Origin of the sequence: Thioclava sp. GXIMD4216 (assembly GCF_037949285.1) — a bacterium.
Taxonomy (GTDB): domain Bacteria; phylum Pseudomonadota; class Alphaproteobacteria; order Rhodobacterales; family Rhodobacteraceae; genus Thioclava; species Thioclava litoralis.
Window position 1 is genome coordinate 2,678,430 of sequence record NZ_CP149926.1, and the last position, 56,161, is coordinate 2,734,590.

The 56,161-nt window shown below is 60.6% G+C and carries 59 protein-coding genes (2 of these 59 only partly in view); 19 read left to right on the top strand and 40 right to left on the bottom strand.

Annotated features, from left to right (window positions below; translation table 11 throughout):
• Window positions 1-675: the 5' portion of a DUF6473 family protein gene (locus WDB88_RS13110; protein WP_339108115.1), read on the bottom strand. The gene continues 147 nt to the left of window position 1, outside the view; the window shows 675 of its 822 coding nt (coding positions 1-675); its start codon is at window positions 673-675; the stop codon falls past the left edge of the window.
• Between the two features lie 163 nt (window positions 676-838).
• On the opposite strand from WDB88_RS13110, the gene WDB88_RS13115 reads away from it, so the two are divergent.
• Window positions 839-1,714, top strand: coding sequence for a 3-hydroxybutyryl-CoA dehydrogenase (locus WDB88_RS13115; RefSeq protein WP_339108116.1), 876 nt, complete (start codon window positions 839-841; stop codon window positions 1,712-1,714).
• A gap of 29 nt (window positions 1,715-1,743) precedes the next feature.
• Here the strand turns inward: WDB88_RS13115 and WDB88_RS13120 are convergent, their stop codons facing one another.
• The 7 genes from WDB88_RS13120 to WDB88_RS13150 are packed head-to-tail and all read right to left on the bottom strand — an operon-like array spanning window position 1,744 to window position 7,183.
• A complete protein-coding gene (locus WDB88_RS13120) occupies window positions 1,744-2,682 on the bottom strand; it encodes a lysophospholipid acyltransferase family protein (RefSeq protein ID WP_339108117.1) in 939 nt (312 codons plus the stop codon).
• 36 nt (window positions 2,683-2,718) lie between these two features.
• Window positions 2,719-2,988, bottom strand: coding sequence for an HPr family phosphocarrier protein (locus WDB88_RS13125; protein ID WP_339108118.1), 270 nt, complete (start codon window positions 2,986-2,988; stop codon window positions 2,719-2,721).
• Window positions 2,969-3,391, bottom strand: a complete 423-nt coding sequence (locus WDB88_RS13130) for a PTS fructose transporter subunit IIA (protein ID WP_339108119.1) — start codon at window positions 3,389-3,391, stop codon at window positions 2,969-2,971. Before WDB88_RS13130 ends, WDB88_RS13125 begins: the two co-directional genes overlap by 20 nt.
• Complete coding sequence (gene rapZ, locus WDB88_RS13135) at window positions 3,388-4,311, bottom strand: RNase adapter RapZ (RefSeq protein WP_339108120.1); 924 nt, start codon at window positions 4,309-4,311, stop codon at window positions 3,388-3,390. Before rapZ ends, WDB88_RS13130 begins: the two co-directional genes overlap by 4 nt.
• Window positions 4,308-4,733 carry an HPr kinase/phosphatase C-terminal domain-containing protein gene (locus WDB88_RS13140; RefSeq protein ID WP_339108121.1) on the bottom strand — a complete coding sequence of 142 codons (426 nt, stop codon included), beginning with the start codon at window positions 4,731-4,733 and terminating at the stop codon, window positions 4,308-4,310. The genes rapZ and WDB88_RS13140 overlap by 4 nt, the downstream gene beginning before the upstream one ends.
• A 6-nt stretch (window positions 4,734-4,739) precedes the next feature.
• A complete protein-coding gene (locus WDB88_RS13145) occupies window positions 4,740-6,446 on the bottom strand; it encodes a sensor histidine kinase (protein WP_339108122.1) in 1,707 nt (568 codons plus the stop codon).
• Window positions 6,447-6,478: 32 nt separating this feature from the next.
• Complete coding sequence (locus WDB88_RS13150; protein ID WP_339108123.1) at window positions 6,479-7,183, bottom strand: response regulator transcription factor; 705 nt, start codon at window positions 7,181-7,183, stop codon at window positions 6,479-6,481.
• Between the two features lie 355 nt (window positions 7,184-7,538).
• Here WDB88_RS13150 and WDB88_RS13155 point away from each other — a divergent pair, with 355 nt between their 5' ends.
• Together WDB88_RS13155 and WDB88_RS13160 are read left to right on the top strand one after the other, a co-directional pair.
• On the top strand, window positions 7,539-9,137 hold the full coding sequence (locus WDB88_RS13155) for a phosphoenolpyruvate carboxykinase (RefSeq protein WP_339108124.1): 1,599 nt from the start codon (window positions 7,539-7,541) through the stop codon (window positions 9,135-9,137).
• Between the two features lie 98 nt (window positions 9,138-9,235).
• Window positions 9,236-10,771: a phospholipase D family protein gene (locus WDB88_RS13160; protein ID WP_339108125.1), complete on the top strand. Its 1,536-nt coding sequence runs from the start codon at window positions 9,236-9,238 to the stop codon at window positions 10,769-10,771.
• Here WDB88_RS13160 and rnr read toward each other — a convergent pair.
• From rnr to WDB88_RS13180, 4 genes are read right to left on the bottom strand one after another with little or no spacing between them, the layout of a single operon-like run.
• Entirely contained in the window at window positions 10,763-13,045 is a 2,283-nt protein-coding gene (gene rnr / locus WDB88_RS13165) for a ribonuclease R (RefSeq protein WP_339108126.1), read from the bottom strand. The genes WDB88_RS13160 and rnr overlap by 9 nt on opposite strands.
• A 45-nt stretch (window positions 13,046-13,090) precedes the next feature.
• Window positions 13,091-13,507, bottom strand: a complete 417-nt coding sequence (locus WDB88_RS13170) for a GNAT family N-acetyltransferase (protein WP_339108127.1) — start codon at window positions 13,505-13,507, stop codon at window positions 13,091-13,093.
• Window positions 13,504-14,646, bottom strand: coding sequence for a succinyl-diaminopimelate desuccinylase (gene dapE, locus WDB88_RS13175; RefSeq protein WP_339108128.1), 1,143 nt, complete (start codon window positions 14,644-14,646; stop codon window positions 13,504-13,506). The genes WDB88_RS13170 and dapE overlap by 4 nt, the downstream gene beginning before the upstream one ends.
• Window positions 14,647-14,706: 60 nt before the next feature.
• Complete coding sequence (locus WDB88_RS13180) at window positions 14,707-15,465, bottom strand: sulfite exporter TauE/SafE family protein (protein ID WP_339108129.1); 759 nt, start codon at window positions 15,463-15,465, stop codon at window positions 14,707-14,709.
• Window positions 15,466-15,640: 175 nt separating this feature from the next.
• Here WDB88_RS13180 and WDB88_RS13185 point away from each other — a divergent pair, with 175 nt between their 5' ends.
• Together WDB88_RS13185 and WDB88_RS13190 are read left to right on the top strand one after the other, a co-directional pair.
• Entirely contained in the window at window positions 15,641-17,302 is a 1,662-nt protein-coding gene (locus WDB88_RS13185; protein ID WP_339108130.1) for an acyl-CoA dehydrogenase family protein, read from the top strand.
• A gap of 98 nt (window positions 17,303-17,400) precedes the next feature.
• Window positions 17,401-17,904, top strand: a complete 504-nt coding sequence (locus tag WDB88_RS13190; RefSeq protein WP_339108131.1) for an N-acetyltransferase family protein — start codon at window positions 17,401-17,403, stop codon at window positions 17,902-17,904.
• Here the strand turns inward: WDB88_RS13190 and recO are convergent.
• The 12 genes from recO to folK form a co-directional block, all read right to left on the bottom strand.
• Window positions 17,901-18,623 carry a DNA repair protein RecO gene (gene recO, locus WDB88_RS13195; protein ID WP_339108132.1) on the bottom strand — a complete coding sequence of 241 codons (723 nt, stop codon included), beginning with the start codon at window positions 18,621-18,623 and terminating at the stop codon, window positions 17,901-17,903. The genes WDB88_RS13190 and recO overlap by 4 nt on opposite strands.
• Before the next feature lies 1 nt (window position 18,624).
• Window positions 18,625-18,951, bottom strand: coding sequence for a DUF1491 family protein (locus tag WDB88_RS13200; RefSeq protein ID WP_339108133.1), 327 nt, complete (start codon window positions 18,949-18,951; stop codon window positions 18,625-18,627).
• Window positions 18,951-19,862 carry a GTPase Era gene (gene era / locus WDB88_RS13205; protein ID WP_339108134.1) on the bottom strand — a complete coding sequence of 304 codons (912 nt, stop codon included), beginning with the start codon at window positions 19,860-19,862 and terminating at the stop codon, window positions 18,951-18,953. The genes WDB88_RS13200 and era overlap by 1 nt, the downstream gene beginning before the upstream one ends.
• Window positions 19,859-20,545, bottom strand: a complete 687-nt coding sequence (rnc, locus tag WDB88_RS13210; RefSeq protein ID WP_339108135.1) for a ribonuclease III — start codon at window positions 20,543-20,545, stop codon at window positions 19,859-19,861. The genes era and rnc overlap by 4 nt, the downstream gene beginning before the upstream one ends.
• A complete protein-coding gene (gene lepB / locus WDB88_RS13215) occupies window positions 20,542-21,330 on the bottom strand; it encodes a signal peptidase I (protein ID WP_339108136.1) in 789 nt (262 codons plus the stop codon). Before lepB ends, rnc begins: the two co-directional genes overlap by 4 nt.
• Before the next feature lie 56 nt (window positions 21,331-21,386).
• A complete protein-coding gene (acpS, locus tag WDB88_RS13220) occupies window positions 21,387-21,812 on the bottom strand; it encodes a holo-ACP synthase (protein ID WP_339108137.1) in 426 nt (141 codons plus the stop codon).
• Window positions 21,809-22,264: an ABZJ_00895 family protein gene (locus WDB88_RS13225; protein WP_339108138.1), complete on the bottom strand. Its 456-nt coding sequence runs from the start codon at window positions 22,262-22,264 to the stop codon at window positions 21,809-21,811. Before WDB88_RS13225 ends, acpS begins: the two co-directional genes overlap by 4 nt.
• Window positions 22,265-22,288: 24 nt before the next feature.
• Window positions 22,289-23,032 (bottom strand): pyridoxine 5'-phosphate synthase, encoded by a 744-nt coding sequence (locus WDB88_RS13230; RefSeq protein ID WP_339108139.1) that lies wholly within the window; start codon window positions 23,030-23,032, stop codon window positions 22,289-22,291.
• An 86-nt stretch (window positions 23,033-23,118) separates the two neighbouring features.
• On the bottom strand, window positions 23,119-23,856 hold the full coding sequence (locus tag WDB88_RS13235; RefSeq protein WP_339108140.1) for a DUF2062 domain-containing protein: 738 nt from the start codon (window positions 23,854-23,856) through the stop codon (window positions 23,119-23,121).
• Window positions 23,857-23,953: 97 nt separating this feature from the next.
• A complete protein-coding gene (locus tag WDB88_RS13240; protein WP_339108141.1) occupies window positions 23,954-26,071 on the bottom strand; it encodes a bifunctional (p)ppGpp synthetase/guanosine-3',5'-bis(diphosphate) 3'-pyrophosphohydrolase in 2,118 nt (705 codons plus the stop codon).
• 35 nt (window positions 26,072-26,106) lie between these two features.
• The gene (gene rpoZ / locus WDB88_RS13245) at window positions 26,107-26,469 is read right to left on the bottom strand and encodes a DNA-directed RNA polymerase subunit omega (protein ID WP_339108142.1); all 363 of its coding nucleotides are present in this window, start codon (window positions 26,467-26,469) and stop codon (window positions 26,107-26,109) included.
• Window positions 26,470-26,542: 73 nt separating this feature from the next.
• Window positions 26,543-27,127, bottom strand: a complete 585-nt coding sequence (gene folK / locus WDB88_RS13250) for a 2-amino-4-hydroxy-6-hydroxymethyldihydropteridine diphosphokinase (RefSeq protein ID WP_339108143.1) — start codon at window positions 27,125-27,127, stop codon at window positions 26,543-26,545.
• A gap of 146 nt (window positions 27,128-27,273) precedes the next feature.
• On the opposite strand from folK, the gene WDB88_RS13255 reads away from it, so the two are divergent.
• Together WDB88_RS13255 and WDB88_RS13260 are read left to right on the top strand one after the other, a co-directional pair.
• A complete protein-coding gene (locus WDB88_RS13255; protein WP_339108144.1) occupies window positions 27,274-27,828 on the top strand; it encodes an NYN domain-containing protein in 555 nt (184 codons plus the stop codon).
• Window positions 27,829-27,951: 123 nt separating this feature from the next.
• Window positions 27,952-28,401, top strand: a complete 450-nt coding sequence (locus WDB88_RS13260; RefSeq protein WP_339108145.1) for a YqaA family protein — start codon at window positions 27,952-27,954, stop codon at window positions 28,399-28,401.
• Here the strand turns inward: WDB88_RS13260 and WDB88_RS13265 are convergent.
• Genes WDB88_RS13265 through WDB88_RS13275 form a run of 3 tightly spaced genes read right to left on the bottom strand, consistent with a single transcriptional unit; the run spans window position 28,398 to window position 30,599 of the window.
• Window positions 28,398-29,705, bottom strand: coding sequence for an MATE family efflux transporter (locus WDB88_RS13265; RefSeq protein ID WP_339108146.1), 1,308 nt, complete (start codon window positions 29,703-29,705; stop codon window positions 28,398-28,400). The two genes, WDB88_RS13260 and WDB88_RS13265, sit on opposite strands and share 4 nt — an antisense overlap.
• Window positions 29,706-29,718: 13 nt before the next feature.
• On the bottom strand, window positions 29,719-30,225 hold the full coding sequence (locus WDB88_RS13270) for a PaaI family thioesterase (protein ID WP_339108147.1): 507 nt from the start codon (window positions 30,223-30,225) through the stop codon (window positions 29,719-29,721).
• Window positions 30,222-30,599, bottom strand: a complete 378-nt coding sequence (locus tag WDB88_RS13275) for a PaaI family thioesterase (RefSeq protein ID WP_339108148.1) — start codon at window positions 30,597-30,599, stop codon at window positions 30,222-30,224. The genes WDB88_RS13270 and WDB88_RS13275 overlap by 4 nt, the downstream gene beginning before the upstream one ends.
• A gap of 231 nt (window positions 30,600-30,830) precedes the next feature.
• Between WDB88_RS13275 and WDB88_RS13280 the strand changes: the two genes are divergently transcribed.
• From WDB88_RS13280 to WDB88_RS13295, 4 genes are all read left to right on the top strand, one after another.
• Entirely contained in the window at window positions 30,831-31,199 is a 369-nt protein-coding gene (locus tag WDB88_RS13280) for a MerR family DNA-binding transcriptional regulator (protein ID WP_339109540.1), read from the top strand.
• 213 nt (window positions 31,200-31,412) lie between these two features.
• Window positions 31,413-31,811: a MerR family DNA-binding transcriptional regulator gene (locus WDB88_RS13285; RefSeq protein WP_339108149.1), complete on the top strand. Its 399-nt coding sequence runs from the start codon at window positions 31,413-31,415 to the stop codon at window positions 31,809-31,811.
• Window positions 31,812-31,996: 185 nt separating this feature from the next.
• Window positions 31,997-32,209: a hypothetical protein gene (locus tag WDB88_RS13290; protein ID WP_339108150.1), complete on the top strand. Its 213-nt coding sequence runs from the start codon at window positions 31,997-31,999 to the stop codon at window positions 32,207-32,209.
• Between the two features lie 54 nt (window positions 32,210-32,263).
• A complete protein-coding gene (locus WDB88_RS13295) occupies window positions 32,264-32,890 on the top strand; it encodes a glutathione S-transferase (RefSeq protein ID WP_339108151.1) in 627 nt (208 codons plus the stop codon).
• A gap of 22 nt (window positions 32,891-32,912) precedes the next feature.
• Here WDB88_RS13295 and WDB88_RS13300 read toward each other — a convergent pair whose 3' ends face one another.
• Window positions 32,913-33,545, bottom strand: a complete 633-nt coding sequence (locus tag WDB88_RS13300) for a Hint domain-containing protein (protein ID WP_339108152.1) — start codon at window positions 33,543-33,545, stop codon at window positions 32,913-32,915.
• A gap of 199 nt (window positions 33,546-33,744) precedes the next feature.
• Window positions 33,745-34,398 carry a sulfotransferase family 2 domain-containing protein gene (locus WDB88_RS13305; protein WP_339109541.1) on the bottom strand — a complete coding sequence of 218 codons (654 nt, stop codon included), beginning with the start codon at window positions 34,396-34,398 and terminating at the stop codon, window positions 33,745-33,747.
• Window positions 34,399-34,551: 153 nt separating this feature from the next.
• Here WDB88_RS13305 and WDB88_RS13310 point away from each other — a divergent pair, with 153 nt between their 5' ends.
• Window positions 34,552-35,571, top strand: coding sequence for a hypothetical protein (locus WDB88_RS13310; RefSeq protein WP_339108153.1), 1,020 nt, complete (start codon window positions 34,552-34,554; stop codon window positions 35,569-35,571).
• 110 nt (window positions 35,572-35,681) lie between these two features.
• Here WDB88_RS13310 and WDB88_RS13315 read toward each other — a convergent pair whose 3' ends face one another.
• From WDB88_RS13315 to WDB88_RS13335, 5 genes are all read right to left on the bottom strand, one after another.
• Window positions 35,682-37,196, bottom strand: a complete 1,515-nt coding sequence (locus WDB88_RS13315) for an SPOR domain-containing protein (protein WP_339108154.1) — start codon at window positions 37,194-37,196, stop codon at window positions 35,682-35,684.
• Between the two features lie 70 nt (window positions 37,197-37,266).
• Window positions 37,267-37,899, bottom strand: a complete 633-nt coding sequence (gene upp, locus WDB88_RS13320; protein ID WP_339108155.1) for a uracil phosphoribosyltransferase — start codon at window positions 37,897-37,899, stop codon at window positions 37,267-37,269.
• Window positions 37,900-37,955: 56 nt separating this feature from the next.
• Window positions 37,956-39,194, bottom strand: a complete 1,239-nt coding sequence (locus tag WDB88_RS13325) for a phosphopentomutase (RefSeq protein ID WP_339108156.1) — start codon at window positions 39,192-39,194, stop codon at window positions 37,956-37,958.
• A complete protein-coding gene (locus WDB88_RS13330; RefSeq protein ID WP_339108157.1) occupies window positions 39,194-40,501 on the bottom strand; it encodes a thymidine phosphorylase in 1,308 nt (435 codons plus the stop codon). Before WDB88_RS13330 ends, WDB88_RS13325 begins: the two co-directional genes overlap by 1 nt.
• Window positions 40,501-40,893, bottom strand: coding sequence for a cytidine deaminase (locus WDB88_RS13335; RefSeq protein ID WP_339108158.1), 393 nt, complete (start codon window positions 40,891-40,893; stop codon window positions 40,501-40,503). The genes WDB88_RS13330 and WDB88_RS13335 overlap by 1 nt, the downstream gene beginning before the upstream one ends.
• A 249-nt stretch (window positions 40,894-41,142) precedes the next feature.
• Here WDB88_RS13335 and WDB88_RS13340 point away from each other — a divergent pair, with 249 nt between their 5' ends.
• From WDB88_RS13340 to WDB88_RS13350, 3 genes are all read left to right on the top strand, one after another.
• Entirely contained in the window at window positions 41,143-43,419 is a 2,277-nt protein-coding gene (locus WDB88_RS13340) for an NADP-dependent malic enzyme (RefSeq protein ID WP_339108159.1), read from the top strand.
• Window positions 43,420-43,665: 246 nt separating this feature from the next.
• The gene (locus WDB88_RS13345; protein WP_339108160.1) at window positions 43,666-45,561 is read left to right on the top strand and encodes a propionyl-CoA synthetase; all 1,896 of its coding nucleotides are present in this window, start codon (window positions 43,666-43,668) and stop codon (window positions 45,559-45,561) included.
• 821 nt (window positions 45,562-46,382) lie between these two features.
• Window positions 46,383-47,789 carry a sigma-54 dependent transcriptional regulator gene (locus tag WDB88_RS13350; protein ID WP_339108161.1) on the top strand — a complete coding sequence of 469 codons (1,407 nt, stop codon included), beginning with the start codon at window positions 46,383-46,385 and terminating at the stop codon, window positions 47,787-47,789.
• Here the strand turns inward: WDB88_RS13350 and WDB88_RS13355 are convergent.
• Window positions 47,786-48,547: an NAD kinase gene (locus tag WDB88_RS13355; RefSeq protein ID WP_339108162.1), complete on the bottom strand. Its 762-nt coding sequence runs from the start codon at window positions 48,545-48,547 to the stop codon at window positions 47,786-47,788. The genes WDB88_RS13350 and WDB88_RS13355 overlap by 4 nt on opposite strands.
• Window positions 48,548-48,728: 181 nt before the next feature.
• Between WDB88_RS13355 and glyA the strand changes: the two genes are divergently transcribed.
• On the top strand, window positions 48,729-50,021 hold the full coding sequence (gene glyA / locus WDB88_RS13360; RefSeq protein WP_339108163.1) for a serine hydroxymethyltransferase: 1,293 nt from the start codon (window positions 48,729-48,731) through the stop codon (window positions 50,019-50,021).
• A 78-nt stretch (window positions 50,022-50,099) separates the two neighbouring features.
• Here the strand turns inward: glyA and WDB88_RS13365 are convergent, their stop codons facing one another.
• On the bottom strand, window positions 50,100-50,471 hold the full coding sequence (locus tag WDB88_RS13365; protein WP_339108164.1) for a hypothetical protein: 372 nt from the start codon (window positions 50,469-50,471) through the stop codon (window positions 50,100-50,102).
• Between the two features lie 100 nt (window positions 50,472-50,571).
• On the opposite strand from WDB88_RS13365, the gene WDB88_RS13370 reads away from it, so the two are divergent.
• On the top strand, window positions 50,572-51,333 hold the full coding sequence (locus tag WDB88_RS13370) for an alpha/beta fold hydrolase (RefSeq protein WP_339108165.1): 762 nt from the start codon (window positions 50,572-50,574) through the stop codon (window positions 51,331-51,333).
• 14 nt (window positions 51,334-51,347) lie between these two features.
• On the opposite strand, the gene WDB88_RS13375 is transcribed toward WDB88_RS13370, so the two are convergent.
• The 4 genes from WDB88_RS13375 to WDB88_RS13390 form a co-directional block, all read right to left on the bottom strand.
• The gene (locus WDB88_RS13375; protein WP_339108166.1) at window positions 51,348-51,680 is read right to left on the bottom strand and encodes a hypothetical protein; all 333 of its coding nucleotides are present in this window, start codon (window positions 51,678-51,680) and stop codon (window positions 51,348-51,350) included.
• A gap of 79 nt (window positions 51,681-51,759) precedes the next feature.
• Window positions 51,760-52,614, bottom strand: a complete 855-nt coding sequence (locus tag WDB88_RS13380) for a metallophosphoesterase (RefSeq protein ID WP_339108167.1) — start codon at window positions 52,612-52,614, stop codon at window positions 51,760-51,762.
• Window positions 52,611-53,600 carry a diacylglycerol kinase family protein gene (locus WDB88_RS13385; RefSeq protein WP_339108168.1) on the bottom strand — a complete coding sequence of 330 codons (990 nt, stop codon included), beginning with the start codon at window positions 53,598-53,600 and terminating at the stop codon, window positions 52,611-52,613. Before WDB88_RS13385 ends, WDB88_RS13380 begins: the two co-directional genes overlap by 4 nt.
• Before the next feature lie 94 nt (window positions 53,601-53,694).
• Window positions 53,695-54,006 (bottom strand): antibiotic ABC transporter, encoded by a 312-nt coding sequence (locus WDB88_RS13390; protein ID WP_339108169.1) that lies wholly within the window; start codon window positions 54,004-54,006, stop codon window positions 53,695-53,697.
• Between the two features lie 313 nt (window positions 54,007-54,319).
• On the opposite strand from WDB88_RS13390, the gene WDB88_RS13395 reads away from it, so the two are divergent.
• Complete coding sequence (locus WDB88_RS13395) at window positions 54,320-55,459, top strand: efflux RND transporter periplasmic adaptor subunit (RefSeq protein WP_339108170.1); 1,140 nt, start codon at window positions 54,320-54,322, stop codon at window positions 55,457-55,459.
• 12 nt (window positions 55,460-55,471) lie between these two features.
• Window positions 55,472-56,161 carry the beginning of an efflux RND transporter permease subunit gene (locus WDB88_RS13400; RefSeq protein WP_339108171.1) on the top strand. 2,379 nt of this gene lie beyond the right edge of the window, so the window shows 690 of its 3,069 coding nt (coding positions 1-690); it begins with the start codon at window positions 55,472-55,474; its stop codon lies beyond the right edge, outside the window.

The window sequence follows — 56,161 nt, forward strand, 5'->3', positions numbered from 1 at the left end:
TATCTCGACCACAACATCGGCGCGGGAACGCACCTGATCCAGCATATCTTTCGTCACCATCAACGGCTCTGGCCCCAACGGATCATTCTGTGCCGGATCGCCGTAATCATGCAGCGATAGCAGCACCTTGCGTCCCGGAATGCGGTCCAGCAGCTTGTTCATCCGCGAGACCCACGCCATCTGCAGTTCCTGCGCCAGCGAGTCGAACCGGTCGGGTGCGCGGCGTTGCAGGGCTGTCAGCATATGGCGCGTAAAGTTGAATTCGGTGAAATCCACATCGTTGAAGACCGCGCGCATCAGATTTGAAGCGCGCAAGAAACGGTCATTCCGGCGCGGATGCACGGCGTAGAACCGGTTCGACATATTCTGCGCGCCCATCAGCTGAATCACGCTGACATGCGATTTTTGCAGAATTTCGGTCATCTGCGGCTCGTGTAGAAATACGTCGATACCAGCATTGAGGTAGCCGAAATTCACGACCTGCATACCGATCTTCTGTTCGACCAGTTCCGGCCAAGGCGTCTCTACGAACTTACCATAGGTTTCGGACCCGCCAATCGCGGATACGAACGGAACGTCAAGCCGACGCCGCGGCCCACGAAACAACAACTTGGACTTACCGTATCTGCACGGGAAGTAATCAAGGGCTCCATCGCCCGGATATTCGAAGGCCATCTCCCACCTCAGTCTCTAATCACCCGAGAGCAGTCTGCTACAAACCCCTTACCAAACCACTAAGGTGAAAATTTGGCACACCGGATTGACCATAAGCTTTCCCCTTGCGGCGAAAGCCTTTGGCACCCTACTGTGCAGTTGCAGAAATGAGAGGGGGATCGCCATGACGATTCAGACAGTTGGCATCGTAGGTGCAGGGCAGATGGGCAACGGGATTGCCCATGTCTTCGCGCTTGCCGGGTTTGAGGTTCTGCTGAACGATATTTCACAAGACGGGCTGGATAAGGGCCTTGCGACGATTCGCAAGAATCTGGACCGGCAGGTTTCACGTGAAAAAATCACGGCCGAAGAACGCGACGCGGCTCTGGCCAAGATTTCGACAACGCTCACCCTGACCGATCTGGGGCCGATGGATCTGATCATCGAGGCCGCAACCGAACGCGAATCGGTCAAATCCGCCATTTTCGAAGATCTGCTACCGCATCTCGCGCCGCATACGATTCTGGCCTCGAACACCTCGTCGATCTCGATCACGCGCCTCGCCTCGCGCACCGACCGGCCCGAGAAATTCATGGGCGTCCATTTCATGAACCCTGTGCCGGTGATGCAGCTCGTCGAGCTGATCCGCGGCATCGCCACCGATGATGTCACCTTCAGCGCGCTGAAGGAAGTTGTTGAGAAGCTTGGCAAAACCCATGCAAGCGCCGAAGATTTCCCGGCCTTCATCGTGAACCGCATCCTGATCCCGATGATCAATGAGGCGGTCTATGCGCTTTACGAGGGCGTGGGGAATGTGATCTCGATCGACCAGTCGATGAAACTGGGCGCGGCACATCCGATGGGGCCGCTGGAGCTGGCGGATTTCATCGGTCTCGACACCTGCCTCGCCATCATGAACGTGCTGCATGACGGGCTGGCCGATACCAAATACCGCCCCTGCCCGCTGCTGACGAAATATGTCGAAGCCGGATGGCTGGGCCGCAAATCGGGTCGCGGTTTTTATGATTATCGCGGCGAAACGCCGGTCCCGACACGCTGACACGAAGCCCGGGTCATGCCGGGCTTTTTTTACCCGCGCAGGGACAGCGTTTCCTCGCGCATATCCGCAAGCCATTGACGCGGATTGCCAAGCGCCTCTGCCATCTCGTCGGGCTGTTTGACATGCCCGATAATAGGGCGCTGCGGCTTGTGAAACGCCGCGCGGATCTCGTAAAGCAGCAAAGACTGACGCAACGTCGCGGAAAGCTGATTGGCAATCTGGTAAAGCCGCGAATTATGCGTCGGGAAGCGGACCGGCAGCACCTGCGCTTTCGAACGCGCCACCATTTTCGCGGTAAAGGGGTTCCACTCTTTCTCGACCACCGGGCCGAAGAAACTGTCGGAGGCCGCCACAGACCCTGCCGGAAACAACACGATACAGCCGCCACGTTTGAGATGGAGCATGGCGTCGGCCCGCATCTTCAACCCCTCCTCTCGCGCATTCGGTTCATGGGCGAAGGGCACGGGGATCATGAATTGCGCGATCTCGGGAAGACCGGTCAGCAAATTGCGTGTCAGGATCTTGTAATCCCCGCGCACCCGCCCGATCACCTCGGCCAGCACCATCCCGTCCACCAGACCATGCGGATGATTGGCCACGATCACCAAGGGCCCCTTGGCCGGAATACGCGCGATCTCCTCGGCGGGCGTCGTCACCGTAACCCCCATGATCTCCAACGCCTGCGCCCAGAAGGCCTGCCCCGCAGGGATACCGCGCGCTTCGAACTGCCGTATGACACGCAGGATCTGCACCTTGGCTGTGGCCCACTCGACAAGCCGGATCACCAGACGTTTGAACGGATTGCTGAAGGTGCCCGCATAGGACAGGCGGCGCTTGTCATAGGGCTTCTGAACCGTCTGGAACCCCTCGTCTGTCCGGATGTCTTCGGCAGTCCTGTCGCGCTGCAAGACAGAAGACTGCCCCGTCACCCCGGCCCCTTTCAACTCAGATTGCGGCATCTGGTTCATGACAGACCTCTTGGTTTGCACTGCGCGACGCGCGGGCTAGAACCCCTCGCCGAAATAGTCGCCCACAAGGGCGGAAAGCGCCTGCATCAGCGCGTCGGCTTCCGGTCCGCTTGTCTGAACCTCGATCGACGTTCCACGTGAAGCAGCCAGCATCAACAGCCCCATGATAGAATCCCCCGACACACTCATCCCGTCTTTCGAGACCTCGGCACGGGCGTCGAACCTTTCAACGACCTCAACGAATTTGGCAGAGGCACGCGCATGCAGCCCCTTCTCGTTTATGATCTTAAGCTCCTGATGCGCCATGCATTCCTTCCCTGCTCCCATAGGCAGAGTAACTATTGATATATTTACGCCCTGCATCAAGAGCCGCTTCGACAGCGGCATGCACACCAAGGCTTCTGGACTTCGCAAGCTTGATCAATAGTGGCAAATTGGCACCATAAATGATCTCGCGCTCGCAATTCTCGCAGGCTTTCAGGCTCAGATTGGACGGGGACGCGCCGAACATATCGGTCACCACGACAACTCCGTCGCCGCTATCCACAGAATCCGCCGCAGCCCGAATCTCGATCTGCTTTTCTGCGCGGTCATGGCCATCCTCGATCGTGATGGCGCGGATGCCCATCTGCGGCCCCACGACATGCTCCACCGCCGCGAGATACTCGCGGGCCAATCCACCATGAGCGACAATCACGATCCCGATCAAGCGCCGTTTCCCGTTCCAGATGCGGGCAGCTCTACCCCCCGCCGTTCCAATTCTCTGTGGCGTTTAGACACGTGCCACCCCGCCTCTGCAAGAGCACCAGAGACAGCTTCCGTCAGGGCAACCGAGCGGTGTTTGCCCCCTGTACATCCAAAGCCTACGGCCAAATGTGTTTTCCCTTCCTCAACATGGGCAGGCAAAGTGAAAAGAAGAAGCCCCATCACCTTGTCGAAGAAGTCACGATAGCGTGGATCTGCGGCCACATGTGCGGCCACAGACGGGTCACGCCCGTCCTTGGGCCGCAATTCCGGTTGCCAATGCGGATTGGCCAGAAAGCGGCAATCGAACATCACATCAAGCCCGCGCGGCACCCCACGCTTATAGCTGAAACTATGCACCGAGACCGCCAATCCTGCCGTCTTGCGCTGATCGAACAGGCGATTGATCTCGGCGCGGGCATCATGGACCGTCATCGTGGAACTGTCGATCAGGATATCCGCCCGCACACGGATCGGCACCAACAGATCAATCTCGCGCAGGATGCCTTCTTCGGGCGCATCATCGGGCGACAGCGGATGACGGCGGCGCGTCTCGGAGTAACGGCGCTGCAGAACGGCTGCGTCCGCATCCATGTAAAGCACTTCGAGCTGGATCTCGGGCTCGCGCGTCAGGCGGTCGATCAACTCGATCAAACGGGTTGCACTGAACTCGCGGTTCCGGACATCGATTCCCAACGCAATCGGCTGGAGCACCGGCCCGTCCAGCACACGCGGCACCATCGAAAGCGGAAGATTGTCGATGGTCTCGTAACCAAGATCCTCAAGCGCCGCAATCGCAGTCGATCGCCCCGCTCCCGAAGGGCCGGTGACCAGCACAACGCGCTGGCTTCGCTCGTCTGTTCCACAATGGGCCGCTTCGGTCACGCCACTCTCCCGGCTTTCAGAAATTGCCAGATCGCTGCATCAAGATGACTATGTTGCGCCTGCAGCACAAGAGGCAGAGAGACCCCGTAGAGAGAGATATTGCGCTGCGGCGGAAGCCTTTCTGTCTCGATCCGGTCAAGATCCACAACCAAAGAGAGAATTGCATTACTCAAAGCATCCGCAGATAGAATCCCGACGCCGCGCGCCTCTATGCGCCCGCGGATAGCCAACGGCGCCGATGCCAGTATCTGTCCAGATTCGCATCGGAGGTCGGTTCTGTCATCCGCGACAAGATGTGCCCCGAAGGCCATAAGCCGCAGTGCGAGCGTCGATTTCCCGCTGCCGGACGCGCCCATAATCAGCACAGCGTGCTGCGCATCAAGGGCCACACAGCTTGCATGCAGATTGTGGCGAACACTCATCTGGGCTTAGAACGGCAGGCCGACAACGAAGCGCGCGCCCAGAGGCTCGGAGGTGACATCGGCATCGGTGGGACGGATATTCTCGGCCCAGATCACACCGCCATGCGCCTCCACGATCTGCTTCGAGATCGCCAGCCCAAGACCGGAATGGTCGCCGAATTGCCCCTCGGGCCGCTGCGAATAGAACCGCTTGAACACTTTCGACAGCGCCTCTTCCGGAATGCCCGGCCCCGTATCCTCGACCACCACCAGCACGCGGTTGTCACGCTTGCGCGCCCAGACCCGCACGGCATCCCCCTCTTCGCTGAAGGAAATCGCATTGGTGATCAGGTTGACGAAGACTTGCGCCAGACGCCCTTCGAGACCATTGATAATGATCGGGTCCGACGGCAGGTCGGTGATGAAATCAACCCCTTTTTCCTTCGCCTGAGCCCCGAGATACTGCGCGAGGTTATCGACCGTATGAATCAGGTCGAAGGCTTCTTCTTCCTCTTTCACCAATTCGGAATCAAGGCGCGAGGCATTGGAAATATCGGAAACCAGCCGGTCCAGACGACGCACATCATGGTCGATCACATCCAGAAGCTTCTCGCGATGCTCTTCCTTTTTCACCATGCGCAGCGACGCCACGGCAGAGCGCAGGCTGGCAAGCGGGTTCTTGATCTCGTGGCTGACATCGGCGGCGAATTGTTCATTGGCGTCGATACGGTCGTAAAGTGCCGTGACCATGCCGCGCAACGCACCGGAAAGGCGACCGATCTCATCGGGGCGGGCCGACAGATCGGGGATGCGCACGCGCGACGGGCTCATCTTGCGGGCATGACGCTCGCTGCCGATCTCGGCGGCGGCGGCAAGATCGGAAATCGGGTTGGCAATCGTTGACGCCAGCACCAGAGACAACCCGATCGACACGATGATCGCGATCACGAACATCTGCAGAACCTGCTCGCGCTCGACCCGCACCAGATGGTCGATTTCGCCCGCAGCCGAGGTCAGCGCGATCGACCCCACAATGCGGTTATCCTGATAGATCCCTGTTGCCACAGAGAAAATTGTCGCGCCACTGATATCACGACGGGTATCCATGCGGGTCACACCGGGGCTCAGCTCGGCATTGAGATCCTGCGCGATGACCTGCGTGCTGACCGGCGCGCCACCCTCCCCGCGATGGATCAGCGAGGAGGCCAGCTCCCAGCCGCGCCCGAGAACATCGGTGATCAGCGTCGAGCGAGTATCGTCGCGCCGCCCCGTTACATCCGCCGCAGGCGCAGTGGCCACGTCATCGGAACTGATCAGAAGATTCCCAGCAGCATCAAAGACATACAGCGCAGACCCCGCCGGAAGCTGGACCCCTGAGAGCGTATCGACAACATCGATACCGTCCCCCGCCGCCAGATTGACCGGCGCAGTCTTCGGCAGTCTCGCCTCGAATACATCGGCGATCAGCTCGGCCTCGACAACAATCGCATTTTCGCGCTGCACAACGAGACTATCACGGAACGGGTTCAGATACAGAACCCCCGCCACCAGCACGACCATTGCCAAAAGGTTGAAGGTGATGATCTTGCGCGCCAGAGGCGAGCGGTTCAACGAGATCAGGCTCCGCTTCTCGCGTCGCTTGGCAATGCCATCATCGACAGCGCCACTGCCCGCGACCCAGTCCTCCCCCAGATCGACCGCCGTCGTTTCCGTGTTCCGTTTCTTGGTACTCATCCCAAGGCTCAACCCGATCCGTCCCGCGATGCTCATTCTTCGTTATAACGGTAACCGATGCCATAAAGCGTTTCGATGGCCGAAAAATCCTCGTCAACGCTGCGCATTTTCTTGCGAAGGCGCTTGATATGGCTGTCGATCGTGCGGTCATCGACATAGACCTGATCATCATAGGCCACATCCATCAACTGATCGCGCGATTTCACAAAGCCCGGACGCTGCGCCAGAGCCTGCAACAGCAGGAATTCCGTGACGGTCAGGGTAACGTCCTTCCCCTTCCAGCTGACCGAATGGCGCAGCGGGTCCATCACCAGCGCACCACGCGTAATCACCTTTGTCTCTTCGGTTACAGCCGTTTCCGTCCGCCCCTCAAGCGCGTCCTGACGCCGCAAAAGCGCGCGGATCCGCTCGACCAGAAGGCGCTGGCTGAAGGGTTTTTTGACATAGTCATCCGCGCCCATACGCAGCCCCAGAACCTCGTCGATCTCGTCATCTTTCGAGGTCAGGAAAATTACGGGCATCGTCGTTTTCTGGCGCAGACGCTGCAACAGATCCATCCCGTCCATACGGGGCATCTTGATATCCAGCACGGCCATATCGGGGAGACGTTTGTTGAACGCATCCAGTGCTGCCTGACCGTCATTATAGGTCTCGACATCGAAGCCTTCCGCCTCAAGGGTCATGGCTACCGATGTAAGAATATTGCGATCATCATCGACCAAAGCAATTCGCGACATGAGCCTGCCCCCTCATTCTTCCGGACGGTTATAGTTATTCGGCATCATCGGCATCCATAGGGGAAGAATCAACACGAAGCTGAAACGCGCATCGTTTCCGCCTGCGATTGCATCCCAAAAGCCTCAATTTAGGGTTAACTGACAAGATTGTGTCACTATGTCTCAGGTTTGGTTGCGCTAAAGTGCAAATGATAACGCTAACGGTAGCGCACCCTGTGTTCCCTAAAGATTTTAGCGTGGTATATGGTCGATTATCCGGTGCACTTCTGGCACCGAAGGCGATCCGTCCAAGGCCCGGATGGATCGGGAGGATTCCATTGAACCGCCGCACTACGACGGCATTCGGGAGCTACAGATGATCATCGGACACGTGAACCCGGCACAGCGCCTGGAAGATCAAGGCATTTCTGGACTGGGCAATGTCTATTACAACCTGATCGAGCCGGCGCTGGTCGAAGAGGCGCTCAAACGCAATGAAGGCACCCTTGGTAAGGGCGGCGCATTCTATTGCACGACCGGTGCGCATACCGGCCGCTCGCCCAAAGACAAGTTTGTTGTCCGCACCCCCGAAGTTGAGAACACCATCTGGTGGGAAAACAACAATCCGATGGACGAAGACAAGTTCGATCTGCTGCATGCCGATATGCTCGCGCATATGGCGGGCCGCGACTACTTCGTGCAGGATCTGTTCGGCGGTGCCGATCCGGCGCATCGTCTTGATGTGCGCGTGGTATCCGAACTCGCATGGCACAACCTCTTCATCCGCACCATGCTGCGCCGCCCCGAGCGTTCCGAGCTGGACAGCTTTGTTCCGGAATTCACCATCGTGAACTGCCCGAGCTTCAAAGCCGACCCCGAACGCCACGGCTGCCGCTCGGAAACGGTGATCGCGCTGAACTTCTCGAAGAAGCTCATCCTCATCGGCAACACCGAATATGCGGGCGAAAACAAGAAGGGCGTGTTCTCCCTTCTCAACTACATCCTGCCCGGCAATGGCATCATGCCGATGCACTGCTCGGCCAACCACGCCATCGATAATCCCGATGATGCGGCCATCTTCTTCGGCCTGTCGGGCACCGGCAAGACCACGCTTTCGGCAAGCCCGTCGCGCACGCTGATCGGCGATGACGAGCATGGCTGGTCGGACGAGGGCATCTTCAACTTCGAAGGCGGCTGCTACGCGAAAACGATCAACCTCTCGGCCGAAGCCGAGCCCGAGATCTACGCAACCTGCTCGATGTTCGGCACCGTGGTCGAGAACATGACCTTCGATCCCGAGACGCTGGATCTCAACTTCGAAGACAACTCGATCACCGACAACATGCGCTGTGCCTACCCGCTGCATTACATCTCGAATGCGTCGGAAACCTCGGTCGGTGGCAGCCCCAAACACGTGATCATGCTGACCTGCGATGCCTATGGCGTTCTGCCGCCCATCGCACGTCTGACCCCTGCACAGGCCATGTATCACTTCCTTTCGGGCTTCACCTCGAAAACTCCGGGCACGGAAATCGGTGTGGTCGAGCCCATCCCGACCTTCTCCACCTGCTTCGGTGCGCCCTTCATGCCGCGTCGTCCGGAAGTCTACGGCAAGCTGCTGGCCGAGAAGATCGCAAAGAACGGTGCATCCTGCTGGCTGGTGAACACCGGTTGGACCGGTGGCAAGTTCGGCGAAGGCTCGCGTATGCCCATCAAGGCCACCCGCGCGCTTCTCGATGCCGCACTCGACGGGTCGCTGGATGCGGTCCAGTTCCGCAAAGATCCGAATTTCGGCTTCGAAGTTCCGGTTCTGGTGGCTGGCGTTGACACCAAGCTTCTGAACCCGCGCGACACGTGGGTCGACCCGAACGCCTATGACGCGCAGGCCGCCAAACTGGTGAAAATGTTCTCGGACAATTTCGAGCAATATGTTCCCTATATCGACGACGAAGTGAAAGCCGTCGCGATCGGCTGACCCCCGAGCGAAGACCGTTAAGAAGGGCCGGGATTTCCCGGCCCTTTCCATTTTTGCCCCACGCGCTAGCTTTGCACTGTAACAGACCGTGGTGGCCTATGATTTTCGGTATTCTCGTCCTTGGCCTGATGGCTTTTCTCTGGCTCTGGACACGCACGCGCCTCCCCGAACGCCCCGACCTGCCCCCCGAGGTTCTCGCCTTGCCGGAAAAGACGCGGTTGGCAGGGATCTGGCCCGATCTCTCGATATCCGGTGTGCTTCCGCTTCCGGATGGCATCGAGGCCTTCGCGACCCGCCTCAAGCTGATCGAGATGGCCGAACATAGTATCGAGGTGCAATACTATCTGTGGCGTCCCGATACCTGCGGAAGCCTGATGTTGGAGGCCCTGCACAAAGCGGCGGAGCGCGGTGTGCGGGTGCGCCTTCTGATCGACGATAACGCGACCAAACCGATTGACGCGCGGATCGCGTGGATGAATGCCCATCCTCGGATCGAAGTGCGGCTTTTCAACCCCTTTCCGCTGCGCGGCATGCGGCTTCTGGGCTATGCAATGGATTTCCGGCGCCTGAACCGGCGCATGCATAACAAGGCGCTGGTGGTCGATGGGCGCGCCGCCGTGGTTGGCGGGCGCAATGTGGGGGATGAATATTACAATGATCTCGCCCGCATGGGCACCTTCATGGATTTCGACGCGCTCGTGATGGGCCGCGCCGCATGCGAGGCCCGCGAGGAATTCGAAACCTACTGGAATTCCGAACCGACATGGCCCGCAGACACCATCCTGCCCGACCGGCTGTTAGAGGACACCCGAACAGGCGCGGCGCAGAATGCAGAGCGCGCCAAAAGTGAGGATGCGCAGAACTTTCTGGCGCTTCTGGCCGAAACCCCGACCACGGAGGAACTGGAGGCAGGCCGCCCCAATCTGCGTGAAGCCGAGGTGAAGCTGCTTTATGACGCCCCCGAAAAGGTTCTGGGCCGCGCCCGTCGCCGCAATCTGCTGTTTCCCAATATGCATATGGCGATGGGCACGCCCACCACCCGTTTCGATATAATCTCGCCCTATTTCGTGCCGCGCAATGCGGGCCGCCGCCAGTTGATCAAGCTGGCCAAAGCAGGGGTGAAGGTGCGGGTACTGACCAATTCGCTGGCCTCCTCGGACAAGCCCATCGTCCATACCGGCTATTCGGGCCAGCGCCGCAAACTGCTGTCGGGCGGGGTGGAGATCTATGAATTCGCCCATGACGAACATGTCAAGTTCCGCCGTGGGCTGATCGGGCATCACCGCCGCGGGACCTCGCCCTTTGCGCGTACGAAACTGCATGCCAAAATCCTGTCTGTCGATACCGAGAAGGTCTTTATCGGCACCTTCAACTTCGATCCGCGTTCGCTTCTGCTGAATACCGAAATGGGGATCGTGATCCACGATAAGGACTGGGCGGAGCACTTGCATAAAGGCTTTGAAAGCGTCATTCCCGCCGCGGCATGGAAACTGACGCGCGAACACAAGCGCATCCGCTGGGAACGCACCACCGATCAGGGCACGGAAATCTGGCACCACGAGCCCTATACCTCGTGGTGGCAGCGTTTCCTGATCGTGGCAGGATCGTTCCTGCCGATCGAGTGGTTACTTTGACTTCCGCTCGCGCTTGACCTTACGGGCCTTGGCGCGGGTTTTGGCCTTCAGAGCGCCAATCTTGCGCGGGGCCGATGTGCCGGGCCGCCCCTTGCGCCTTGCCGAGCGGCGCGACGAGGGCAGCTCGGCCCCTTCCAGTTGCAACAGATCCAGCAACAGCCCACCCGTCACCGGCACGGCCTCGACCAGACGCACCAGAACCCGCATGCCTGCGGTGATCTCGATGCCGGTGTCGGCACCGGTCAGCGTCTGGGCCTCGCGGTCGAAATGGAAGAACTCGTTGCCGATGGCACGGATCGGGATCATCCCGTCGGCACCCGTCTCATCCAGCCGGATGAACAGGCCAAAGCCCTGCACGCCCGACACGCGGCCCGTGAACTCGTTGCCCACACGTTCCGACAGATAGGCCGCCAGATAGCGGTCGGTCGTATCGCGTTCCGCCGCCATCGACCGGCGCTCGGTATCGGAAATCTGCTTGGCCGTCTCTTCGAGGTGCTCGATATCCCATTGGCTCAGGCCATCATCGCCCCATCCATGCCCCGAGATCAGCGCCCGATGCACGATCAGGTCCGAATAGCGGCGGATCGGCGAGGTGAAATGCGCATAGGATTTCAGCGCCAGACCGAAATGCCCGAAATTCTGCGGGTAGTAATAGGCCTGCGTCATGGTCCGCAACGTGGACATATTGATCAGCTCGTTGAAATCGCTGTTCAATGCCTGTTCCAGCAGGTGGTTCAAATGCGAGGTCCGCAAGACCTGCCCCTTGGCCAGCTTGAAGCCCGAGGCCTGTGCCACCTCGCGCAAGCTCTCCAGCTTGTCCTGGCTCGGTTCTTCGTGCACGCGATACAGAAGCGGGCGCCGCAGGCGTTCAAGTTCCTCGGCGGCGGCCACATTGGCCAGCACCATGAATTCTTCGATCAGCTTATGCGCATCCAGCCGTTCCTTGAACTGGATCGAGGTCACCTTGCCCTCATCCGACAGAACGATCTTGCGCTCGGGCAGATCGAGGTTGAGCGGCTGACGACGTGCCCGCGCCCGCAGAAGAGCGGCGTAGCAGTCGTAAAGCGGCTCGATCACCTCATCCATCAGGGGCGCGCATTGGTCATCGGGGGTGCCATCGACCGCGCGCTGCACTTGGCCATATTCCAGCGAGGCCACCGATTTGATCATCGCACGGTGGAAGCTATGGCGGATCTTATTGCCATCGGCATCGATCACCATCTTCGCCACCAGAACGGCGCGCGACACGCCTTCATGCAGCGAGCATAGATCCCCCGACAGACGGTCGGGCAGCATCGGCACCACGCGGTCGGGGAAATAGCTGGAGTTGCCGCGCATCCGCGCCTCGCGGTCGAGTGCGGAATTGGGCGTCACATAATGCGCCACATCGGCAATGGCGACCCAGAGGATGGTGCCATCCTCATTGGCCGGATCTTTGTCATATTCAACGAAACAGGCGTCATCATGGTCACGCGCATCACCCGGGTCGATGGTGACAAAGGGCATATGCGTCAGGTCTTCGCGGCCCGTCATATCGGCAGGCTTTGCGGCATCGGCCTCGGCGATCACCTCATCGGGGAAACGGTCGGGAATGCCATGCTGATGGATCGCAATCAGCGACACAGCCTTGGGCGCGGTCGGGTCGCCCAGACGCGCGATGATCCGCGCCAGCGGCAGGCCTATGCGGCCACGCGGGGCGCTTTGTTCGGCCTCGACCAGCTCGCCGTCGCGGGCTTCCATAGCGGCGGCCTGCGGCACATGCCATTCCTTGTCCTGCCCCTTGTCGATCGGCACAATCCGCCCGCCCTCGGCGGTCTTGCGGAAGATGCCAACCACGACCTTCTTGGCCGCCGAACCGATCTTGCGGATGGGGCGGGCCTCGTAATCATATTGCTCGTCGGGCGTCTCGGTCAGCCGCGCCAGCACGCGGTCATGCGGCCCCAAGGCCTCTTCGCCCGCTTTGAGGATAATCAGGATCAGAGGCTCGGCCCCCTCGCCTTCCCATTCCAAAGGCTTCGCCCAGAGATCGCCCATACTGTCGGGGCGCAGCACCTCGAGCACCGTCACCGGCGGCAGCTTGGAGGGCTCGCGGAAGGACTTGCGGCGGCGCTCGACCAGCCCTTCGTCCTCCATCTCGCGCAGGATGCGCTTCAGCTCGATCTTGGCCTGCCCCTTGATGCCGAAGGCACGGGCAATATCACGCTTGGAGGTCGTGGTCGGGTTATCATTGAGCCAATCGAGGATCTGGCTGCGGGACGGAATCTGTGTTGTCATGAGTTTTGCCTAGCACGGCGCGCGATTTCCGTCACGCGGGAAAGCTCAAAGGGGCGCGACCATATCACGATGGGGCACATGCCCGTCGGGATAGGTCTCGCCATAGGCGGTGTAACCCAGTTTCTCATAGAACGGGATCGCCTGCACCTGAGCGCTAAGCATGGCCTTGGTGCAGCCTTTCGCCTTGGCCCGCGCCATCGCATCACGCAGGATCTCGGCGCCAAGCCCCAAACCGCGATGCGATTTCGCCACGCAGATGCGCCCGATCTTGGCGGTCTCGCCCTCGATAAACACCCGCGCGGTGGCAATCGGCTGATCGCCCTCACGCATCAGGATCTGCATAGCCTCGCCGTCACGGCCATCGAATTCCTCGGCCTCGCTATAGCCCTGTTCCTCGATGAAAACCGCGCGGCGCAGCGCGTGGACATCCGTCAGATCGGTGACCTCTTCGCAGGTTCTCATGCGAAATAGCCCTGAAGGATGCGGGTATAAACGGCCTTCAGCTGGGTGATCTGAGAGGTTTCGATCCGCTCGTCGACCTTATGCATGGTTTTGCCGACCAGACCGAATTCCAGCACCGGACAATGGTGTTTGATAAACCGCGCATCCGAAGTGCCACCCGAAGTGGAGAGCTCCGGCCGGAGACCGCATTCGGCCTCGATCGCATCGGAGACCAGCTCGACGAAAGGCCCCGGCGCGGTATAGAAGCTTTCGCCCGAGATAGATGCCGTCAGGCTGATCTTCACACCCGTAGCTGCCGCGACCTCTGCCACCAGACCTTCGGCCCATTCGGTCAGCGAGGCCCCGCTATGGGCATCGTTGAAGCGGATATTCACCTGCGCCGTCGCCCGCGCCGGCACCACATTGCTGGCCGCATTGCCACAATCGATGGTGGTCACCTGCAAGGAAGACGGGTCGAAATGCGCGGTGCCATTGTCCAGCGGCTGGGCATTCATGCGCCCCAGCAGATCCACCAGCGCATGCAGCGGGTTCTTGGCCCGATGCGGATAGGCGACATGGCCCTGCACGCCCTCGGCCAGCAGATCAAAGGTCACCGAGCCACGACGCCCGATCTTGATCATATCGCCCAACACTTCCGGAGAGGTCGGCTCGCCCACCAGACAGACCGACATCGTCTCGCCTTCAGCCTCCATCCAGTCCAGAACGGCCACGGTGCCATCCTTGGCGGGGCCTTCCTCATCGCCGGTAATCACGAAGACAATCGCCCCATCAGGTGGCGTGTCCTTCACGAAATCCACCGCCGCCGCGACAAAGGCCGCCACGCCGGTTTTCATATCGGTGGCCCCGCGCCCCCAAAGAACCCCATCCTCGATCAGGCCGGAAAACGGCGGCTTGGTCCAAGCGGCCTCGTCGCCCACCGGCACCACATCGGTGTGGCCGCCAAAGCCGAAAGACCTGGCCGCATTCTTCGCCCCCCAGCGGGCGAAGAGGTTGGACACGCCGCCGCGGTCCACGCGGGTGCAGGCAAAGCCCGCCTCGGTCAGCATGCCCTCCAGAAGCACCAAAGCGCCCCCCTCCTGCGGTGTGACAGAGGGGCAGCGGATCAGCTGGGCGCTGAGGTCGACGGGATCAATAGGCATGGGCTGGGCTCCTGTCAGGGGTTTCCCCTCGCATAGCGCGAAGGCCGCACAGGCACAACACTAGCCCATAAACGCCTTGCGCAGCAGATTGATGCCCGTCAGCAGCAACACAAACAGGGTCGCACGCCGGAACAGCACCGCATTCAGCCGGTCATGCGCCCAGAATCCCAGCCACAGCCCAGCAAAAGACGGAATCACCAGAAGCGCCGACATCGGAAAGGTATGGGCATTCATCACTCCCGTCATCAGATGCGCGCCCGTCAGCATCACCCCGCCCGCAAAGAAGGACACGCCCATGATCCGCATGGCTTCGGTCTTCTCGACTTTCATCGACATCAGATAGGCAATCAGCGGCGGCCCCCAGATGCCGGAGATCCCGCCAAACAAGCCGCCCACAACGCTGGACCAGAACTCGAAGCGTTTCGCATGGCGGGTGTGCAAGCGTAGCCCGTAGCCCAGAATTTCCGACGCCGTGTAAAGGATGATCGGCACGCCCAACAGCGCATAGCCCAACGCCTTGGGCAGCACCGTGACGAAATTGGCGCTGATGGCGATACAGACCAGCAGCGTGACCAGATGCAGCCGGTATTGCACCGCCGTCTCCCAAGCCGCCCGCCAGCCCTGCCGCAACGCCTGCGCCACATTGGTGGCCGTCACCGGCAGGATCAAAAGCGCAAGCGCCGTATCTGCGTCGAAGATCGAGGCATAGGCCGAAAGCATGATCATCGGCAACGCAAAGCCGATGGCACCTTTTACAAAGCCCGCAATCACCGCCACCCCGACGGCCACCGCAAGCTGCCAGATTTCCATCCCGAACATTGCACCCCTCCTCGCAATCTTGTGACCATGCTTACAGCCCGTAGAAGCGCTTGAATAGTCGAGACTATATTTTCCAAAGGGTAACATTGGATCAAATTGTAACTCTATTTTGGTTTTTTATTGCGCTGCGACTGCAAAAGGATTACAAGGAAGTCCACTCAGGGAGGACTGATTCATGGCGCATGATGGGGCGGAGATGAGCATGACTGGCATTCTGGCGGATCTGACGACAGTGACGGGGGCAACCCTGCCCGAGATCGCCACACTGGTCTCGCAGGCCAAAGAGGCGCTGCGCCACAAGGTAACCGTTGACGGGCGCGTATCGGGTGCCGCACTGGAGGCGCACCAGTTTCAGGCGCATGCGCTGGCATGGCTGGCCACCTATGAGGAAAGCCTCAAACAGCTTCAGGCATGGGCGCTGCGTTCCAGCGAGAACGGTCTGGGTGTGATCGACAGTCTGCTGCTGCAGATCGGCTTTGGCGAATATCTCAACCAGATCGCGGGTGGCATCCCGATGAGCCAGGGCGAGATCGCGCGCCTGTCGGATCTGGAGATCAGCTGGACCCCGTCGGCAGAAGCCCGCGAACTGATGACCCGCGGCAACAGCCCCGAGGCCCGCCAGATGCTGGTTGCCGAGTTGCGCGAGCTGCAGGGCCGTTCGATCTTCGGCACCTCCGGTCTGGACGAAGAGCTGGAGATGGTGCGCGAGCAATTCTACCGCTACGCCGAGGAAAAGGTAAAACCCTTCGCCCATGAATGGCACCTGAAGGACGAGCTGATCCCGATGGAGACCATCGAGGAACTGGCCGAACTGGGCGTCTTCGGCCTGACCATCCCCGAGGAATATGGCGGCTTCGGCATGTCGAAGGCGGCGATGGCCGTGGTCACCGAAGAACTGTCACGCGGCTATATCGGCGTGGGCTCGCTGGGCACGCGCTCGGAAATCGCGGCAGAGCTGATCCTTTGCGGCGGCACCGAAGAGCAAAAGCAGAAATGGCTGCCCGGTCTGGCCTCGGGCGAGATCCTGTCCACAGCGGTCTTTACCGAACCGAACACCGGCTCGGATCTGGGGTCTTTGCGGACCCGCGCGGTGAAGGAGGGCGATGACTGGGTGATCACCGGCAATAAGACATGGATCACCCATGCGCAGCGCACCCATGTGATGACGCTTCTGGCCCGCACCGATCCTTCGACCAGCGACTATAAGGGCCTGTCGATGTTTCTGGCCGAAAAGACGCCGGGCACCGATGACAACCCCTTCCCCACCGAGGGCATGACCGGCGGCGAGATCGAGGTCTTGGGCTATCGCGGCATGAAGGAATACGAGCTTGGCTTCGACGGCTTCCGCGTGAAGGGCGAGAACCTTCTGGGCGGCGAGGAAGGCAAGGGCTTCAAGCAGCTGATGGAGACCTTCGAATCCGCGCGCATCCAGACGGCGGCCCGTGCCGTTGGCGTGGCGCAATCGGCCTGTGAGGTGGCGATGCAATATGCCATCGACCGCAAGCAGTTCGGCAAATCGCTGATCGAATTCCCGCGGGTGGCAGGCAAGCTGGCCATCATGGCGACCGAGACGATGATCGCCCGCCAGCTGACCTATTTCTCGGCTTGGGAAAAGGACCACGGCCACCGCTGCGACCTTGAGGCCGGCATGGCGAAACTGCTGGGCGCGCGCGTGGCATGGTCGGCCGCCGACAACGGGTTGCAGATCCACGGCGGGAATGGTTTCGCGCTGGAATACCAGATCTCGCGCATCCTTTGTGACGCCCGCATCCTGAATATCTTCGAAGGTGCTGCCGAGATTCAGGCGCAGGTGATCGCCCGCCGCCTGCTAGGCTGATCTTGCGACATCGGGGCCTTCAGGCCCCGATTTTCCCCGATTCTGATTGCATAGCCCCATGATCCGCGCAATCTGGGCGGAAACATTAGGGGGATGCGATGATCCGTGACGCGCGTGCGAGTGATGCCGAAGATATTCTGGACATCTACAATGACGCGGTGCAGACCACGACCGCCATCTGGAATGAGATTCTGGTGGATGCGGAGAACCGTCGCGCGTGGATTGCCGAGCGTCAGGCTGCGGGCTTTCCGGTCTTTGTGACCGAGCTGGACGGCAAGGTTATGGGCTATGCCAGCTATGGCCCCTATCGCCCCCATGACGGCTATGCGCTAAGCGTCGAACATTCGGTCTATGTGCACCCGTCGATGCGCGGGCGCGGGCTTGGGACGCCGCTGCTTGAGGCGGTGATCTCCCATGCGCGGGATGCGGGCAAACATGTGATGGTGGCGGCGATTTCCGAAGACAATCCCGGATCGATCAAGCTGCACGAACGGCTGGGCTTTGTTGAAACGGGCCGCATGCCGGAGGTAGGGCGCAAATTCGGACGCTGGCTCAATCTGGTGCTGCTGCAACTGAAGCTGGACGACCGTCCCGCGCCCTAAAGCCGCGCGAGAGCCTCGACCAGACGCGCCCGTGCCGCAGGCAAAGGGCGGTTGCCCAAAGCAGGGGCCAGATGGGTGTTCAGGAAATAGCCCGTGAGCCCCAGCCCCTCTTCGACCTCAGCCAGCGAGGCAGGCCCCTGCCCCAACAGGAATTGCGGCAAGGGCAGAAGGCGCGGCGCCCAATCGCCCGCGCCTTTACGGCTCACCGCACGACCCGTTTTGGGGCTGACATAAGCCAGATCGTCAAAACTGCCGGTCACCGCACAGCGCGTCAGATCCAGCCCGTAGCCCAGATCCTCCAGAAGGGTCATTTCCCAGCGCAGGTAATCCAAAATCCAGCCCTCATGGGCCTGCCCGATCACATCGAACAGCGGCTCGGAGCGATGATAAAGGGCGGGATGCGCCTCACGGTCGGGCAATGCGAAGGCCAGCAGAGCGCAGGTGGAATTCAGCCCCAGCAGCGCCAGCCTGTCCTGCATCGCCCCCGCACGCGATTTAAGCGGCTCGACGGTGAAGGCCCCAAGCTGATCGGCCAGACGCGCCCGCCACCGGACGGACACATGGCTTCCCGGTTGCAGATGCGCTGCCATCTTGCGCGAGGCCCCGCCCCGCACGATGCCCGCATGGCGGCCATGGGTTTCGGTGAATACCTCGATCAGGCGCGAGGTCTCGCCCTGCGGACGGCTGGTCAGGATGGTGCCTTGGTCAACCCAATCCATCTCAATCCATCAAACCGTCTTCGTCCAGAAGGGTCACGCCCTCGCGGCTTTCGATCTCGATCACCCAAAGGTCGCGGTCAAAGCTGCGCTGTTTGCGGATCGAGGCATCAACATCGGCCTCCGGCCCCGCCACTAACGACATCCATTTGCGCGCACCGGTCATCAGATCAAAACTGCGCTGAAAAGCTTCGGCAGTGCCATCGAGGCGGGCGCATTTCACCAGCACCGCGCCCGAGGCATCATTGCCATGCGCTGTCACATAGGCCGGAATATTCGCAAGTTCGAGCCGTTTGAGATAGGCCTTCACCCAGAATTCCGCCGTCAGCATCAATCGCCGTCCTTGAAATCCAGACCCATCTCGGAATAGCGGTCACGCTCTTCCAGCCAGTTCGGACGCACCTTCACCTGCAAGAACAGATGCACGGTCTTGCCAAGGAATTCGCAAAGATCGGCGCGGGCCGCGGTGGATACGCCCTTGATCGTTTCGCCACCCTTGCCCAGCACGATGCCCTTATGGCCATCGCGCGCGACATAGATCACCTGATCGATACGGGTGGTGCCATCCTCGCGGTCGGTCCAGTGCTCGGTCTCGACGGTCAGCTGATAGGGCAGCTCCTCATGCAGACGCAGGGTCAGCTTCTCGCGGGTAATCTCGGCGGCGATCATGCGCATCGGCAGATCGGCGATCTGGTCTTCGGGATAGAGCCACGGACCGCTAGGCACCTCGCCTGCCAGCCATTCGCGCAGGTCTTCTACGCCATGACCGCGCTCGGCAGAGATCATGAAGGTCTTCACGAAGGGGAAAGCGTCGTTCAGCTTCTGGGTCAGCGCCAGAAGATCCTCGGATTTCACCTTATCGATCTTGTTGATCGCAAGTGCCACCGGCTGGTCGCCGCCGCGTTCCTTCAGCGCCTCGATGATCGCCTCGACACCGCCGGTCAAACCGCGATGGGCCTCAACCAGCAGAACCACCACATCGGCATCTGCGGCCCCACCCCAAGCGGCCTTCACCATCGCGCGGTCCAGACGACGGCGCGGGCGGAAGATACCGGGGGTATCCACGAAGACGATCTGGCTTTGGCCAGCCATCGCCACACCACGGATACGGGCGCGGGTGGTCTGCACCTTATGCGTGACGATCGACACTTTCGCGCCCACCATCCGGTTCAGCAGCGTCGATTTACCGGCATTGGGCTCGCCGATCAGGGCGACAAAGCCTGCGCGGGTCTCTTCGGTCATGCTTTTTTCTCCATCCGGTCGAGCAGGGCTCGGGCTGCGGCCTGTTCGGCCTGACGTTTTGCGCGGGCCTTGGCACGGGCGGTTTCGCCATTTTCAAGTTGCGCTTCGATCTCGAAGACAGGGGCATGGTCCGGCCCGTCGCGCGAGATGGTCACATATTTCGGCGGGGCAAGATGGCGGGCCTGCGCCCATTCCTGCAGGGATGTCTTGGCATCGCGGCTATCGGCATCCACGGATTCGACCCGCTCGCCCCAAAGGCGCAGCACCAGATCGCGGGCGACCTCGAAACCGGCATCCAGATAGACGGCGGCAATCACCGCCTCCATCGCATCGGCCAGAAGCGCCTCCTTGCGGCGGCCTCCGGTCATCATTTCCGACCGCCCCAGCTTCAGCACCGCCCCCAGATCGATTTCGCGCGCGACCTCGGCACAGGCTTCCTTGCGCACCAGTGCGTTGAAACGCGGCGCAAGCTGGCCTTCGGTCGCGGCCTTATCGGCAGAAAACAGCGCCTCGGCCATCGTCAGCCCCAAAACGCGGTCGCCCAGAAACTCGAGCCGCTGGTTATCGGGGCGGGTCTTGGTCGAGATCGACGCATGGGTCAATGCACGAATGATCAGCTCGGGCTTATCAAACTGATGCCCGAGCCTCTCCATGAAGTCTGTGATGTCGCTTGAGAGTTTCACTCGATTGCCTTGAAGAAACGATCCGGACGCCAGGTCCAGAAGAAGAAGAGCGACCGCCCTGCCGAAGAGAACATGATCCGGTCGGCACGGCCCACCAGATATTCTGCCGGCACGAAGCCCACGCCACCGGCGCGCAGCGGCACACGGCTGTCTTCGGAGTTGTCGCGGTTATCCCCCATGAAGAAATACTCGCCTTCGGGGACGGTGAAGACTTCGGTATTATCCAAGAAGCCCTGATCTGTGATATTGAGAATGTCATGGGTCACGCCATTGGGCAGCGTCTCGCGCTGGCGCTCTTTGACACAGGTGCCCCCCTGCCCGACCGGATCATTCGCGCAGCGCGGCACCAGACCTTGCGGGCCCTGCTGTTCCTTGATCTCGGTGAAATCGGGTGCATTCTCCAGTTTGACGGCCTTATCGTTGATATAGAGCACACCTTCGCGCACCTGGATACGGTCTCCCGGCAGGCCGATCACCCGCTTGATGAAATCGACCCCCTTGGTCGGATGACGGAACACCACCACATCGCCGCGCTTGGGATCATGCGCCAGAATGCGCCCCGAAATCGGGCAGGCCGCGAAGGGGCAGGAATAGCGCGAATAGCCATAGGCCATCTTGTTCACGAAAAGGAAATCGCCGATCAGTAGCGTATCCTTCATGGACCCCGACGGAATCCAGAACGGCTGGAAGAAGAGCGTGCGGAACACGCCCGCAATGAGCAGGGCCCAGAAAACCGTCTTGATCGTCTCGATGATACCGTTCTGGGACTTCGTCTTGTCTGCCATTCGGGGCTTGCTCCTTTGTGGGTTGCGCCCTTCCTTCGCGCGATGCGCGCGCGCTGTCAAGAAAGGCCAGCACCGGAAGGGGTGGAAAGAGGCCGTGCCTCGATCACAACAAAGGCTTGCGTCCAAGGATGATCATCCGTCAATGTCACATGGATCACTGCCTCGTGACCGGCAGGCGTGATCTGCAAAAGCCGTTCGGCGGCCCAGCCGGTCAGTTCCATCACGGGCTGGCCGGTGGTCAGGTTTGTCACCGCCATATCCTTCCACGAAATTCCCATGCGCAAGCCCGTGCCAAGCGCCTTGGAACAGGCCTCTTTCGCGGCCCAGCGTTTGGCATAGGTGCCCGCCACATCCGCCCGCGCATCGGCCTTGGCCTGCTCTACCGGCGTAAAAACGCGATTGCGGAACCGGTCCCCGAAACGGTCGAGCGTATTCTGGATACGCTCGATATTGGCCAGATCGCTGCCGATGCCGATAATCATGCCTTCGCCTGTCTCTTGGCCAGCTTCTGCGCCTTTTTCTCCATCGCTTTCAGATAGTTCTTCGCACTGGTGCTAAAGAAGAAGCGCGAGATGAGAACCACCAGCAGAAACGTCAGCCCGAAAATGATCGCCAGAAACAACGGCAGTTGCCCAGCAGAAACGCCCGCCTGTGCCCCGGGCAGGAAAAACCATGCCAGCGTGCCCAGCCCCAGTTCGACAAGCGCCACCAGAACGAAGGCCTTCAGTGCAAAACCCCACGCCTCGCCCGCACGGGGACTGCGCTGATATTTACGCGCAAAGCCCTGCCCCTCGACCATCGCGGCGACCAGGATCGGCACCGCACCGAAAGCCGCCCCCGAAAGCGGCACACCAGCCGTCCGAAGCACCGCAAGCAGCACCGAGGCCAGAACCGACACGCCCACAAAACAGGCAAGGTAACGTAGATAATTCATTGAATGATTTCCGCAAAAACTCGTTTATCCGCGCGCCGCATCCATCAGGTGGCGCATATGTTCAACGGCGGGACGTAGCCCGAGAAACACCGCTTCGGCAATAAGGAAATGACCGATATTCAGTTCGCGGATCTGCTTGATCGCGGCCACCGGCGAAACCGTGTCATAGGTCAGCCCGTGGCCAGCATGAACCTCCAGGCCCAGCTCGGCCGCATAGGCCGCCCCTGCCGCCAGCGCCTCCAGCTCGGCATCGCGTTCGTCAAAGCGGCCCGCGAAATGCATATCGCAGTAATGGCCCGTATGCAGCTCGATCACCTGCGCGCCGATGCGGGCCGAAGCCTCGATCTGGGCGGGTTCGTGGCCGATAAACATCGACACACGGATCCCCGCATCGACCAGCGGCTTCACATATTCCGTCAGCCGCGCCTGATCCGCGGCCACATCCAGCCCGCCCTCGGTGGTGACCTCTTCGCGCTTTTCGGGCACAATGCAGCAGGCATGCGGGATATGGCGCAGCGCGATCGCCTGCATCTCGGGTGTGGGGGCCATTTCGAAATTCAGCGGCGTGCTCAGTTCGGCCCGCAAAGCTTCGATATCACTGTCGCGGATGTGGCGACGGTCTTCGCGCAGATGTGCCGTAATCCCGTCGGCCCCCGCCGCTTCCGCCAGCTTCGCCGCCCGCACCGGGCTGGGATAGGACGATCCACGCGCGTTACGGATTGTAGCGACGTGATCGATATTCACGCCAAGACGTAGTTTCTTCGACATTTCAGGGCCAACCTTCAAGGCAATCATCCGGCACAGAGTATGGCGTGTCTATGCGCCAGATTGAACCCCAATCTGACATGGGCCGATCAGCCCTCGTGCTTGGCAGCCGTGTCATTCGTGCGCCCTGCGACACGCCGTTCACTGCGTTCGCGCGAGCGCGCCGCCAGTTTCGCACGCGCCTGCTCAAGGCGTTCTTTCAGCTTGGCGCGGCGGCGGTTCTGATAGGCCGAAATAAACGGCAGGGTGACGTAATACATGACCACCGCCGCAATCAGCCCCGGCAACAGCCCGCCAACCAGATAGGGCAGCCAGACATCGGAGAAAAACTGGTGCAACCCGCCCCATTCCGGTCGCGCAGGTGTAAACAGCGCCCAGAAGTTATGCACCAGATCATGGCCTGCCCTCGCGAAAACCTCGCCCAGCGTGCTGGCCGCCTGTGGATCGGGGGTCAGGATAGAGCCGCCCTGCCCCAAAGCCTGACGCGGACGGTCCTGCCCGAGAATCAGCCGCCCGAATTGCGTCGAGAAAACCGCGATGATCGGGAAGGTCAGAGGATTGCCGAAAAACGTCCCCAGAATGGAGGCGATCATATTGCCGCGCAGCAGCCACGCAATGGCAGCCGCCCCAAAGAAATGCAGCCCGAAAAACGGCGTAAACGAGATGAAAACACCTGCCGCAATCCCGCGGGCAATGCGCTGGGGACGGTCGGGAAGACGGTTTATGCGGTGCTTGACATACTGGAACGCACGGGACCATCCCGTGCGCGGCCACAAAGCATCCCGCGCGGCGATCAGGATCGGTTTTTTCTCACGCCGCTTGAACACGTCTGAAATACTTCCTTCTATCCGCAAGGAAACGCCCGATGCGGACACTCATGACCCCATGAACGCCTTCTTATAGGTAAGACGCAACCGCCAATCGTCACGGTTTGCGCGATAAATCGCGCCAACGTTCCACCTGTGCCACATCTGTTTCCGCTTCAAGCGCGGTCAACAGGCGGTGCAGATGTTCCATATCCCGCAACTCCACCTCTATAATCAAAGAGTAAAAGTCCGGTTTCCGATCAACAAAATTCAGATCGGAAATATTCGCCCTCTGCTGGCCAACCAGCGTGCAGATATGGCCAAGCACCCCTGCGTCATTGGAAATCGTGACCTTCAGCGAGGCCGTATAGACCGGCGGATGTTGCCCCCCCTGCCAATGCAGATCGACCCAGCGTTCGGGTTCGCTTTCAACATCTTCCAAAGCGGGGCAGTCGATCGAATGGATCACGACCCCGCGACCGCGATAGGTAATCCCCACGATCCGCTCGCCCGGCAGTGGCTGACAGCACCCCGCACGGGTAAAGCTCTGGTCGGCCCCGAGCCCGATCACGGCACGCGTCGGTTCGACCGTTTCTTCACGACGGTGCACAAGCTCGGGATAGAGCACGCCAATCACATCGCCCGAGGCAATCTCGGCCGAACCCAGACGGGCCAGAACCTCGGTCTCGTCGGTCAGCCCGAGCGACCGTGCCGCCGTGCGCAGCGCCTTATCGGTGACTTTACGACCGACATGTTCAAAGGCCACACGCGCAAGCTCGGCCCCCAGTTTGACAAAGCGTGTCCGGTCTTCCTCGCGCAGCGACTTGCGGATAGCCGCACGCGCCCGACCGGTGCCCACGATATCTAGCCACGTCGCCTGAGGCCGTTGCCCCGAAGCGGTAATCACCTGAACGGACTGACCATTTTTGAGCCTTGTCCAGAGCGGCACACGGATACCATCCACCTTCGCCCCGACGCAGGAATTGCCGATCCGCGTGTGGATCGCATAGGCAAAATCGATCGGCGTCGCCCCTTTGGGCAGCTTCACGACATCGCCTTTGGGCGTGAAACAGAAGACCTGATCGGAATACATCTCGAGTTTGACATTCTCGAGGAATTCCTCGTGATCCCCCTCCCCGAAGCGTTCGGTCAGCGTGGTGATCCATTGTGCCGGATCAACCGCGAAGGGGTTCGAGGACCGCTCGCCATCCTTATAGGCCCAATGCGCGGCCACCCCCGATTCGGCGACCTCATGCATCTGGCGGGTGCGGATCTGCACCTCGACGCGCTTGCCATCACGGCCCGACACCGTGGTATGGATCGAGCGGTAGCCGTTGGTTTTCGGCTGGCTGATGTAATCCTTGAACCGGCCCGGAACGGCGCGCCAGCGGTGGTGGATCAGCCCCAGCACACGGTAGCATTCGGCCTCGGTCTTGGTGATCACGCGGAACCCGTAGATGTCGGACAGGCGCGAGAAGGCCAGCTGCTTCTCTTCCATCTTGCGCCAGATGGAATAGGGACGCTTGGCCCGACCGAACACATCGGCGTCAATCTTGGCCTCTTCCAGCAGCAGACGGATATCGCCCGAGATCTTGGGGATCACATCCCCCGTCTCTTTCTGCAGCCCGACAAAGCGGCGGATGATCGAGGTGCGCGCCTCGGGGTTGAGCACCTTGAAGGCCAGATCCTCCAGCTCCTCGCGCATCCACTGCATCCCCATGCGGCCCGCAAGCGGCGCATAGATCTCCATGGTTTCGCGGGCTTTCTGGGCCTGCTTTTCCGGCTTCATCGACTTGATCGTGCGCATGTTATGCAGACGGTCCGCCAGCTTCACCAGAATAACCCGCAGATCCTTCGACATCGCCATAAACAGCTTGCGGAAATTTTCCGCCTGTTTGGTCTCGGAAGAAGACAGTTGCAGGTTGGTCAGCTTGGTCACACCATCGACCAGCTCGGCGATAGGTTCCCCGAAAAGCCCCGCGACCTCGGCATAGGAGGCACGGGTGTCTTCGATCGTGTCATGCAAAAGCGCCGTGACAATCGTCGCATCATCCAGACGCATCTCGGTCAGGATCGCGGCAACGGCGACAGGATGCGTGAAATAGGGCTCGCCCGAGCGGCGGAACTGCCCTTCATGCATCTTCAGCCCGTAAGCATAAGCGTTACGGATCAACCCGTCATCGGTATGCGGGTTGTAGTTGCGAACGAGCGCGATCAGGTCTTCGACTTCGATCATTGACGCCCGTTCCGCATACCATTCAACAGATCAGATTATTCGCGGCCCTGCGCTTCCATCAGCGCGCGCAGCATCCGCTCTTCGTTCATGTCGTCATCAGCCGGCTTGTCGGCAGAGGCGGGCTCGCCTGCCATAAGCTGGGCCATCTGATCGTCTTCGGGTTCATCGACTTCGATCTGGGTCTGGTTCGCCTCGATAAGACGTTCGCGCAGATCGTCTGCGGATTGGGTCTCATCCGCGATTTCACGCAGCGCACAAACCGGATTTTTGTCGTTGTCACGATCAACCGTCAGGGCAGAACCGGCGGCGATCTCGCGTGCACGATGGGCAGCAAGCATCACCAGTTCGAAACGGTTCGGGACTTTGTCAACGCAATCTTCAACCGTCACGCGGGCCATATGTCACTCCAGTCGGATCTCGGGGAATGTCTGAACCGCCTACATAGGGACAAACAGCACGGTTGACAAGCGCTCATTCGCGCAGATCGTCGGCCACAAGCGGGGAAAGCTCGGCAATTTGTGATTCTGGAAGCGCCTCGACAAGCTGTTCCAGTGTCTGTCCGGTCAGCGGATGCACCCAGTTCGGGACGATCTCCCGCATGGGAATCAGCACGAATCCCCGATCCTCAAGCCTCGGATGCGGCAGAATCAACTGCTCCGGAGTGGCTTTTTGCTGCTCTTCGAAGGGCAAATCCCGCCAGTGACGCAACGTCACCTCGGACGGATGAATGATGTTACCGCAATCAATCAGGTCGATATCGATCACCCGCGGCATCCAGCGCCCGTGCCGCACACGGCCAAGACCGCTTTCGATTTCATGCAGTAAATACAATATGTCAGTAGGACTGCCGGAAGCGCGGAACAGTCCACAGGCGTTGACAAAATCCGGCCCGCTGCCCGCCGGATAGGCCGCCGACCGATAAAAGCGAGACATCGCCACGGGACGAAATGACGCAACGCAGAGCCGTTTGAAGGCTTCCCTGATTGCATCAGATGGGCTACCCAAAGTGGATGTCATATTGGCCCCGAAGGCGATGATAATCGTGTTACTATCCATTTAGACAGATACCCATGACCGAGCTGCATTGCTATCTGAGATCGGTATCACTCGCGTCGAATAATGAGTAGGGAAGTTTTGGGCATCCGGCCCCACTTTGGATGCCCGTGTTGTAGCGAGTGTGAAATAGAAAGGATTTTGATTTCATGTTCTACAAAGACGAACGGCTTGCGCTGTTCATTGACGGCTCGAACCTCTACGCAGCGGCAAAGTCGCTCGGGTTCGATATCGACTACAAGCTGTTGCGTCAGGAATTTGAACGCCGCGGCAAGCTTGTTCGGGCCTTCTATTATACCGCGCTGCTCGAGAACGAAGAATATTCCCCGATCCGTCCGCTGGTCGACTGGCTGCATTACAACGGGTATGCGATGGTCACCAAGCCGGCCAAGGAATACACCGATTCCATGGGCCGTCGGAAGGTGAAGGGCAACATGGATATCGAACTGGCCGTCAATGCGATGGAGCTTGCTCCGCGTCTTGATCACGCGGTCCTGTTCTCCGGCGATGGCGATTTCCGGCCCCTGGTCGAGGCGCTGCAACGCCAAGGCGTGCGCGTATCGGTCGTGTCCACGATCCGCTCGCAGCCGCCGATGATCGCGGACGAACTGCGCCGCCAAGCCGACAATTTCATCGAGCTTGACGCCCTGCGTGACGTCGTTGGCCGTCCCCCGCGCGACCCGCGCGAAGAAGACTCAAACTGATCCGTTTTATCACTCACGGAACCGGTTCGACGGGCGAGACATTTCACTGTCATCGCCCGTTTTGCTTTTCGGGCCCAACGATTACCCTTTCGAGGGTCACACCATGCCTGCGACGGAGCCCCTATGTTCGACCTATCCGCCTCCCTGACCGGCCTGTTCTTCTCCGGACTTCTGGCGGCCACTCCGATCCCCGCGCAATCCGAAATCGTGTTTGTGGCAATGCAGACCGCGCAGGCGGCACCTATCGGATTAATGATCCTGATCGCAGGGATCGGCAACACGCTCGGCGCCCTGATCACCTATTACATAGGGCGGCAGGTCAACCGCTGGCGTGACCGCAAATGGTTTCCCGCCAGCCAGAAGCAGCTTGACCGCGGCCATCGCTGGTTCGACCGTTGGGGCCTATGGATCCTGTTTCTTAGCTGGGCCCCGGGTGGAGACCTGATCTGCCTGATCGCAGGCATCCTGCGGATGTCGCTCTGGCTTTATCTGCCCATCGTCTTTCTGGCAAAAACCGGCCGCTATGCCGCCGTGGCGTGGATCACCGCGCAAGCCATGCAGATCGTCAACTAAACGATACGCGCTTCAAGACGGGGATAAAGCGCCCCGAGGCTGAGCGCACGCAGCAGGTTCAGCACCATCAATGCCGCCCAGAGGCCATGATTGCCCCAAAGCGGCACCATCAGGAACAGCGCCGCCACATAAACGGCAACAGAGACAATCATCGCATTCCGCATGGCACGGGTCTGTGTGGCCCCGATAAAAATGCCATCCAGAATATAGCTGCCGAAGCTGGCCAGCGGCATGACCATCATCCACGGCAGATAGTGTTTTGCGAGCGCACGCACCTCTTCGGCCCGCGCCATCAGATTGATGATCTGCGGTCCGAGCAGGGCAAAGACCACCCCCAGAAGGACGGCGAAACCAAAGCTCCAGAGCCCGTTCAGCCAACCTGCCCGTCGTAGCCGCGCCACCGACCCCGCCCCGACGGCCTGCCCCACAAGGCTTTCTGCCGCGAAGGCAAAACCGTCCAGCGCGAAAGAGGTGATCTGCAGGAATTGCAGCAGCACCTGATTGGCCGCCAGAGCCACATCCCCGCGCCCCGCCGAAATGAACAGGAAGGTGGTGAAACTGGCCTGCAGCAGAACCGAGCGGATCATGATATCGGTATTGACCCGCACCAGCCGTCCCAGTTCGGCACGGTCAAACAGACGGCCCAACGCACAGGCTGCGGGAAGGAAGGCTGCGCGCGCAAACCACAGACCCAGCCCCGCGCCCAATATCTCGGAGATCAGGCTGGCCGTGGCCACGCCCTTGATCCCCCAGCCCAGCCCCAGAACAAACGCCAGATCCAGCACCACATTGAGCGCGTTCATCACAATCTGAATCATAAGAACGGTGCGCGTGCGTTCTAGTGCGATCAACCAGCCGATCAGCCCGTAAAGCCCGATTGTCGCAGGCGCGCCCCAGATGCGGATCGACAGGTAGGTGCGGGCAAGGCTTTCGACCTCGGCGCTGGCCGGTGCAAGGCGGAACGCCAGATCGAACAGCGCCTGCTGCCCGATCCAGAGCCCGCCCCCCGCAACAAGCGCCAGCAACAGCGCCCGCAGAAGACCGGCTGCGGTTTCCACCGCATCCCCCCGCCCATGCGCCTGCGCCACAAGCCCTGTCGTACCCATGCGCAAAAACCCGAAGATCCAGTAGAGCGACGACAGGATCACCGCCCCCACCCCCACGGCACCGATGGGCGCGGCCTGCCCGATCTGCCCGACAACCGCCGTATCCACGAGGCCCAGCAAAGGCACCGTCACATTGGAAATCACCACCGGAACGGCGATGGACAAGACACGGCGGTTGGTGATGGGCGAAGCCGGCATGGGCAGGCTCCTTTTAGCCGGCCAGATCAGCCGGTTCGGGCATCAGGAAATGTCCCGTCGCCTGCGCGATAGGCCGCAAGCGGTTGTCCTGCCAAGCTTCGACAAACACACTGGCATACCGCCGCCCCGAACGGGTGATCTTGGCGCGTGCATAGGCGTCGCGCGGCAGGCCCGGACGCAGATAATCCATCGTGATATCGATGGTCTTCGGCGTGGGGGGCAGCCCGTCCAGCGCCACTTTTCCGGTTTCGAAATCCGGCCAGAGGGTGGACCAGCTTAGACCGACAATCGCGGTAATCTCCATGAAGGCCGCCGTTGCCCCGCCATGCAGCGCTGGCACCGACGCATCGCCGATCAGGCTTTCCTTGAACGGCAGGATCGCGGTCAGCTCGTCGCCACGACGGTCGAATTCCACCCCGAGGAAGTTGATATAGGGGATCGCCGCCACCAGTTGCCGCAGCGCCTCGTCGCGCCGTTTCTTGATGACCTGCACAGGTTCCGGAGACAGACGGGTTTTCATGCTTTGGCCTCCTCGGGCAGATAGACGGTAAAGGCGGCCGTGGCCTGCGCCACCGGCACACCGCCCGACGCGTCGCTTTCATCATGCGCCACGGCCCGCACGAAGGCGATGCTGCGCGAGATATGATAGACCTCTGCAGAGGCAACAATGCTCTGTCCCGGCTTGGCCGGACGCATATAGTCGATCCGCAGATCCAGCGTTGCGGTGCTTCGGGGCTGCGAGGGATGCGCCATGACAGCCGTGGCACAGCAGGTGTCCATCAACACCGAAACAGCCCCGCCATGAATGACGCCGGTTTCGGGATCTCCTATCAACTTTTCGTTATATGGCAAGACCATACGGGCCTTACCCGAGGACACATCGACGACTTTCATATTCAAAGATCGGCAATGCGGCAGGCCTTCCAAAAACGATTTCATCAGAAAACTGTCGTTTTTCGTGTCATTTGTTAGATTATTTGTGGTGTTCACGTGCTAACTCCGACTTTCTACGCTAACACTATCTGCCTGCCGTCACCGCAGCACAAGTGCCGCACCAAACGAATTCCCGCATTGATTGCGGTTGAAATACTGGCCATTGCTGTTAGCGTATCGCCGAAAAGAAGAATGGTAAGGCGAATGCTCAACCTAAAGGAAATGTGCGCAAAGTTCGAAGTCACCCCTCGGACCCTGCGATATTACGAATATATCGAATTGCTCGCCCCCACACGTGAGGGGCGAAAACGTTTTTATGGCCCAAGAGAAATCGCGCGGATGACGATCATTCTGCGCGGCAAAAGATTTGGCTTTTCTCTGGAGGAACTCCGCCAGTGGCTGGAGATCTACGACACCGAGGGCACGGAAGAACAATTACGCGTGTTTTTGGACCTGTCGGAACGGCAATTAGCCACATTAGAGAAACAACGCGCCGAATTGGACAAAACTATATCGGAATTGCGCAACTTGCGCGAACAAGCGCTTGCCATGAGCCAGTAACATATAAGCAACTTGATCTTTTACGCTTGGGAATGCATATCGCGGATAGGTGGTTTGTCCGTATCTACCCCTTTTAAAAAGCCTTTCATGTATACCTACTACCGATCTTGTCGGGCATTGTTGCGCTGCACCACCAGCGCTGCTTTTGAAATATCGAGTATCGCATAGGTGGAAATTCATCTGCTGCCTGTGCATTAACTGTGTGAGGCACGGATGGAAAATGAAGTGATGACGATCCGCGAGATGTGCGACGCCTTCGAGGTGACCCCGCGCACATTGCGGTTCTACGAAAGTAAGGAACTCCTGTTCCCGATAAGAGAGGGTCAAAAGCGACTGTTCACCCGCCGCGACCGCGCGCGACTCAAGCTGATCTTGCGCGGCAAACGGTTCGGGTTCAGTCTCGAAGATATCCGCCAGCTTCTGGATCTTTACAGCGTTGGCGATAATCAGGTGACGCAGCTGACCGAAACGCTCAAACTGGCGCGCAACCGGCTTGAAGAAATGCAGCAGCAACGCGACGATCTTGTAACCGCTATTGACGAGCTGAGTGCAGAGATCGAGTCAGGGGAAAACCGGCTTGAGGCGCGTCGCGCCGAAAGTTCGGCCGCCTGACCATTCATGCAATCCCTTTCGTAACCCATTCCGACAAACGGCCACCTTTTCATGGCAGCCTGTTCTCAGGGGGGCTTTGGCCAATCCACTCTTGGCAAAAACTCAGCCCCCCTGTTGTCGTTCTTCCAGCGCTTCAAAATCCCGCCATATTCTGCCTCTAGAAGGGAGAAAACCGCAGGATCTCCATGCCCAAACGTCTCCGACTGACCCGCCGCTTTCCCGTTGCCATGACCAATGACGCCTATCGCCGCCTGCAGCGATTTGCGCAGGACGCGGAGCTGTCGCAAGACGAGGCCCTGACCTTCCTCTTCGAGAATTTCAGCTCGGTCTTTCGTGACGACAATCTTGCCGCGCGCCTGAGCCTGTTCAAGGCCGAACTGGCAGATCGCAAAGCGTGACCTTCGCGGCATTCGGGCGCATACTGGACCCGTTCCAGCAGGCCAGAGGATGCCATGACCGCAAAGCTCTATTGTTTCGGGGAATCCGGAAACGCCTATAAAGCCGCATTGACGATGACCCTTTCCGGTTTCGACTGGGAACCGGTCTATGTGGATTTCTTCAACGGCGAGACCCGTCGCCCCGAATTTCGCGCCCTGAACGAGATGGGCGAATGCCCCGTACTCGATCTGGAAGGCGAAATTCTGGCACAATCGGGGGTGATGCAGCTCCGCATTGCCGAACAGACCGGACGCTTCGGCGGCGAAAACCGCGACGAGGTGCTGCGCTGGCTGTTCTGGGATAACCACAAAGGCTCCAGCCAGTTCGGGGCGCTGCGCTTTATGATGCATTTCCTTCCGGCAGAAAAACGCCCGCATGCGGCCATCGACTGGCTGTCGGGGCGGGTGCAGGCCGCGCTTCAGACGCTGGAAACCCATCTGTCCAAATCGGACTGGCTGGTGGGCGGCAGCGCCTCCATCGCGGATTTCGCGTGCTGCGCCTATCTCTATTACCCCGAGGGCTTCGGCTATAGCGCCCAGACCCACCCCGCAATCGCGCGCTGGCTGGACCGGATCCGCGCCCTGCCCGGCTGGGCGCATCCCTATGACATGATGCCCGGATCTCCGGCAGACCGGCTGTAAGACGGCGGGGCGGTGCCGGGTGTCAGGCCAGAAGCGCGGATTGCTCGTCCGCCTCCTTCAGCGCATCGACCACGGCGCGCGCCGCCAGCACCGGCAGCGAGATGTAGGACGGCAGGCTGTCCCCGATCATCTGCTCCAGCCCGATCTTGGACAGCCCCCCACAATGCACAAGCCCCGCCCCGTTGACATAGATCACCTCGTCATCGGCAAATTGCACCGTATAGACCGACAGCCTCTGGGCGCTTTGCGCGGCACTGATGCCGCGATAGCCCTCTAGTGCGGCAGCAGGCACCAGCACGAAAGGGTCGCCAAACGCCTCTTCGGCCAGATCGCTTTCAATCATCACATGCTGGTCGGGTTGCAGCACCATCGGATTATGATTGCCCAGAGCCGCCACCGGAACATGCATGACATGCCCGTGATCCGGACAGTCCGCCCCCCCTGCCAGAGACAGCCCCCGCGCGATCTTGCGCACCGGGCGATAGCCGTGATCGAAGGTCATGACCGCATCTCCGGCCTGCAGGGATTCCACCGTGCGCCAGCCCAGCTCTGTCAGGATCAGCGTTCCGGCACAGATGCCTTCGGTTCTGCCATCCTGCGGCACCGGCACCATCTGTCGCAGACTGGGGCGGGTGTCGATGCCAGACCGCAGCACAGAGCTTTTCTCATTCCGACGCGCTTTCAAGCCAAACACAACCATCTCCATCGCAAGACCGCCCCGACCAAGAGGGAGCCAGCCCAGTTCACCCTGCCGTGATGGAAAATCAGGGGCGCAATTAAGGTTAATTAAGGGCAGCGACAGTGTCAGATTATGCCAACCGCCCGCCTGCCACTTGCCCGCGACCGGCATGTGGCTAATCCTCGAAGCGATAGCCGAAGCGCGCGATATCCGCCGCGCAGACCTGCCCGACCAATTCGGCCAGCGCGCTGTCGTAATAGCTGCGGTAATCGCGTCGCCGCCGCGAGGAATTGGCCACGGGCAACGGGCTGAGGGCAAATCCCAGATGCGCCTCCAGAGGGGCAATATCCTCGGCAAGATGCTCGAGCCGCAGAAATGCCCGACAACAGACCTCGCCATCCGGCAACTGCATATAGCTTGTATAGGGATGCGCGGACAGGCTGCGCTGGATATGCGGCAAGGACAGGAAACTGCGGAAATCATGCTGCTGCGCCGATTGCACCGCCGGATGCGCGAACGCCTGATCCTGTAGCCAGTGGTAATAGCTCACCAGCCGGTCCCACGGATTGCGCACCAGCGTGAAGGTGAAATAGCTGTGCGCCTGCTGCGCTGTATAAAGGCCGATCCCGTCCGCCAGCGTCGTATGTTTCCACTTGCGGCCCGCAGTGGAGATACCGGCAAGACGTTTGCGCCGCCTCTGCGCTTTGGGCGTATCCCCCAGCATCAGATCCTGCGCCATCGCCCGCGCCTCAAGCGCCAAGGCCAGCGCCGTGCCGCCGGTCTTGGGGATATGCACGAAAATATAGCGGCGGCCATGTGAAACGATCATCCCTGCATAATGGCGCAAACTGCCCCCTGCCAGCAATCGGATTTCCATCCGCCCGCCCAAGACGGTTCGAACACAGCCCAGAGCTGCATTCGATTGACCCTGCATCCCTTTCGTTTATCTTCGGACAAAATGACAAAAACAGAAACGTAGCAGATGGTTTCCCTACCGAAATATGATCGCCTGGAGGCCACTGGCCGCTGGATGCAAACCTCCGATGCGCCCGCGCAAGAAGTCGTGGTGTCCTTCGGGCGTGCCTCGATCGTACTTTCGGATATCAAGGACTCCCGCTTTATCGCGCATTGGTCCCTGCCCGCTGTGGTCCGGCTCAACCCCGGCAAGCGCCCTGCCCTTTACGCGCCCACCGAAGACACCGAAGAGCGGCTGGAGATTGACGACGACACATTGGTCGAGGCCATCGAGCGGGTGCATCATGTGATTGCCTCGCGCATGCCCCATCCCGGACGGCTGCGGGGGATCTTGTATGTCACGCTGGCGGTTGCAGTGGTTGGGGCGGCGGTGTTCTGGCTGCCAAGCGCCCTGATCAGCCATGCCGCAGGTGTGGCTCCGGCCCCGACCCGCCACGAGATCGGCCAGCATATCCTGCGCGATCTGGTCCGCAAAACGGGGGCACCCTGCGGCGGTGAGGCAGGCAATGACGCGCTGCGCCGCCTGAGCGCGCGCATTCCGGGTGTTTCGGGCATTGCCGTTCTGCCCAAAGGCATCAACGGGGTGCGATGGTTGCCGGGTGGTATCGTCGTGATGGGGCAGGATATGCTCAACAATTATGACACACCCGAAGTGGCGGTAGGCTCTGTGCTGGCCGCGAAGGTCTATGCACAGGAACATGATCCGCTGCGCAGCCTGCTGGACTGGGCGGGCATTCGTGCCGCCTTCCGCCTGCTGACCACGGGAGCTCTGGATAAGGATGACCTCACCGGATATGACGGAGTGATCCTTGAGCAGTCGCAACCCTTGCCCCAGATCCCTCCGCTTCTGAAAGAATTCGAAAGCGTCGGCGTCTCTTCGACCCCCTATGCCTATGCGGTTGACCCTTCGGGCGAGAAGGTCCTGCCATTGATCGAAGCCGATCCGTTCAAGGGCGCGCCCGCACCGGCGCCCCTTCTGGAGGACGGCCAATGGGTCGCGTTGCAGGACATCTGCACCACCGAGTAACCCTGACCGCGTCCCCCTGATCGCGTCCCCCTGACCGGGCCTCTCCGCCATAAAAGAAGCCGGCCCTTCTCCGGACCGGCTCTGGACGTCCTGAAACGGGTGTCCGGTGCCTAGCGGATATAGGCGTCGGCAAAGCCCGCGCGGCGCGCCGTTCCCAAAGCCCCCGCAAGGGCCGCCCTGTCGAAGGGTCCGGCATAGACCACAACCAGACCTTTGGCCGTCCGGCTGGCCGCCACCGGCAGACCACGCGCGCGCAGGCGGGCCTTGGCAGCCTCGGCATTCGAGGCCTCGGCATAGGTGCCCACCTGAACGAACCGGCCCGACGGCGCCACCGCCCGCGAAGAGGCGGGTGCAGAGGCCTGCGCAGACGGCGATTTCGACGAGACCGAGACCTGAACCGTCTGCGCGGGCACGGCAGCCCCACTTACGGGATAGCGGATCAGCTTGGCAGGCACGGAATCGTCCCAAAGCTGCTGCATCTGCGCGTCCCCGCTGCGACTGCGCGGCCCACGGAACGGGTTCAGGCGTCCATCATCGAAGGCCGGCGCGTAGCCGTTGGAATTGGACGTTGCAATGGCCACCGGCGCAAGGCTGACAGGCGCATTGGGCGTTTTCACATAGACTTCCCGCGGGATGGCATAGGGCGAGCTGGCCGCATAGGCCTGCTGTGGCGAGACCGTCACGGGTGCCGCCACAGGCATCGCCGCAGGCAGTCGGGTGACGTTATGGTTGACCCTGGCCCGACCATTGCCTGCCACCGAAACTGGCGCCGGCGCCACACCGCCTGCCACATAGGGTGACTGGTAGCCGCCCGTCGACGCGGCGGGCCGGATCGTCAGATTGCCGATATTGGCGGTATTGATAAACGCCGCCGGATCCTGTGCAGGCGCACCGCACCGTAGGACACTGCGCCCGTCGCTCAGACGGTAGCGCGTCGCCTGTGCGGGGCGATTGGGGCAGTTCGTCGCCTGACCGGACAGAATTTCGGTGCTGGCAATCGTCACAGCCGCGGCCGCTCCCTCCACCATATAGGGCGAGACATAGCCCTGCGCCGCCACTGCCGTGCTTGGCGCGACCGGTGCGACCGGCATCGCCACAGGGGCCGTGCGCACGGCACCGGCTGTCGGAATGGTCTGGACCTTGGCCGCCGACAGGCCGATTTTCGGCGGCGTCGTGGTCAGGGCGATGGTCCGCATCGGAGCGCCGGTCAAAGCCCGATGCAGCGCATTCCCGTCGGAATAGCCTGCAAGCGCATCGGCTTTCGGGCTGGGTTTGGGGGCCGCGGCAACAACGCTGGCCTTGGGCGGGACAGGCGCGACAGGGGCTGCGGGCGCGCTCGGGGCTTCCGGCACGGATTTGGCGATATCCAGTACCTTCTCGCTGCCACCGAATGTGGGTTTGTAATTGCATACCGGCGTACGGTCACGGTTGACCCGCGGCACCCAGCGCACCGCATTGCCAAAGCCCCCCCGCACGAAGACACAGCCCTGACTGTCCACATATTGCCGCCCCTTGAACGAGGCAGGCGGCAGTTCCGAAGGGGCGCCATCCTGTGCGAAAGCGGCTCCGGTTGTCCCCAGAACCGCAAGGATCAGAGTGCTCGTTAACCAGCGGCCCATACGCATATACCATCCCCGGAATAGAAGTTACCTAAAGATGAATCAGGACGCGCCGCAAGTAAAGCACCCAAATGGCTTATTTGGTGCCAAAGATACGGTCACCCGCATCCCCTAGCCCCGGCACGATATAGCCATGATCGTTCAGGCACTCGTCCAGCGCGGCTGTGACAATCGGCACGTCGGGATGGGCCTCTTTCATCCGCGCAACCCCTTCGGGGGCGGCCAGAAGGCACAGGAAAATGATGTTTTTCGCGCCCTTTTTCTTGACCAGATCGATAGCGGCCACCGAGGAATTCCCCGTGGCCAGCATCGGATCGACCACGATGGTCATCCGCTCTTCCAGAAGATTGGGCAGCTTCGAGTAATATTCCACCGGCTGTAGCGTTTCGGGGTCGCGATACATGCCCACAAAACCCACACGCGCGGCGGGGATCAGTTCGAGGATGCCATCCAGCAGCCCGTTGCCTGCCCGCAGGATCGACACAAGCGCCAGCTTCTTGCCCTCGAGGATCGGGGCCTCCATCGGCTGCAGCGGTGTCTGGATGGTGACCGAGGTCAGTTCCAGATCGCGCGTGACCTCATAGGCCAGAAGCAGGCTGATCTCGCGCAGGAGCTGGCGAAAGGATGCGGTCGAGGTGTCGACCTTCCGCATGAGCGTCAGCTTGTGTTTGACAAGCGGATGATCAACGATGGTGAGATGCTGGCCCATTGGCCTCTCCTTCTTATGGTGTTCCCTGTGGATGATATCGGCGGCCCAGCGTGCGGCTACAGCACGGCCTTCAGGCCGGTTTGAGTTAGAAAACTCCGCCCCGCCCCTTGCGCAGGAACGCCCAGATGCGCGGCAAGCGTGGCGGCCACGTCGACAAAGGCCAACTGTCCCAGCCGTGCCGCCCCCAGACCGGCGGCCAGCACCGGCACCCGTTCGCGGGTGTGGTCCGTGCCGGCCCATGTCGGATCATTGCCATGATCGGCGGTGAAAATCGCCAGATCACCTGGACGCAGCGTCTTGAGAAAACGCGCGACCCCCTGGTCGAACCATTCCAGCGCACGCGCATAGCCCGACACATTGCGGCGATGCCCCCAAAGGCTGTCAAACTCGACGAAATTGGCAAAGGTCAGGCTGCCGTCTTCGGCCTCCGCCCCCAGCCGCAGGAGATGCTCCATCAGATCGGCATCCCCCTTGCCCTTATGCAGATGGGTAATGCCGCGATGGCTGAAGATATCGCCGATCTTGCCGATGGCATGGGTCACGCGCCCTGCCTCATAGGCCCAGTCCAGAAGCGTGGGCGCGGGCGGTTCGATCGCGAAATCACGCCGGTTCGGGGTCCGGAGGAACTGCCCGTTCTCGCCCGTGAAGGGGCGCGCGATGACCCGCCCGATTTTCATCGCATGCAGGCGGGGGGCGATGTCCTGACACAGCTGCAACAGCCGGTCGAGCCCGAAATGCGTCTCATGCGCGGCGATCTGGAACACGCTATCCACGGATGTATAGCAAATCGGCCAGCCGCTGCGGATATGCGCATCCCCCAATTCCTCGATGATATTGGTCCCCGAGGCATGGCAGTTTCCCAAAAGACCGTCCGTGCCCGCAGCCTGCGCCACGAATGCGACCAGATCGGGGGGAAAGCTGTTCTGCCTGTCGGGGAAATATCCCCAGTCCCACGGCACGGGCACACCGGCAAGCTCCCAATGGCCCGAGGGCGTATCCTTGCCCTTCGAGACCTCGTTGGCCGCCCCCCACGCCCCTTCTGGCACCGCCTCCAGCCCCGGCGTCGCCGCGCCCGAGGCCAGACGCACCGCCGCCCCGAGCCCCAAGCGGTCCAGCGCGGGCATATGCAGAAAACCGCTGCGCCCCTCTTCGGCACGGCCCTCGGCGCAGGCCTGCGCGATATGGGCCACGGTATTGGCACCCGTATCGGGCCGACCGTCATTGAAGAAGGACGCGGCATCGCGTGCTCCGCCAATGCCGACACTGTCCATGACAATCAGAAACGCACGTGACATCAGACGATCCTCTCATGGATCAGGGGCGGCTCTTCGGGCGCGCCCTCCGCAAGGTGATAGGCCGCCTGCACACGGGCAATCGCACGCTCGGCGGCCTCGGCATTCAGGGCATGGACCATCGCCAGCGGCTCGTTCGGTTCGCGGTCCTCGCCGATCATTGCAAGACTGGACAGCCCGACACCGGGATTGATCCTGTCACCGGCGCGCAACCGCCCACCGCCCAGATGCACCACGACCTCGCCCAAGGCCCGTGTGTCGATCGCTGCCACATATCCACGCCTCGGCGCGGGCACGGGGCGCATGACAGGCACGGAGGGCAGACGGTCGAGATAATGCTCGACAAAATCAATCGGCCCGCCAAGCCCTGCCACCATCCGGCCGAATACCTCTGCCGCACGCCCGCTTTCCAGCGCCTGATCAATCCGCGCCGCGCCATCCTCGGCGGTGCGGGCAAGCCCCGCAAGCATCAGCGCCTCGCCCCCGAGCGCCGAGACCACATCCCAGAGCGCCTCGTTGACCTGCGAGCCGGTCAGGGTCTGCATGACTTCGATGATCTCGAGCGCGTTGCCCGCCGCAAAACAGAGCGGCTGGTTCATATCGGTGATCAGCGCCGAGGTCTTGCACCCTGCCCCATTGGCCGTATCCACCAAGGCCCGCGCCAGCGCCACGGCCTGATCCTGCCCCGCCATAAACGCCCCCGAGCCGGTCTTCACATCCAGCACCAGCGCATCCAGACCCACCGCAAGTTTCTTCGACAGGATCGAGGCTGTGATCAGATCGATACTCTCCACAGTTCCGGAAATATCGCGGATCGCGTAAAGCCGCTTGTCGGCGGGGGCGATCCGGTCATTGGCCCCCACGATGGCACAGCCCACTGCGGCCACCAGATCGCGGAAGCTTTCCTCGTCGGGATTGACGCTATAGCCCGGAATGGCTTCCAGCTTGTCCAGCGTGCCCCCCGTATGGCCCAGCCCCCGCCCCGAGATCATCGGCACATAGGCCCCGCAGGCCGCCAGTGCGGGCGCCAAGAGCAGCGAGGTGCAATCGCCCACGCCACCGGTCGAATGTTTGTCCACCACCGGCCCGCCCAGATCCCAGCGCATGACCTTGCCACTGTCGCGCATTGCCTCGGTCAGCGCCACGCGCCCTGCCTCCCCGACCCCGCGACACAACACCGCCATCGCGAAGGCTCCGGCCTGCGCATCCCCGACCGACCCATCGACCAGCCCGCGCGTGAACCACTCGGCCATTTCCACGCTCAGACCCTCGCCATCGCGAACGGCCTCGATCACCCGCCGCGCATCCATCAGGCGTTGTCCATATGGCTCTTGTCGAATTGGCCCGGCAGCAGTTCGCCAATCGTGGTCCGCAGTTCTTTGCCGGACAGGGTCGCAAGCGTGACAGGTGTGGTCATGCTGCCGAATTCGGCCAGTTTCTGACGACAGCCGCCACAGGGCGGCACCGGTGTCGGGCTGTCGGCGATTACCGCAACCTCGGCCAGTTCCGTCTCGCCTGCCGCGATCATGGCCGCAATCGCGCCCGCCTCGGCGCAGGTGCCTTCGGGATAGGCGACATTCTCGACATTCGCCCCAACATAAACGGCCCCCGAGACCGAGCGGATTGCCGCCCCGACCTTAAATCTGGAATAGGGAGCATAGGCATTTTCCCGGACATTACGGGCAGCATCAAGGAGCGACATGGTATAATCTCCGGCTCAGGCAGGCATCGTTCAAGGGCATCGTTTCACGGAGTCTGCGCCGAGCGTGGCAGCGATGCAAGGGCTGGCGTTTCGGCCCGCATCTTCCCCCTGCACCCTCCCCCTAGGCCATCACGCGACGCACAGCGAAGTGATAGACAGCCGAGTATAAGCCCGACAAAGGAGCATTGCAGCCATTTCCACCGCAAAAGAAATAGTTTAATACCAAACCAACTCTCATCGGAGGCAAGAATGGAAGACATCCGGTCCGACAAGCCGCGCCATCCGGCGCTCGACTATCACGAATTCCCCAAACCCGGTAAGCTGGAGATCCGCGCGACCAAGCCGATGGCGAACGGTCGCGACCTCAGCCGCGCCTATAGCCCCGGCGTGGCAGAGGCCTGCCTTGAAATCAAGGCCGAACCGCGTGACGCCGCCCGTTATACCGCACGCGGCAACCTCGTGGCGGTGGTCTCGAACGGCACCGCCGTGCTGGGGTTGGGCAATATCGGGGCGCTTGCCTCGAAACCGGTGATGGAAGGCAAGGCCGTCCTGTTCAAGAAATTCGCCAATATCGACTGTTTCGATATCGAACTGAACGAATCCGATCCCGAGAAACTGGCCGATATCGTCTGCGCGATGGAGCCCACCTTCGGCGCGATCAACCTTGAAGACATCAAGGCCCCCGACTGTTTCATCGTCGAAAAAATCTGCCGCGAGCGGATGAATATTCCGGTCTTCCACGACGACCAGCACGGCACGGCGATCGTGGTCGGGGCTGCCGTGACCAACGCGCTGAAAATTGCGGGCAAGAAATTCGAAGACATCAAGATCGTCTCGACCGGCGGCGGTGCAGCGGGGATCGCCTGCCTGAACATGCTGCTCAAGCTTGGCGTGAAGCGAGAGAATGTCTGGCTCTGCGACCTGAACGGGCTGGTCTATGAAGGCCGTCAGGAAGACATGAACCCGCATAAGGCGGCCTATGCGCAGGCCTCCGATCTGCGCACACTGGATCAGGTGATCGACGGGGCGGATCTGTTCCTTGGGCTTTCCGGTCCGGGCGTTCTCAAGGCCGAAATGGTCAGCCGCATGACCAAGCAGCCGATCATCCTTGCGCTGGCCAACCCGACCCCCGAGATCATGCCCGAAGAGGTGCGCGACGTGGCGCCCGATGCGATCATGGCCACGGGCCGGTCGGATTATCCCAATCAGGTCAATAACGTGCTCTGTTTCCCCTTCATCTTCCGCGGTGCGCTGGATGTGGGGGCGACCGAGATCAATGACGCGATGAAGATCGCCTGCGTCGAAGGCATCGCGGAACTGGCGCGCATCACCACCTCTGCCGAGGCGGCAGCCGCCTATCAGGGAGAAAAACTGACCTTCGGGCCGGATTACCTGATCCCGAAACCGTTCGATCCGCGCCTGATGGGGATCGTCGCCACCGCCGTGGCCGGTGCCGCGATGGAAACCGGCGTCGCCGAGCGCCCGCTGCCCGACATCAAAGCCTATAAGCAAAAGCTCGACGGGTCGGTCTTCAAATCCGCCCTGCTGATGCGTCCGGTCTTCGAGGCCGCCGCACAGGCCTCGCGCCGGATCGTCTTTGCCGAGGGCGAGGACGAGCGCGTGCTGCGCGCCGCTCAGGCGATGATCGAGGAAACCACCGATACGCCGATCCTGATCGGGCGTCCGGATGTGATGCAGATGCGCTGCGAGCGCGCAGGGCTGACGCTGGATCTCAACCAGACCGAGATCGTGAACCCCGAAAACGACCCGCGTTACCGCGATTACTGGGGCACCTATCACGATATCATGGCACGACGCGGCATCACCCCCGATCTGGCACGGGCCATCATGCGCACCAATACCACCGCGATTGCGGGGGTGATGGTGCATCGCAACGAAGCCGACTCGATGATCTGCGGCACCTTCGGCCAGTTCGGCTGGCACCTGAAATATGTGCGCGAGATTCTGGCGCGCGGGGGGCTGCATCCGGTCGGGGCGTTGTCGCTGATGATCCTCGAGGACGAGCCGCTGTTCATTGCCGACACCCATGTGCACCACATGCCGACGCCGATGCAAATCATGGAAACCGCGATTGGCGCGGCCCGTCACGTGCGGCGCTTCGGTCTGGAGCCCAAGATCGCCCTGTGCTCGCATAGCCAGTTCGGCAATCTCGACACCGACTCGGGGCAGCGCATGCGCGAGGCGATGAACCTGCTGGAAGCGCGCGAAGTGGACTTCTGCTTCGAAGGCGAAATGCATGTGGATGCGGCACTGGACGAAACCGTCCGTGACCGCCTTCTGCCCGGTTCGCGGCTGAAAGGCTCGGCGAATATTCTGGTCTTCGCCAATACCGATGCCGCATCGGGTGTGCGCAACATCCTTAAAATGAAAGCGAATGGCCTTGAAGTCGGCCCGCTTCTGATGGGGATGGGCAACAAGGCCCATATCGTCACGCCATCCATCACCACGCGCGGCCTGTTGAACATGTCGGCCATCGCGGGAACACCGGTGGCGCATTACAGCTAGGCACCTTGTCAAGCCAGACCATAGAGCGGGGTGTCGCAAGACTCCCCGCTTATTTTTTGCCAGATTTTTGCAAACTTATTCAAATTCTGCGATTAAACCCTACCGCGAGGCTGCATTTGCAAACTATTGCCCCGTTGATGCGCTGAAATATGCAAATTTTTTCGGCATTCCGGCAGCTTCAGCGGTAACAATATTGCCCGATTTCATTCCTCACCCTAACAAAGACTAAGGTAGGAGGAGGAAATCATGAACTACAAAGATGTCTATGACGGCTGGAAAGCGAATCCGGATGCGTTCTGGATGCAGGCCGCTCAGGCAATCGATTGGGACAAACGCCCCAGCAAAGCACTTTTTGACGAGAAAGCTCCGATTTACGAGTGGTTCAACGACGGCATGGTGAACACCTGCTGGAACGCGGTCGACCGCCATGTCGAAGCCGGTCGGGGAGACCAGATTGCGATCCAGCATGAAAGCCCGATCACCCATTCCACCAAAGGCATTACCTATAAAGAACTCCAGAACCGCGTCGCGTCACTTGCCGGCGCGCTGCGCATGCGTGGTGTCGAAAAGGGCGACCGCGTCATCATCTATATGCCGATGATCCCCGAAGCCCTTGTGGCGATGCTGGCGGTGGCCCGTCTGGGCGCGATCCACTCGGTCGTGTTTGGCGGGTTTGCCGCCAACGAACTGGCCGTCCGGATTGATGACTGCACCCCCAAGGCGATCATCGCGGCAAGTTGCGGCCTCGAACCCAATCGCGTGGTCCATTACAAACCGCTTCTGGATCAGGCGATCGAGCAGGCGACCCATAAGCCGGAATTCTGTGTCATCTTGCAACGCGAACAAGAGGTCGCCAAGCTGATCGAAGGGCGCGATTTCAACTGGCACGGTTTCCAGTATGGTGCCAAACCGGCGGAATGCGTTCCGGTGGAGGGCAACCACCCCGCCTATATCCTTTATACCTCCGGCACGACCGGCCAACCCAAAGGGGTTATCCGTGCAACGGGCGGCCATCTTGTCGCCCTGCAATGGACGATGAAAAACATCTACAACATCGAAGCAGGCGACCGTTTCTGGGCGGCGTCCGATGTGGGCTGGGTCGTGGGCCACAGCTATATCTGCTACGGGCCGCTTCTGGCGGGCGCCACCACGGTGGTCTTCGAGGGCAAGCCGGTGGGCACCCCGCATCCGGGCGTATTCTGGCGCATCATCCAGAACCAGCGTATTAAGAGCTTCTTCACCGCCCCGACGGCCTTGCGGGCCATTCGCCGCGAAGACCCCGATGGGGAATGGATCCGCCGCTACAAACTGCATGACCTGCAAGCCCTGTTCCTTGCGGGCGAACGTGCCGATCCGGCCACGGTGGAATGGGCGCAGAAACATCTTGGCGTGCCGGTGGTCGATCACTGGTGGCAGACCGAAACCGGCTGGGCGATTGCCGCGAATCCGATCGGGATCGAGACCCTGCCGACCAAACTGGGCAGCCCCTCGGTCCCGATGCCGGGCTATGACATCCATATTCTGGATGACGAGGGCAACCCGCTGCCGCAAGGCGAGCTGGGCGCGATCGCAATCAAGCTGCCGCTGCCGCCCGGAACATTGCCCACGCTTTGGAATGCCGAAGAACGTTTCCGCAAGAGCTATCTGGACCACTTCCCCGGCTATTACGAAACCGGCGATGCGGGCTATATCGACGAGGACGGCTATGTCTATATCATGGCGCGCACGGATGACGTGATCAACGTGGCGGGCCACCGTTTGTCCACCGGTGCGATGGAAGAGGTTCTGGCCTCCCATCCCGACGTGGCGGAATGTGCGGTGGTCGGGGTATCGGATGCGCTGAAGGGCCAGATGCCGCTGGGCTTTTTGTGCCTGAACGCGGGGTGCACGCGCCCCCATGGCGAGATCATCCGCGAATGTCTCGGTCTGGTGCGGGACAAGATCGGCCCCGTTGCCGCCTTCAAGACCGCCTGCGTGGTGGACCGGCTGCCGAAGACGCGCTCCGGCAAGATCTTGCGGGCCACGATGGTCAAGATTGCCGATGGCATGCCCTATAATGTGCCTGCCACCATCGACGACCCTTCGGTGCTGACCGAAATTGCCGAGGCGCTGCACGTCTTGGGGCTGCCGAAATCGGCCTGATACGGACAAACCGGCTTTGGCGCGCCCTGCGCCAAAGCCCCTCGCCTTGGCGAAAATATTCAGCTTCCTTGATTAGTAACTGTTTTCAAAGACCTTTCCGTTACGACGTGTAGAACAGATTCTTTTGTTCGCACACAGATGACACATCGAGCCAGTTCAGAAACGCTTCCTTGCCCCCCCTCTTTGCCGCAGCCGCAAGGCCTGCGCGGGAATCAGGCCGCGAACCGTGCCAAGCACGGCTCGCAAAGGATGTGGCATGGCATTCCCCATACGCAAAAACACCATCGGGCCGCCGGAAAGCGGCGCTGGCAGCGTTTGAAATATAGAACCGATTATAAAACCTTGGGGTGTCATGATGAAGCAGACGGGATGGACGCAGCCGTGTTCGACCAACGGCTTCACCTGCAACGGCCCCTTTCCAGTCGCCCTCGTTTTACGCAGCCCGCGCTGACCCATGTCGGGAAAGCGGCCCCTGCCGCGTCGACTCGACATCTCACGACAGATATGCCGCCCTCCGAACAGCCCCGATATGCGGCAACTTCCCCTGCAACAGACTGTCCCTGCGGTCCGGCAGATCGGCCGGGCGCGCGGACCGCATTTCTTTTCCCCGCAGTCCGGAGCCTTTTTTGTAAGGCCCACATACGGAAACTGCGGCCCGATTTGGCAGAGAGCCATGAGATTGCACAAGAAATTGTGCTTCGGGTGGCGGAAATCCCCGCTACAGGTGTCCCTAGGGAAATCAGAGATATGCGGAAACAGATTGTTGCGCTATACGAAATAATTGACCGCCACAAATACAAGCAAACAGAAGAAAAATTGGAATGATGCCTATTGTGCCCACGCCCTCATCAAAGCCATTTTTCGATGCTGCTGAAGTCCTGATTGTCGAGGATATTTCAAGCCTCCAACTCGTGTACGCCTCGCATGTGCAGAAAATGGGGCTGACAGCGCATATCGTTGATACCGCCAAACAGGCACTGTCGCTTTTTACCCAGAAACCGTTCTCGATTGTGCTGCTGGATCTGATGCTGCCCGACGGCGACGGCATGGAGTTGATTGATCGTCTGCTGCGGCTGGCGCCCAATACCCAGATCATTGTCATCACCGCAGAACGTTCGCCCGAACGCGCCGTAACCGCGATGCGTGCCGGAGCGTTTGACTATCTCACCAAACCGGTCAGTGAAGCGCGCCTGCAATCGGTTGTGTCGCGCGCCTTGTCCCATGCCCGCGAGATCAGGCCGCTGACACGCGATGCGGCACATTCCGGCGCGGTGGGGGCCTTTATCGGCCATGCGCCGGAAATGCTTAAGCTCTATGACCGTATCCGGCAGACGGCGGCGTCCGATGCATCGGTGTTTATCGTCGGAGAATCAGGGACCGGCAAGGAAATCTGCGCTGAAGCCATCCATCTTCTGTCGCCCCGTGCGAGCAATCCGTTTGTGGTCTTCGACTGTTCGGCCATACGTCAGGACCGTTTCGATTCCGAACTGTTCGGCCATATGCGCGGGGCCTTGCCCGGCGCGATTACCGACCATGCAGGGGCCGCCATGCGCGCCGATGGCGGCACATTGTTTCTGGACAAGCTGACCGAACTGGACCCCGCCTTGCAGGGCAAGTTGCTGCGGTTTCTCCAGACCCAGAGGGTACGGCCCGTAGGCGCTGCCGAAGAGCGGAAAGTTGACCTCAGGATCATCAGCGCCTCGGATATTCCGCCGCAAGAGGCGGTGGAACAGGGCAAGCTACGCTCTGATCTGTTTTACAGGCTCTGCGTGGTGGCCATCCATATTCCACCCCTGCGCAACCGGTCGGAAGACATCCCTGCTTTGGCAGAGCACTTCCTGACAGAATTCTCCGCGCAGGAGCAACGCAACTTCACGCGCATCACGCCGCAGGCCCTGCAACGGCTGAAATCGGCATATTGGTCCGGCAATGTGCGGGAACTGATGAACATGATCCGCTCGGCGGTTATTCTGAATTGCGGACCGGATCTGACAGCGGATATGCTCCCGACATCTGACGGAACGCATATGGGTGATATGTCGGGCGGCAATGAGCTGTCGATGTTCGACGGGCAAAGCCTTGCGGAGATCGAGCGGAGAATCATCGAATACCGCCTAAGCCAGAATGACCATTCCGTACCGCAGGTCGCGCGGGGGCTGCATATTGCGCCCTCGACCCTCTACCGGAAGCTCGAGGCCTGGAAGACCACCGGCGAAGAGCCGACTTAGGCGAATTGCTCGTTCATCAACCGCTCTTCCAACCCATGCCCCGGATCGAAAAGAATCCGGTGCGACACGCGGTTTTCCAGTTCGACCTCGACCCATTTGACGGGCTGCACCGAACGTGAATCGGCATCCGCCATCACCGGGCGTTTCATCGGTTCCAGCACCTCGAACCGCACCTTGGCCGCATCGGGCAAAATCGCCCCGCGCCATCGACGCGGACGGAAGGAGGCAATCCCTGTCAGAGCCAGCACCCCCGCCCCGATCGGCAGGATCGGACCATGCGCGGAATAGTTATAGGCGGTCGAACCGGCAGGCGTCGACAGGATCGCCCCGTCGCAGATCAACTCGTTCATCCGCACGCGACCATTGACCGAAATCCGCAATTTCGCGGCCTGCGGCCCTGCACGCAAAAGCGAAACCTCGTTGATTGCCAAAGCTTTGTGGATTTCGCCATCGGCAGTCTGCGCCGTCATCGACAACGGATGGATCACCGCCTCTTCGGCCAGCGCAAGCCTGTCGTTCAGATCCTCGGCCGAGAACTGGTTCATCAAAAAGCCGACCGTGCCGCGATTCATCCCGTAGACCGGCAGGTTCAACCCCTCATGCAACGTCTGCAGCATGAACCCGTCCCCGCCCAGAGCCACAATCACATTGGCCTCTGCAATCGGGGTCTGCCCATAGACATCAAGCAGCATCTTGAGAGCCGACTGGGCGACCTCCCCACGGGAAGCCGTGAAATGGATTTTGTCTCGAACGCCCACCTGCCCTCTCCTCTATTCGGTCGGAAGATAGATCAAGCTCCAAAAGGAAAGACAAGACAATCCCCGAACAAAGCCCGCACCTGCCGCCATTCGTCGCATATTTGTCGCCTATAGCGCTTTCCGCCGGAGATTTTCTGCGATAAACGATGCACGAAAATTCCTTACCCGGGAGATCCGAGAGATGACCGAACAGCGTGATGCAGGCTTCTTCACCGAGAGCCTCGAAACCCGTGACCCCGAGCTGTTTGGCTCGATCCGCAACGAGCTTGGCCGCCAGCGCGACGAGATCGAACTGATCGCCTCCGAGAACATCGTCTCGGCAGCCGTGATGGAAGCCCAAGGCTCCGTTCTGACCAACAAATATGCCGAAGGCTATCCGGGTAAGCGCTATTATGGCGGCTGCGAATTCGTCGATGTCGCCGAAAACCTCGCCATCGAGCGCGCCAAGCAGCTGTTCGGCTGTGAATTCGCCAACGTGCAGCCGAATTCGGGCAGCCAGGCCAACCAGGGCGTGTTCACCGCGCTGCTGCAACCGGGCGACACCATTCTGGGCATGTCGCTGGATGCAGGCGGCCACCTGACCCACGGCGCCAAGCCCAACCAGTCGGGCAAATGGTTCAACGCGATCCAGTATGGCGTACGCCGTCAGGACGAGCGCATCGACTATGATCAGATCCAGGAACTGGCCAACGAGCATAAGCCGAAGCTGATCATCGCCGGTGGTTCGGCCATTCCGCGTCAGGTCGATTTTGCGAAAATGCGCGAGATCGCCGATTCCGTGGGTGCGCTGCTGATGGTCGATATGGCCCACTTCGCAGGCCTCGTGGCCGGCGGTCAGCACCCCTCGCCCTTCCCCTATGCCGATGTGGCGACCACCACGACCCACAAAACCCTGCGCGGCCCGCGCGGCGGCATGATCCTGACCAATGACGAGGCGATCGCCAAGAAGATCAACTCGGCCATTTTCCCGGGCATTCAGGGTGGCCCGCTGATGCATGTCATCGCGGCGAAAGCGGTTGCCTTCGGTGAAGCGCTGCGCCCCGAGTTCAAAGTCTATGCCGAGCAGGTCGTGAAGAACGCGCAAGCGCTGTCGGACGAGCTGATGAAAGGTGGCCTGAACATCGTCACCGGCGGCACCGACACCCATGTCGTGCTGGTTGACCTGCGCCCGAAAGGCGTGAAGGGCAATGCGACCGACAAAGCCTTGGGCCGTTCGCATATCACCTGCAACAAGAACGGCGTGCCGTTCGACCCCGAAAAGCCGACCGTGACCTCGGGCGTCCGTCTGGGCACCCCCGCAGGCACCACCCGCGGCTTCAAGGAAGAAGAGTTCCGTCAGATCGCCCGCATGATCGTGAAGGTCGTCGATGGTCTGGCCGCCAATGGCGAAGAGAACAACGAGGCCGTGGAAGCGGCTGTCCGCGAGGAAGTGGCGGCTCTGTGCGCCAAATTCCCGCTCTATCCGAACCTCTGATCCGGTTTGGCACGATAGAAAAGGCCTCGGTTTTTCCGAGGCCTTTTTCATGCATAGGGTTTTCATACGCAGGGCAGGTCAGAGGTTTCCGTGCGCAATCGCCCAAGCCAACATCGCACCGCCCGTCATGACGATGACAAACACCACCCCCGTCACGACCTTCATCACCCCTTGCACCAGACGTTGCTCGGAACCGAGCGGCTCGAGATATTTGACGCATAGCCGATAGTTCCGCTCGGTCGCCTTCTCGTCAACCTGCCGCATCAGTTTGGGGGCTCCCATCAGCACCTCCGACGCGGCCAACTCGCGCGCAGCCACCCGCACACGACGCGGCAGCGCACGGGCGCGATGGTTGATCCGGTCGCTCAGGGTGGCGCCCTTCGCCCCAAGGCGCGTGGCCAGGAGCTTTGACACATGGTCCAGCTTACTCTGGAAATCGGCAGGGTTCATCGCAGGCCTCCTTTATCTGCGCAAGCTAGCCCCCTGACTGTGCAGGAACAAGCGATGAAACCGCTGGCGCAGCGGCAATCCGCGCGCTAGCTATATGCGCATGTTAAACACGCTTTCTCAAGGCAGCCCCACGGGGCAGCCCCCGCTTCTGATCGTTCATGGCCTCTTCGGTTCCGCCCGCAACTGGGGCGTGATCCAAAAGCGTCTGTCAGACGCTCGGGAAGTCTTTGCCGTTGACCAACGCAATCATGGTGACAGTCCCTGGCAGGACAGCCAGAGCTATTTCGACATGGCCGAAGATATCGCCAAGGTGATCGAGGCCAATGGCGGCAAAATGGATGTGCTCGGCCATTCGATGGGGGGCAAGGCGGTTATGGTACTGGCCCTGACCCGCCCCGATCTGGTCAACCGGCTGATCGTGGCGGATGTGGCGCCGATTGCCTATCAGCACTCGCAGGATTCGCTCATTCAGGCCATGAAAGGGCTGGATCTGGACGGGCTGACGCTCCGCTCGGAAGCCAATCGGCGCTTGTCGCAAACCGTCGCAAGCGAGGCGGTTCGGGCTTTTCTGCTGCAATCTCTGGACCTGAAATCGACACCGCCGCACTGGAAGCTCAATCTGGATGTGCTGGAAGCGGAGATGGGCAAGATCGTGGGCTTCCCCGAGCTATCCGGCGCTTTCACCGGCGAGACGCTGTTTGTCTATGGCGGGGCGTCCGATTACGTGCAGCCTGGCTATCAGCCGACAATCGACAGGCTGTTCCCGCATAACACGATGGCCAAGATTGACGGTGTGGGGCATTGGCTTCATGCCGAGAAACCACGCGAATTCGAGCAGATCGTGCGGGATTTCATCGCCTGAACGGCCTGAACCCACTAGCATTGCAGGCGGAAACGGGCCTCACCGGTATCTCCGGGCAATGAGGGCGAACGCAAGGGCCCCGTCGAGGGGCCCGCGACCTTGCACCCCGTGCTCACCTCGACCGCCTGCCGCATCAGGGCCGGAACCCTGTCCCTTTCGCGCAAGCGCAGATAGCCAAGCCGGATGACTTCGGCATCGCCCCCCCGATCGAACACGACAAAACGGATTCCCTCCAGCGTGATATCGTGACGCTCGGCCCCGAAGAACTGCGGCGCAGGTTGGGCACCACACCCCGCTAGGGCCAGACACAGTCCTGCAAAAACAAGAGACTTCCGGCCGCGTTGCATGGTGCCCTCCCAGATCTGACGGAGGTTTCCAGTTTGGATCGCAGATGGTTAACACGAGGTTAAACCAAAACCGGAAAGCTTAAAGTTCGCAGGCGACAGAGCGGATCAGCTGATAGGACGGGGTCTCCGCAGCACTCGGGCGTACAAGCTCGGCCCAGTCCGATCCGCTTTTACGGAAATGCCGCCGATCCTGCGCCACAAACTGGCCATCCGCGCCGGAGAAAAAGCGGGTGATCGAGACCTCCCCCGTCATGTGATAGTCCAGCATATTGAACATGTTGGGAGTTCCGCGCAACCGGGTCGACAGCCCCGTTCCGGCCTGTACGAACAGCAGCCCGGGGGCGGCATGAAAGGGGGCGGCTGACCCCTCATGCAAATGCCCTGACAGAACAATATCCGCCCCGCATCGGGACAACCGTTTCAGCGCCTTTGACGCCCCCTCCATCAGTTTCTTGTCGGTTTCCGGCCCGTGTTCCAACGGATGATGCATGACGACAATGCGTAGTACCTCCCGCGAGACGGAAGAAAAACGGGAACAGACCCGCCGGATCGTATGCGACGAAATCCGGCCACGCTGCCATTTGAAGCGGTTCACGGTATTCACCCCGATCACATGTATCTTGGCGTCACGCCATTCGGGTTCCAGCTCGCGGTCAATGGCCTGCCGGTAGCGTCTCCACGGCGTCACGAAACGGACAAAGATATTATCCAGCGGCGTGTCATGATTGCCCGGCACAGCCAGAACCGGTGCCTTGATCCGGTTCAGAAAGGCCCGCGCTTGCGCAAATTGCCGACGCCTCGCCCGCTGGGTAAAATCGCCCGAGACGATCACCAGATCGGGCTCCAGCTCCGCGATCTTGCGCAACAAAGGGGGCTCCAGCCGCGGGTCGATTTTACCGAAATGCAGATCCGACAGATGCAGAATGCGTCTCATGCCGCCTCCTGCTCTTTCTCCTCCGGTAGCACGATGGTCAACAGGTCCGGATGCATGCGGAACGCAAATGGCGATTCCATCCGCGCCTTTTCCCCATCGAAAGCCAGAAGCGCGCGACGTTTCCCCCGCAGACCGACCGTGAATTCGCGACAGCGCAGCACATCATAGTCCCGCCCTTCACGGACCTGCCGCGTCACCAGACGCCATGCAAGGCGGAACAGCTGCATCCGGTTTTCCCCCTTGGCAATCAAGACCGCGAATTTGTCATCGGTGATCGCGCGCGCCCCCCGCAACCCGAAGAAATCCAGCTGGTAGGCCGAACGCGCGACGAAAATCAGCGGCGTCGCGCGCGTATCGGCTAGATCTTCCGTCTGAAAATCCACTTTCATAGGTTTCTGGAATTTCAGGAAAGTCCTGATTACAGACCAATAGGCCACCATCCGGTGCCGCCCCCAACGGGCATAGATCGCCTCGCGCGCTTTCAGGATTTTCGGATAGATCCCCAAAGAAGCATTGTTCAGGAACACCCGCCCATCAACAGCACCAACCTGGATCTCCCGCGTCTCGCCTTTGAGGATCTGTTGCGCAGCTTCCGTCGCGTCTTCCGAAAACCGTAGCCCCCGCGCATAGAAGTTGAACGTGCCAAGAGGAAGCACCGCCATCGGCACACCCTTTCCAAGCATGGCTTGTGCGACGGCCATCACTGTCCCGTCCCCCCCTGCCGCAACGATCAACTCTGCCCCGTCGGCAATGGCGCGATCTACCGTCTCGGAGACTTCGTGATCCGGCTCCCAACGATAGAGTTTCGCCTCGTCCCCGAACACTTTCAGCGCGGCTTCGATCGGCTCCCGCGTGCGCGAATTCTGTCCCGAATTCGGGTTGGCGACCACATAGATACGGCGGAAGGGCACCCGCGTCGCAGCAAAGTTCGCCCCATGCCGCGCCTCATCCTCAGGTGTCTCTGTCTGGGCAAATGTAACTGACATTCAAGCGATCTCCTGTGATTACAGGCAGAACGCAAAAACGGCCCATGGGTTTCATGGACCGTTCAAAAACGTCTGGCTCGCGCGCTGCGCGTGGTCAGAAAACCTGTGCGGGGCCAAGCTTGGACAGTCGCTGCACGTTATCAGCAGTATGGCGACTGAATTCCCGCACCACAGCGCGCATAGCCTGATCCATGGTGCCGCCGGAGAAAACGGTGCGGGTGGCCGCCTCCGTCGCCTCGAATCCCGCGTCGATTTTTTCGGTGACCATACGGGTCATCTCGTCGGGGGCGGCATGCCAGAGCCCTGCCATACCGGCGAGACGCATCGCGATCACGGCTTGAGCCTCCCAGCTAAGCCAAGCCGTCTCGATGGGCAAAGAAGCCGAAGCCAAAGGGTCGAAAAACATGGGTCACCTTTCCAATACTAGATGCGACCTAAACGATGCTGCACCTGCAGCATCGCATAGATGGCCTCAATGGTCCATTAATGCATTTGTGACGCAGGTTACTACACGACTTTGGCACTAAGAAGCTGACGAAATATGAAGCCCGCGCACGCAAGACAGGCTGAGACAACTTTTGCCACATAAAATCGGCGTGCTCCCATCCGATCAATTTTAAGCTTGCTCAGCGAAACGTGATCGGAATAAGTTACCCTAACTAAACCGAACAGTTCACCTCTTCTCGTCTAGTGCACGCCTGTGCCGTATCGGAGCCACCATGTTCAAGAGACTCCTCGTCGCCGCTATTGCCCTCCTTTTGCTGGCAGTCATTGCGGGCGGTATTATCGGTTTCAACCTGTTCCGCGAAAAAATGATCGGCCAGTTCTTCGCCACGATGCAGCAGCCCGCAGCCGTTGTATCGGTGACCAAGGTTGTGCCGGTGACGTGGACCCCGGGGATCGAAGCCATCGGCACAGCCAATGCGGCAGAAGGCACCGATCTTGCCATCGAAGCGGCGGGCATCGTGCGCGAAATCACCTTTGCTGCCAATGATACCGTCAAGAAAGGCCAGCTTCTGGTGCAGATCGACGACCGTCAGGAAAAGGCGGATCTGGCAGCCGCAGAAGCCTCGCTGGAACTGGCGCAGACCTCGCTGGAGCGGGCGCAGAAACTGAACGAGCGTGGCGTGTCGGCGGTGTCCACCCTCGATAGCGCCATCGCCGATGCGACCACCGCACAATCCACCGTGCAGAAACTGAAAGCCGCATTGGAGACAAAACGCCTTCTGGCACCGTTTGACGGCACGATCGGCATCCCGCAAGTGGATCTGGGCGAATATGCAACGGTGGGCACCCCCTATGCAACGCTCCAGAACGACTCCAGGATGCATGTCGATTTTACGCTATCCGAACAGCAGGTGCGCAATGTCTCTGTCGGGCAGGATGTCGAGGTGACCTCGGAAGTGGGCGGCATCACCAAAGCGGGAAAAATTATCGGGATCGAACCCAAAATCGACGCGAACTCCCGTCTGGTCGGGCTGCGCGCCGAAATTTCCAATGACGACCGCGCTTTGACACCCGGCCAGTTCCTGCAGGTGCGGGTTATCCTGCCCACGCAAGCCGGTGTGATCGCCCTGCCGCAAACGGTCGTGACCTCCAGCCTTTATGGCGATTCCGTCTATGTCGTGCGCGACGAGGACAAAGACGGCGAGACCCGCCAGATCGCCAGTCAGGTCTTCGTCAAACTGGGCCGCCGCTCGGGAGACATGGTGGAAATCACCGAGGGCGTGAAAAGCGGTGATCAGGTCGTCAATGCCGGCCAGAACCGCCTGACCCCCGGCGCCCCCGTCACGATCGACAACTCGGTGACCCTCCCCGCCGATCCGGGCCGCGATATCGCACCCGAAGCCTCGAAATAAGGACGACGGATCATGCATTTCACCGAAATCTTCATCCGGCGGCCCGTGCTGTCGATGGTCATCGGCGCCTTTATGCTGCTGATCGGGGCGCAGGCGTTTTTCAACCTGCCTGTGCGCGAATATCCGGAGGTGGATGAGACGGTGGTGACCGTCACCACCACCTATCCCGGGGCCGCGCCGGACCTCATTCAGGGCTTTATCACCGCGCCGATTGCGGCCGCTGTGGCCACCACCGAGAATATCGACTTCGTGACCTCGTCGTCGCGGCCTTCGGTATCGACCGTCTCGGTCAATATGAAGCTGGGTGCCGACCCCGATGTCGCGCTGACCGAGGTGCTGGCCAAGGTGCAGCAGGTGCGCTCGGATCTGCCTGATGGCGCGGAGGACCCGCAGATCGTCAAGGGCACGGGGATGACCTTCGCGCTGATGTATCTGGCCGCGACCAACCCCAATATGACGCAAGAGCAGCTGACCGAATATCTGGACCGCGTGATCCGTCCGCGCATGTCGACCATTCAGGGCGTGGCCGAGATCCAGATCATCGGCGGCTCTACCTATGCGATGCGCGTCTGGATCGACCCGAAAAAACTGGCCGCGCGCAATGTGACCGCCGCCGAGGTGCTTGCGGCGATTCAGGCCTCGAACTTCCTTTCGGCGCCGGGGGCCACGGAAAACGACTTCTACACCCAGTCGATCACGCTG

Bases quoted from the DNA above. Each gene is read 5' to 3' on its own strand.
- WDB88_RS13115 (WP_339108116.1), top strand. From the start codon at position 839: ATGACGATTCAGACAGTTGGCATCGTAGGTGCAGGGCAGATGGGCAAC.
- WDB88_RS13120 (WP_339108117.1), bottom strand. From the start codon at position 2,682: ATGAACCAGATGCCGCAATCTGAGTTGAAAGGGGCCGGGGTGACGGGG.
- WDB88_RS13125 (WP_339108118.1), bottom strand. From the start codon at position 2,988: ATGGCGCATCAGGAGCTTAAGATCATAAACGAGAAGGGGCTGCATGCG.
- WDB88_RS13140 (WP_339108121.1), bottom strand. From the start codon at position 4,733: ATGAGTGTTCGCCACAATCTGCATGCAAGCTGTGTGGCCCTTGATGCG.
- WDB88_RS13145 (WP_339108122.1), bottom strand. From the start codon at position 6,446: ATGAGTACCAAGAAACGGAACACGGAAACGACGGCGGTCGATCTGGGG.
- WDB88_RS13150 (WP_339108123.1), bottom strand. From the start codon at position 7,183: ATGTCGCGAATTGCTTTGGTCGATGATGATCGCAATATTCTTACATCG.
- WDB88_RS13155 (WP_339108124.1), top strand. From the start codon at position 7,539: ATGATCATCGGACACGTGAACCCGGCACAGCGCCTGGAAGATCAAGGC.
- WDB88_RS13160 (WP_339108125.1), top strand. From the start codon at position 9,236: ATGATTTTCGGTATTCTCGTCCTTGGCCTGATGGCTTTTCTCTGGCTC.
- rnr (WP_339108126.1), bottom strand. From the start codon at position 13,045: ATGACAACACAGATTCCGTCCCGCAGCCAGATCCTCGATTGGCTCAAT.
- WDB88_RS13170 (WP_339108127.1), bottom strand. From the start codon at position 13,507: ATGAGAACCTGCGAAGAGGTCACCGATCTGACGGATGTCCACGCGCTG.
- dapE (WP_339108128.1), bottom strand. From the start codon at position 14,646: ATGCCTATTGATCCCGTCGACCTCAGCGCCCAGCTGATCCGCTGCCCC.
- WDB88_RS13180 (WP_339108129.1), bottom strand. From the start codon at position 15,465: ATGTTCGGGATGGAAATCTGGCAGCTTGCGGTGGCCGTCGGGGTGGCG.
- WDB88_RS13185 (WP_339108130.1), top strand. From the start codon at position 15,641: ATGGCGCATGATGGGGCGGAGATGAGCATGACTGGCATTCTGGCGGAT.
- WDB88_RS13190 (WP_339108131.1), top strand. From the start codon at position 17,401: ATGATCCGTGACGCGCGTGCGAGTGATGCCGAAGATATTCTGGACATC.
- recO (WP_339108132.1), bottom strand. From the start codon at position 18,623: ATGGATTGGGTTGACCAAGGCACCATCCTGACCAGCCGTCCGCAGGGC.
- WDB88_RS13200 (WP_339108133.1), bottom strand. From the start codon at position 18,951: ATGCTGACGGCGGAATTCTGGGTGAAGGCCTATCTCAAACGGCTCGAA.
- era (WP_339108134.1), bottom strand. From the start codon at position 19,862: ATGACCGAAGAGACCCGCGCAGGCTTTGTCGCCCTGATCGGCGAGCCC.
- lepB (WP_339108136.1), bottom strand. From the start codon at position 21,330: ATGGCAGACAAGACGAAGTCCCAGAACGGTATCATCGAGACGATCAAG.
- acpS (WP_339108137.1), bottom strand. From the start codon at position 21,812: ATGATTATCGGCATCGGCAGCGATCTGGCCAATATCGAGCGTATCCAG.
- WDB88_RS13225 (WP_339108138.1), bottom strand. From the start codon at position 22,264: ATGAATTATCTACGTTACCTTGCCTGTTTTGTGGGCGTGTCGGTTCTG.
- WDB88_RS13230 (WP_339108139.1), bottom strand. From the start codon at position 23,032: ATGTCGAAGAAACTACGTCTTGGCGTGAATATCGATCACGTCGCTACA.
- WDB88_RS13240 (WP_339108141.1), bottom strand. From the start codon at position 26,071: ATGATCGAAGTCGAAGACCTGATCGCGCTCGTTCGCAACTACAACCCG.
- rpoZ (WP_339108142.1), bottom strand. From the start codon at position 26,469: ATGGCCCGCGTGACGGTTGAAGATTGCGTTGACAAAGTCCCGAACCGT.
- folK (WP_339108143.1), bottom strand. From the start codon at position 27,127: ATGGATAGTAACACGATTATCATCGCCTTCGGGGCCAATATGACATCC.
- WDB88_RS13255 (WP_339108144.1), top strand. From the start codon at position 27,274: ATGTTCTACAAAGACGAACGGCTTGCGCTGTTCATTGACGGCTCGAAC.
- WDB88_RS13260 (WP_339108145.1), top strand. From the start codon at position 27,952: ATGTTCGACCTATCCGCCTCCCTGACCGGCCTGTTCTTCTCCGGACTT.
- WDB88_RS13265 (WP_339108146.1), bottom strand. From the start codon at position 29,705: ATGCCGGCTTCGCCCATCACCAACCGCCGTGTCTTGTCCATCGCCGTT.
- WDB88_RS13270 (WP_339108147.1), bottom strand. From the start codon at position 30,225: ATGAAAACCCGTCTGTCTCCGGAACCTGTGCAGGTCATCAAGAAACGG.
- WDB88_RS13275 (WP_339108148.1), bottom strand. From the start codon at position 30,599: ATGAAAGTCGTCGATGTGTCCTCGGGTAAGGCCCGTATGGTCTTGCCA.
- WDB88_RS13280 (WP_339109540.1), top strand. From the start codon at position 30,831: ATGGTAAGGCGAATGCTCAACCTAAAGGAAATGTGCGCAAAGTTCGAA.
- WDB88_RS13285 (WP_339108149.1), top strand. From the start codon at position 31,413: ATGGAAAATGAAGTGATGACGATCCGCGAGATGTGCGACGCCTTCGAG.
- WDB88_RS13290 (WP_339108150.1), top strand. From the start codon at position 31,997: ATGCCCAAACGTCTCCGACTGACCCGCCGCTTTCCCGTTGCCATGACC.
- WDB88_RS13295 (WP_339108151.1), top strand. From the start codon at position 32,264: ATGACCGCAAAGCTCTATTGTTTCGGGGAATCCGGAAACGCCTATAAA.
- WDB88_RS13305 (WP_339109541.1), bottom strand. From the start codon at position 34,398: ATGATCGTTTCACATGGCCGCCGCTATATTTTCGTGCATATCCCCAAG.
- WDB88_RS13310 (WP_339108153.1), top strand. From the start codon at position 34,552: ATGGTTTCCCTACCGAAATATGATCGCCTGGAGGCCACTGGCCGCTGG.
- WDB88_RS13315 (WP_339108154.1), bottom strand. From the start codon at position 37,196: ATGCGTATGGGCCGCTGGTTAACGAGCACTCTGATCCTTGCGGTTCTG.
- upp (WP_339108155.1), bottom strand. From the start codon at position 37,899: ATGGGCCAGCATCTCACCATCGTTGATCATCCGCTTGTCAAACACAAG.
- WDB88_RS13325 (WP_339108156.1), bottom strand. From the start codon at position 39,194: ATGTCACGTGCGTTTCTGATTGTCATGGACAGTGTCGGCATTGGCGGA.
- WDB88_RS13330 (WP_339108157.1), bottom strand. From the start codon at position 40,501: ATGGATGCGCGGCGGGTGATCGAGGCCGTTCGCGATGGCGAGGGTCTG.
- WDB88_RS13335 (WP_339108158.1), bottom strand. From the start codon at position 40,893: ATGTCGCTCCTTGATGCTGCCCGTAATGTCCGGGAAAATGCCTATGCT.
- WDB88_RS13340 (WP_339108159.1), top strand. From the start codon at position 41,143: ATGGAAGACATCCGGTCCGACAAGCCGCGCCATCCGGCGCTCGACTAT.
- WDB88_RS13345 (WP_339108160.1), top strand. From the start codon at position 43,666: ATGAACTACAAAGATGTCTATGACGGCTGGAAAGCGAATCCGGATGCG.
- WDB88_RS13350 (WP_339108161.1), top strand. From the start codon at position 46,383: ATGATGCCTATTGTGCCCACGCCCTCATCAAAGCCATTTTTCGATGCT.
- glyA (WP_339108163.1), top strand. From the start codon at position 48,729: ATGACCGAACAGCGTGATGCAGGCTTCTTCACCGAGAGCCTCGAAACC.
- WDB88_RS13365 (WP_339108164.1), bottom strand. From the start codon at position 50,471: ATGAACCCTGCCGATTTCCAGAGTAAGCTGGACCATGTGTCAAAGCTC.
- WDB88_RS13370 (WP_339108165.1), top strand. From the start codon at position 50,572: ATGTTAAACACGCTTTCTCAAGGCAGCCCCACGGGGCAGCCCCCGCTT.
- WDB88_RS13375 (WP_339108166.1), bottom strand. From the start codon at position 51,680: ATGCAACGCGGCCGGAAGTCTCTTGTTTTTGCAGGACTGTGTCTGGCC.
- WDB88_RS13380 (WP_339108167.1), bottom strand. From the start codon at position 52,614: ATGAGACGCATTCTGCATCTGTCGGATCTGCATTTCGGTAAAATCGAC.
- WDB88_RS13385 (WP_339108168.1), bottom strand. From the start codon at position 53,600: ATGTCAGTTACATTTGCCCAGACAGAGACACCTGAGGATGAGGCGCGG.
- WDB88_RS13390 (WP_339108169.1), bottom strand. From the start codon at position 54,006: ATGTTTTTCGACCCTTTGGCTTCGGCTTCTTTGCCCATCGAGACGGCT.
- WDB88_RS13395 (WP_339108170.1), top strand. From the start codon at position 54,320: ATGTTCAAGAGACTCCTCGTCGCCGCTATTGCCCTCCTTTTGCTGGCA.